This is a genomic window from Geodermatophilus sp. CPCC 205761 (assembly GCF_051383655.1).
Taxonomy (GTDB): Bacteria; Actinomycetota; Actinomycetes; order Mycobacteriales; family Geodermatophilaceae; genus Geodermatophilus.
This window is the reverse complement of sequence record NZ_JALPKQ010000034.1, coordinates 1-57671: the sequence shown is the minus strand read 5'-3', so window position 1 is coordinate 57671 and position 57671 is coordinate 1. Positions and strand designations below refer to the sequence as shown.

52 protein-coding genes and 1 pseudogene (1 of these 53 running past the window's edge) are annotated in these 57671 nt (G+C 74.3%); 17 read left to right on the top strand and 36 right to left on the bottom strand.

Annotated features, from left to right (window positions below):
* From meaB to MY526_RS19050, 6 genes are all read right to left on the bottom strand, one after another.
* A protein-coding gene (gene meaB, locus MY526_RS19075) for a methylmalonyl Co-A mutase-associated GTPase MeaB (protein WP_436704827.1) crosses the window boundary here: on the bottom strand, positions 1 to 371 show its beginning. Its footprint begins 616 nt before the window's first position; the window shows 371 of its 987 coding nt (coding positions 1-371); the start codon lies at positions 369 to 371; the stop codon falls past the left edge of the window.
* Between the two features lie 46 nt (positions 372 to 417).
* Entirely contained in the window at positions 418 to 2625 is a 2208-nt protein-coding gene (gene scpA, locus MY526_RS19070) for a methylmalonyl-CoA mutase (RefSeq protein ID WP_436694231.1), read from the bottom strand.
* Positions 2622 to 4496 carry a methylmalonyl-CoA mutase family protein gene (locus MY526_RS19065; protein WP_436704826.1) on the bottom strand — a complete coding sequence of 625 codons (1875 nt, stop codon included), beginning with the start codon at positions 4494 to 4496 and terminating at the stop codon, positions 2622 to 2624. The genes scpA and MY526_RS19065 overlap by 4 nt, the downstream gene beginning before the upstream one ends.
* A gap of 35 nt (positions 4497 to 4531) precedes the next feature.
* On the bottom strand, positions 4532 to 5791 hold the full coding sequence (locus MY526_RS19060) for an amidohydrolase (protein WP_436694233.1): 1260 nt from the start codon (positions 5789 to 5791) through the stop codon (positions 4532 to 4534).
* Positions 5788 to 6960 carry a glutamate--cysteine ligase gene (locus MY526_RS19055; protein ID WP_436694234.1) on the bottom strand — a complete coding sequence of 391 codons (1173 nt, stop codon included), beginning with the start codon at positions 6958 to 6960 and terminating at the stop codon, positions 5788 to 5790. The genes MY526_RS19060 and MY526_RS19055 overlap by 4 nt, the downstream gene beginning before the upstream one ends.
* A 111-nt stretch (positions 6961 to 7071) precedes the next feature.
* Positions 7072 to 8562: a hypothetical protein gene (locus MY526_RS19050; RefSeq protein ID WP_436704825.1), complete on the bottom strand. Its 1491-nt coding sequence runs from the start codon at positions 8560 to 8562 to the stop codon at positions 7072 to 7074.
* Between the two features lie 110 nt (positions 8563 to 8672).
* Between MY526_RS19050 and MY526_RS19045 the strand changes: the two genes are divergently transcribed.
* The 5 genes from MY526_RS19045 to MY526_RS19025 are packed head-to-tail and all read left to right on the top strand — an operon-like array spanning position 8673 to position 13046.
* Positions 8673 to 9485, top strand: coding sequence for a purine-nucleoside phosphorylase (locus tag MY526_RS19045; RefSeq protein WP_436704824.1), 813 nt, complete (start codon positions 8673 to 8675; stop codon positions 9483 to 9485).
* Entirely contained in the window at positions 9482 to 10339 is an 858-nt protein-coding gene (locus tag MY526_RS19040; protein WP_436694237.1) for an NAD-dependent epimerase/dehydratase family protein, read from the top strand. Before MY526_RS19045 ends, MY526_RS19040 begins: the two co-directional genes overlap by 4 nt.
* Positions 10336 to 11961, top strand: a complete 1626-nt coding sequence (locus MY526_RS19035) for a phospho-sugar mutase (protein ID WP_436704823.1) — start codon at positions 10336 to 10338, stop codon at positions 11959 to 11961. The genes MY526_RS19040 and MY526_RS19035 overlap by 4 nt, the downstream gene beginning before the upstream one ends.
* A gap of 2 nt (positions 11962 to 11963) precedes the next feature.
* A complete protein-coding gene (locus tag MY526_RS19030; RefSeq protein ID WP_436704822.1) occupies positions 11964 to 12656 on the top strand; it encodes a haloacid dehalogenase type II in 693 nt (230 codons plus the stop codon).
* Positions 12657 to 12665: 9 nt separating this feature from the next.
* The gene (locus MY526_RS19025) at positions 12666 to 13046 is read left to right on the top strand and encodes a VOC family protein (protein ID WP_436704821.1); all 381 of its coding nucleotides are present in this window, start codon (positions 12666 to 12668) and stop codon (positions 13044 to 13046) included.
* Between the two features lies 1 nt (position 13047).
* Here MY526_RS19025 and MY526_RS19020 read toward each other — a convergent pair whose 3' ends face one another.
* Entirely contained in the window at positions 13048 to 14046 is a 999-nt protein-coding gene (locus MY526_RS19020; protein WP_436704820.1) for an ABC transporter substrate-binding protein, read from the bottom strand.
* Between the two features lie 188 nt (positions 14047 to 14234).
* On the opposite strand from MY526_RS19020, the gene MY526_RS19015 reads away from it, so the two are divergent.
* Together MY526_RS19015 and MY526_RS19010 are read left to right on the top strand one after the other, a co-directional pair.
* Positions 14235 to 14831, top strand: a complete 597-nt coding sequence (locus MY526_RS19015; protein ID WP_436704819.1) for a DUF6318 family protein — start codon at positions 14235 to 14237, stop codon at positions 14829 to 14831.
* A gap of 439 nt (positions 14832 to 15270) precedes the next feature.
* Complete coding sequence (locus MY526_RS19010) at positions 15271 to 15738, top strand: hypothetical protein (RefSeq protein WP_436704818.1); 468 nt, start codon at positions 15271 to 15273, stop codon at positions 15736 to 15738.
* A 121-nt stretch (positions 15739 to 15859) separates the two neighbouring features.
* Here the strand turns inward: MY526_RS19010 and MY526_RS19005 are convergent, their stop codons facing one another.
* Together MY526_RS19005 and upp are read right to left on the bottom strand one after the other, a co-directional pair.
* Positions 15860 to 16747, bottom strand: coding sequence for a Gfo/Idh/MocA family protein (locus MY526_RS19005; protein ID WP_436694244.1), 888 nt, complete (start codon positions 16745 to 16747; stop codon positions 15860 to 15862).
* Between the two features lie 2 nt (positions 16748 to 16749).
* Complete coding sequence (upp, locus tag MY526_RS19000) at positions 16750 to 17373, bottom strand: uracil phosphoribosyltransferase (RefSeq protein ID WP_436704817.1); 624 nt, start codon at positions 17371 to 17373, stop codon at positions 16750 to 16752.
* Between the two features lie 51 nt (positions 17374 to 17424).
* Between upp and deoC the strand changes: the two genes are divergently transcribed.
* The 4 genes from deoC to MY526_RS18980 are packed head-to-tail and all read left to right on the top strand — an operon-like array spanning position 17425 to position 22202.
* On the top strand, positions 17425 to 18420 hold the full coding sequence (gene deoC, locus MY526_RS18995) for a deoxyribose-phosphate aldolase (protein ID WP_436704816.1): 996 nt from the start codon (positions 17425 to 17427) through the stop codon (positions 18418 to 18420).
* A gap of 1 nt (position 18421) precedes the next feature.
* Positions 18422 to 19870, top strand: coding sequence for an aldehyde dehydrogenase family protein (locus MY526_RS18990; RefSeq protein ID WP_436704815.1), 1449 nt, complete (start codon positions 18422 to 18424; stop codon positions 19868 to 19870).
* Positions 19867 to 20733: an aldehyde dehydrogenase family protein gene (locus MY526_RS18985; RefSeq protein ID WP_436704814.1), complete on the top strand. Its 867-nt coding sequence runs from the start codon at positions 19867 to 19869 to the stop codon at positions 20731 to 20733. Before MY526_RS18990 ends, MY526_RS18985 begins: the two co-directional genes overlap by 4 nt.
* A 44-nt stretch (positions 20734 to 20777) precedes the next feature.
* Positions 20778 to 22202 carry a hypothetical protein gene (locus MY526_RS18980; RefSeq protein ID WP_436704813.1) on the top strand — a complete coding sequence of 475 codons (1425 nt, stop codon included), beginning with the start codon at positions 20778 to 20780 and terminating at the stop codon, positions 22200 to 22202.
* A 142-nt stretch (positions 22203 to 22344) separates the two neighbouring features.
* Here MY526_RS18980 and MY526_RS18975 read toward each other — a convergent pair whose 3' ends face one another.
* From MY526_RS18975 to MY526_RS18930, 10 genes are all read right to left on the bottom strand, one after another.
* On the bottom strand, positions 22345 to 23829 hold the full coding sequence (locus tag MY526_RS18975; RefSeq protein ID WP_436694250.1) for a DEAD/DEAH box helicase: 1485 nt from the start codon (positions 23827 to 23829) through the stop codon (positions 22345 to 22347).
* Positions 23830 to 24061: 232 nt separating this feature from the next.
* Positions 24062 to 25123, bottom strand: a complete 1062-nt coding sequence (locus tag MY526_RS18970) for an adenosine deaminase (RefSeq protein ID WP_436694251.1) — start codon at positions 25121 to 25123, stop codon at positions 24062 to 24064.
* A 140-nt stretch (positions 25124 to 25263) separates the two neighbouring features.
* Positions 25264 to 26082, bottom strand: a complete 819-nt coding sequence (locus MY526_RS18965) for an ABC transporter permease (protein ID WP_436704812.1) — start codon at positions 26080 to 26082, stop codon at positions 25264 to 25266.
* Positions 26079 to 26990, bottom strand: a complete 912-nt coding sequence (locus MY526_RS18960; protein WP_436704811.1) for an ABC transporter ATP-binding protein — start codon at positions 26988 to 26990, stop codon at positions 26079 to 26081. Before MY526_RS18960 ends, MY526_RS18965 begins: the two co-directional genes overlap by 4 nt.
* 38 nt (positions 26991 to 27028) lie before the next feature.
* Positions 27029 to 28309 (bottom strand): thymidine phosphorylase, encoded by a 1281-nt coding sequence (locus MY526_RS18955; RefSeq protein WP_436704810.1) that lies wholly within the window; start codon positions 28307 to 28309, stop codon positions 27029 to 27031.
* Positions 28309 to 28722 carry a cytidine deaminase gene (locus MY526_RS18950; RefSeq protein ID WP_436694255.1) on the bottom strand — a complete coding sequence of 138 codons (414 nt, stop codon included), beginning with the start codon at positions 28720 to 28722 and terminating at the stop codon, positions 28309 to 28311. Before MY526_RS18950 ends, MY526_RS18955 begins: the two co-directional genes overlap by 1 nt.
* On the bottom strand, positions 28722 to 29999 hold the full coding sequence (locus tag MY526_RS18945; RefSeq protein ID WP_436694256.1) for an ABC transporter permease: 1278 nt from the start codon (positions 29997 to 29999) through the stop codon (positions 28722 to 28724). The genes MY526_RS18950 and MY526_RS18945 overlap by 1 nt, the downstream gene beginning before the upstream one ends.
* The gene (locus MY526_RS18940) at positions 29996 to 31213 is read right to left on the bottom strand and encodes an ABC transporter permease (RefSeq protein WP_436704809.1); all 1218 of its coding nucleotides are present in this window, start codon (positions 31211 to 31213) and stop codon (positions 29996 to 29998) included. Before MY526_RS18940 ends, MY526_RS18945 begins: the two co-directional genes overlap by 4 nt.
* The gene (locus tag MY526_RS18935) at positions 31210 to 32793 is read right to left on the bottom strand and encodes an ABC transporter ATP-binding protein (RefSeq protein WP_436694258.1); all 1584 of its coding nucleotides are present in this window, start codon (positions 32791 to 32793) and stop codon (positions 31210 to 31212) included. Before MY526_RS18935 ends, MY526_RS18940 begins: the two co-directional genes overlap by 4 nt.
* Before the next feature lie 222 nt (positions 32794 to 33015).
* Positions 33016 to 34083, bottom strand: coding sequence for a BMP family lipoprotein (locus MY526_RS18930; RefSeq protein WP_436694259.1), 1068 nt, complete (start codon positions 34081 to 34083; stop codon positions 33016 to 33018).
* Between the two features lie 262 nt (positions 34084 to 34345).
* Between MY526_RS18930 and MY526_RS18925 the strand changes: the two genes are divergently transcribed.
* Positions 34346 to 35674 carry a D-alanyl-D-alanine carboxypeptidase family protein gene (locus tag MY526_RS18925; protein WP_436704808.1) on the top strand — a complete coding sequence of 443 codons (1329 nt, stop codon included), beginning with the start codon at positions 34346 to 34348 and terminating at the stop codon, positions 35672 to 35674.
* On the opposite strand, the gene MY526_RS18920 is transcribed toward MY526_RS18925, so the two are convergent.
* The 4 genes from MY526_RS18920 to hisC form a co-directional block, all read right to left on the bottom strand.
* Entirely contained in the window at positions 35580 to 36563 is a 984-nt protein-coding gene (locus tag MY526_RS18920; RefSeq protein ID WP_436694261.1) for a YihY/virulence factor BrkB family protein, read from the bottom strand. The genes MY526_RS18925 and MY526_RS18920 overlap by 95 nt on opposite strands.
* A 41-nt stretch (positions 36564 to 36604) precedes the next feature.
* Positions 36605 to 37177 (bottom strand): 2'-5' RNA ligase family protein, encoded by a 573-nt coding sequence (locus tag MY526_RS18915; RefSeq protein ID WP_436694262.1) that lies wholly within the window; start codon positions 37175 to 37177, stop codon positions 36605 to 36607.
* Complete coding sequence (trpS, locus tag MY526_RS18910) at positions 37174 to 38196, bottom strand: tryptophan--tRNA ligase (protein WP_436694263.1); 1023 nt, start codon at positions 38194 to 38196, stop codon at positions 37174 to 37176. Before trpS ends, MY526_RS18915 begins: the two co-directional genes overlap by 4 nt.
* A gap of 63 nt (positions 38197 to 38259) precedes the next feature.
* The gene (gene hisC, locus MY526_RS18905) at positions 38260 to 39372 is read right to left on the bottom strand and encodes a histidinol-phosphate transaminase (RefSeq protein WP_436694264.1); all 1113 of its coding nucleotides are present in this window, start codon (positions 39370 to 39372) and stop codon (positions 38260 to 38262) included.
* Between the two features lie 62 nt (positions 39373 to 39434).
* On the opposite strand from hisC, the gene galE reads away from it, so the two are divergent.
* Positions 39435 to 40391 (top strand): UDP-glucose 4-epimerase GalE, encoded by a 957-nt coding sequence (gene galE / locus MY526_RS18900; RefSeq protein WP_436694265.1) that lies wholly within the window; start codon positions 39435 to 39437, stop codon positions 40389 to 40391.
* Positions 40392 to 40446: 55 nt separating this feature from the next.
* Here the strand turns inward: galE and MY526_RS18895 are convergent, their stop codons facing one another.
* Complete coding sequence (locus tag MY526_RS18895; protein ID WP_436694266.1) at positions 40447 to 41763, bottom strand: hemolysin family protein; 1317 nt, start codon at positions 41761 to 41763, stop codon at positions 40447 to 40449.
* Positions 41764 to 41967: 204 nt separating this feature from the next.
* On the opposite strand from MY526_RS18895, the gene MY526_RS18890 reads away from it, so the two are divergent.
* Positions 41968 to 42888 carry a CAP domain-containing protein gene (locus MY526_RS18890; RefSeq protein WP_436704831.1) on the top strand — a complete coding sequence of 307 codons (921 nt, stop codon included), beginning with the start codon at positions 41968 to 41970 and terminating at the stop codon, positions 42886 to 42888.
* 91 nt (positions 42889 to 42979) lie between these two features.
* Here the strand turns inward: MY526_RS18890 and MY526_RS18885 are convergent, their stop codons facing one another.
* The 4 genes from MY526_RS18885 to MY526_RS18870 are packed head-to-tail and all read right to left on the bottom strand — an operon-like array spanning position 42980 to position 46407.
* Positions 42980 to 44203 (bottom strand): NADP-dependent isocitrate dehydrogenase, encoded by a 1224-nt coding sequence (locus MY526_RS18885; protein ID WP_436704807.1) that lies wholly within the window; start codon positions 44201 to 44203, stop codon positions 42980 to 42982.
* A 26-nt stretch (positions 44204 to 44229) separates the two neighbouring features.
* Entirely contained in the window at positions 44230 to 45183 is a 954-nt protein-coding gene (mdh, locus tag MY526_RS18880; RefSeq protein WP_436694268.1) for a malate dehydrogenase, read from the bottom strand.
* Between the two features lie 55 nt (positions 45184 to 45238).
* Positions 45239 to 45538: a DUF3017 domain-containing protein gene (locus MY526_RS18875; RefSeq protein WP_436694269.1), complete on the bottom strand. Its 300-nt coding sequence runs from the start codon at positions 45536 to 45538 to the stop codon at positions 45239 to 45241.
* Positions 45538 to 46407 (bottom strand): bifunctional methylenetetrahydrofolate dehydrogenase/methenyltetrahydrofolate cyclohydrolase, encoded by an 870-nt coding sequence (locus MY526_RS18870; protein ID WP_436694270.1) that lies wholly within the window; start codon positions 46405 to 46407, stop codon positions 45538 to 45540. Before MY526_RS18870 ends, MY526_RS18875 begins: the two co-directional genes overlap by 1 nt.
* A gap of 99 nt (positions 46408 to 46506) precedes the next feature.
* Here MY526_RS18870 and MY526_RS18865 point away from each other — a divergent pair, with 99 nt between their 5' ends.
* Positions 46507 to 47259, top strand: a complete 753-nt coding sequence (locus tag MY526_RS18865; protein ID WP_436704806.1) for a hypothetical protein — start codon at positions 46507 to 46509, stop codon at positions 47257 to 47259.
* On the opposite strand, the gene MY526_RS18860 is transcribed toward MY526_RS18865, so the two are convergent.
* From MY526_RS18860 to MY526_RS18825, 8 genes are all read right to left on the bottom strand, one after another.
* The gene (locus tag MY526_RS18860; RefSeq protein WP_436704805.1) at positions 47256 to 47924 is read right to left on the bottom strand and encodes a pentapeptide repeat-containing protein; all 669 of its coding nucleotides are present in this window, start codon (positions 47922 to 47924) and stop codon (positions 47256 to 47258) included. The genes MY526_RS18865 and MY526_RS18860 overlap by 4 nt on opposite strands.
* Before the next feature lie 10 nt (positions 47925 to 47934).
* A complete protein-coding gene (purH, locus tag MY526_RS18855; protein WP_436694273.1) occupies positions 47935 to 49485 on the bottom strand; it encodes a bifunctional phosphoribosylaminoimidazolecarboxamide formyltransferase/IMP cyclohydrolase in 1551 nt (516 codons plus the stop codon).
* Complete coding sequence (gene purN / locus MY526_RS18850) at positions 49482 to 50084, bottom strand: phosphoribosylglycinamide formyltransferase (RefSeq protein ID WP_436694274.1); 603 nt, start codon at positions 50082 to 50084, stop codon at positions 49482 to 49484. The genes purH and purN overlap by 4 nt, the downstream gene beginning before the upstream one ends.
* 45 nt (positions 50085 to 50129) lie before the next feature.
* The gene (locus MY526_RS18845; protein WP_436704804.1) at positions 50130 to 51314 is read right to left on the bottom strand and encodes a cell division protein PerM; all 1185 of its coding nucleotides are present in this window, start codon (positions 51312 to 51314) and stop codon (positions 50130 to 50132) included.
* A gap of 134 nt (positions 51315 to 51448) precedes the next feature.
* Positions 51449 to 52576: a hypothetical protein gene (locus tag MY526_RS18840; protein ID WP_436704803.1), complete on the bottom strand. Its 1128-nt coding sequence runs from the start codon at positions 52574 to 52576 to the stop codon at positions 51449 to 51451.
* A 274-nt stretch (positions 52577 to 52850) separates the two neighbouring features.
* Entirely contained in the window at positions 52851 to 53729 is an 879-nt protein-coding gene (sucD, locus tag MY526_RS18835; protein ID WP_436694277.1) for a succinate--CoA ligase subunit alpha, read from the bottom strand.
* A gap of 29 nt (positions 53730 to 53758) precedes the next feature.
* Positions 53759 to 54922: an ADP-forming succinate--CoA ligase subunit beta gene (gene sucC / locus MY526_RS18830; RefSeq protein ID WP_436694278.1), complete on the bottom strand. Its 1164-nt coding sequence runs from the start codon at positions 54920 to 54922 to the stop codon at positions 53759 to 53761.
* 121 nt (positions 54923 to 55043) lie between these two features.
* Entirely contained in the window at positions 55044 to 56123 is a 1080-nt protein-coding gene (locus MY526_RS18825) for a hypothetical protein (RefSeq protein ID WP_436694279.1), read from the bottom strand.
* Between the two features lie 185 nt (positions 56124 to 56308).
* Here MY526_RS18825 and MY526_RS18820 point away from each other — a divergent pair, with 185 nt between their 5' ends.
* A complete protein-coding gene (locus tag MY526_RS18820) occupies positions 56309 to 57205 on the top strand; it encodes an esterase/lipase family protein (protein ID WP_436704802.1) in 897 nt (298 codons plus the stop codon).
* Between the two features lie 274 nt (positions 57206 to 57479).
* Positions 57480 to 57671 (top strand): annotated as a pseudogene (locus tag MY526_RS18815) (hypothetical protein); the annotation flags it as partial.

The following is a 57671-nucleotide window of genomic DNA, read 5'->3' as shown; positions in this document are numbered from 1 at the left end:
GTCGGCGAGGGCCGGATGAAGGCCGCCGGGTCCACCGACAGCAGCGCCATCCGCGTCTTGTCCCCGAGGATCGACCCGCCGGACCGGGCCGACGACGGGTCGACGGCGAGCACCGCGACGCGCGACCCCGCCGCGGTCAGTGACACCCCGAGCGCGTCGATGAAGGTCGACTTGCCCACGCCCGGCACGCCGCTGATGCCCACCCGCCGGGCGGCACCCGCGTGCGGCTGCAGCCCGACGAGCAGCTCCTGCGCCCGCTCGCGGTGGTCGGTGCGGTGCGACTCGACCAGCGTGATCGCCCGCGCGACCGACCGCCGGTCGCCGGCCAGCACACCCTCGACGAGCGCCGGGACGTCGACCGGCCGGCTCACGCCCCGTCCCCCGGAGGGGCAGAAATGGCCATTTCTGCCCCTCCTGTCAGTGGCCGAGGCGCGCGGACAGCGTGCGCAGCAGGTCCTGCGCGGCCTCGGCGATGACCGTCCCCGGCAGGAAGACCGCGGCCGCCCCCATCTCCTTCAGCGTCGGGACGTCGTCGGGCGGGATGACCCCGCCGACCACGACCACCACGTCCTCGGCGCCCAGTGCGGCGAGCGCCTCCCGCAGCGCCGGCACCAGCGTCAGGTGGCCGGCGGCCAGCGAGGAGACGCCGACGACGTGCACGTCGGCCTCGACCGCCTGGCGGGCGACCTCCTCCGGCGTCTGGAACAGCGGCCCGACGTCGACGTCGAAGCCGAGGTCGGCGAAGGCGGTGGCGATCACCTTCTGGCCGCGGTCGTGGCCGTCCTGGCCCATCTTGGCGACGAGGATGCGCGGACGGCGTCCCTCCGCCTCCTCGAAGGCCTCGGCCATGCGGCGGGTCTCCTCCACGGGTCCGGAGTTCCCTGCCTCGTCGCGGTACACACCGCTGATGGTGCGCACCTGACCGGCGTGCCGCCCCCAGACCTCCTCGAGCGCGTCGGAGATCTCCCCCACCGTCGCCTTCGCGCGGGCCGCGTCGACGGCGAGCTTGAGCAGGTTCGAGTCCAGCGAGGAGTCCCGCCGTCCTTCTGCGGCGGCGCGCGCGGCGTCGGTGAGCCGGCGCAGCGCCTCCTCGACCGCCGAGCCGTCGCGGGAGGACCGGAGCTCGACCAGCTTGGCCTTCTGCTGGGCCAGCACGTCGGCGTTGTCGACCCGCAGCACCTCGATCGCCTCGTCGGCCTCGACGCGGTACTTGTTCACGCCGATGACCGGCTGCCGGCCGGAGTCGATGCGTGCCTGGGTGCGGGCCGCGGCCTCCTCGATGCGCAGCTTCGGGATGCCGTCGTCGATCGCCTGCGCCATGCCGCCGTGCTCGGCGACCTCCTCGATGTGCGCCCACGCGCGGCGGGCCAGGTCGTAGGTCAGCCGCTCCACGTACGCCGACCCGCCCCACGGGTCGATGACCCGCGTCGTCCCCGACTCCTGCTGCAGCAGCAGCTGGGTGTTGCGGGCGATCCGGGCGGAGAAGTCGGTCGGCAGGGCCAGCGCCTCGTCCAGGGCGTTCGTGTGCAGCGACTGGGTGTGCCCCTGGGTGGCGGCCATGGCCTCCAGGCAGGTGCGGACGACGTTGTTGTAGACGTCCTGGGCGGTCAGCGACCAGCCCGAGGTCTGCGAGTGGGTGCGCAGCGACATCGACTTGGCGTTCTGCGCGCCGGCGTCCTTCACCAGCCGGGCCCACAGCAGCCGGGCCGCGCGCAGCTTGGCGACCTCCATGAAGAAGTTCATCCCGATCGCCCAGAAGAACGAGAGCCGCGGCGCGAACGCGTCGACGTCCAGCCCGGCGTCCTTACCGGCGTTCAGGTACTCCACCCCGTCGGCCAGCGTGTAGGCCAGCTCCAGGTCGGCCGTCGCCCCGGCCTCCTGGATGTGGTAGCCGGAGATGGAGATCGAGTTGAACCGCGGCATCTCCTGCGAGGTGAACGCGAAGATGTCGCTGATGATCTGCATCGACGGCTTGGGCGGGTAGATGTAGGTGTTGCGGACCATGAACTCCTTGAGGATGTCGTTCTGGATGGTCCCGGTCAGCTGACCGTGCGCCACCCCCTGCTCCTCGGCCGCGACGATGTAGAGCGCCAGCACCGGCAGGACGGCGCCGTTCATGGTCATCGAGACGCTCATCTTGTCCAGCGGGATGCCGTCGAACAGCTGCCGCATGTCCAGGATCGAGTCGATCGCCACGCCCGCCATGCCGACGTCGCCCGGTACCCGCGGGTGGTCGGAGTCGTAGCCGCGGTGGGTGGGCAGGTCGAAGGCGATCGACAGGCCGCGCTGCCCGGCGGCCAGGTTGCGCCGGTAGAACGCGTTGGACTCCGCCGCGGTGGAGAAGCCCGCGTACTGGCGGACCGTCCACGGCTGGGTCGTGTACATCGTGGGGTAGGGGCCGCGCAGGTACGGCGGGGCGCCCGGGTAGGTGTCGAGGAAGTCCAGTCCGGCCAGGTCCGCCGGGGTGTGCAGCGGCGGGACGGCGATGCCCTCGGGCGTCTCCCAGGTCGCCTCCTCCACCCCGCGCCCGGTGGCCTCCTTGAACGCCTTCGCCCAGTCGTCGGTGGTCGCCCGCGCCGCGGGCCGGCCCAGCTCGACGCTGCCGAAGTCGGGGATGCCGCTCATGCCGTGACTCCCAACTGCTCGTGGACCGTACGGAGGACGTCCAGCGCGTCGCACCCGGCGTACACGTACCCGTCGACGCCGTCCACATCCTGGGACGGCTTGCCGGCCAGCCACACCTGGGTGGCGCCGGCGGCGCGCAGGTCGGCGGCGAGGGTGGCCGCGGACTCGGCGTAGTCGCGGTCGGTGCCGCAGATGCAGGCCACCGTCGTCCCCGCGCCGGCCAGCCCCGCGGCCCCATCACCGGACGGCGTCTCGAGGCCGCCGGCCTGGAACAGGTTGCCCGCGAAGGTGGCCCGCGCCGTGTGCCGCGCGATCGGGCCGATGGTGGCCAGGTAGACCCGCGGCCGGCTCGCGGCGGCGTCGGCGCGGTCGCGCAGCTCCTCGTAGGCCTGTGCGGCACGGACCCGCGGCAGCCCGCCACCGGCCCGCACCTCGGCCGCGGGCTCGCGGACCGGCAGCCGCTCGGTGAGGTTCGGGAACTCGCTGACGCCGGTGATCGCGTCGGTGCGGTGTGCCAGCCGCTCGACCCGGGCGTCCCAGGCCGCGGCGAGCCGGTCCCGCACGAGCCCGGAGTCGAGGGCGGCGGCCAGCCCGCCGGCCCGCTCGATCTCGGTGAACCAGGTCCACGCCGCCTGGGCCAGCGACTCGGTGAGCGACTCGACGTACCAGGAGCCCCCGGCCGGGTCGAGCACGCGGGCGAGGTGCGCCTCCTCCACCAGCAGGCTCTGGGTGTTGCGGGCGATCCGGCGGGAGAAGGAGTCCGGGAGGCCCAGCACCGCGTCGAAGGGCTGCACCGTCACGACGTCGGAACCGCCCACGCCGGCGGCGAAGCAGGCCACCGTCGTCCGCAGCATGTTGACCCACGGGTCGCGCTTCGTCGTCATCACCGTGGAGGTGACGGCGTGCTGCCGCTGGGCCCGGACGTCGGGCGCCGCGCCGCTCTCCTGGCCGACGCGGTCCCAGAGCCGGCGGGCCGCGCGCAGCCCGGCGATTGTCGTGAACTGGTCGGCGCTCGCGGAGTAGCGGAACTCCAGCTGGCCGAACGCCTCGTCGACGGACAGCCCGCCGTCGGTGAGCGCCCGCAGGTAGGCCACCCCGGCGGCCAGCGAGCACCCCAGCTCCTCGACCACCGAGGCACCCGCGTCGGCGTAGACCGTCGCGTCGACGACCACGGTGCGCAGGCCGGGGTGGGCGGCGGCCCGGCGGGCGACGTCGGCCAGCCCGGTGAGGTCCTGCGGCCGCCCGGAGGCGGCGTGCTCGCCGATCGGGTCCAGCCCGAGGGAGCCGCCGGGGGCCAGCTCGCGACCCTCGGCGAGCGCGAGGAACGCCTCCGCGGCAGGCACCCCGCCCTGCACGGCGATCGGCGCCAGGTCGAGGTAGACGTCGGTGAGCACGTCGCCCAGGGCGTCGACCGGGACGGCGCCCTGCCCGAGCACCAGCCACAGCGACGTGACGCCGTTCTCCAGGTCGGCGGCGATCGCCTCCCTGGTCCCCGCCACGTCGGGGTGCGCGTGCCGCTGCCGCACGTCCCAGCCCCCGGGCACGTCACCGCCGGCCGCGCCGGCGCGCGCCCCGCGCACGAACGGCGCCAGGCCCGGGACGCCGACCGCCGTCGGCAGGTCGCCGGCGTCCTCGGCGGTGTAGAGCGGCGCCACCGTCACCCCGGTGGCGACGGGCACCCGGAGCACGTCCTCGACGGCGTCGGGCAGCCCCTCGCGGCCGGCCTTGCGGAGCACGGCGGCGAGGAGCTCGCGCCACTGCTCCCGGGTGGTGACGGGGAACTCGCCGGCGAGCCGGAGCTCCTCGGGCACCTCGTGCTCGGCCGGCACCTCGGCATCGGGGTGGGCGGGCTGCTGATCGGTGGAACGCATCGTCGGGCTCCCCTCGGGTCGATCAGCGACAGTGTCTACCGGCGCTTGGGCTGTCCGGAACGCGCGGGGTGCGGCGAGGGTCCGGACGGGGCCACGCCGGCGTCCGCCGCGAGCGCGTGCAGGGCGGTCCGGGCCAGCAGCCGCACGCCGACCTCGATCGCCCGCTCGTCGACGTCGAACGTCCCGCGGTGCAGGTCCAGCGGGGCCCCGCCGCCGTGGGTGCCCAGCCGGGCCAGCGCGATGGGCAGCACGTCGGCGAACCAGCCGAAGTCCTCGCCGCCCATGCTCTGCGGGGACAGCCGGAGCCCCTCGCTGCCCACCGTCTCCAGCGCCGCCGAGCGCAGCAGCGCCACCGCGCGCGGGTCGTTCACCACCGGCGGGACACCCCGGATGTAGTCGACCTCCACCTGGGCGCCGGTGGTGGCGGCCACCCGCTCGACCAGCGAGCGCAGGACCGTCTCGGCCTCCTGCCACATGTCCCGGTCCAGCACCCGCACGGTGCCGCGCAGGCAGCCCCGCTGCGGGATCGCGTTGGCCGCGACCCCGGCGTTGACCGCGCCCCACACCAGCGACATCCCGGCCCGGGGGTCGATCTGCCGGGACAGCAGCGAGGGCAGGTCGGTGATCAGCCGGCCGAGGGCGTCGACCAGGTCGACGGTGAGCTGGGGGCGGGCGGTGTGCCCGCCGGGGCCGGTCAGAGTGACGTCCATCCGGTCGCAGGCGGCGGTGATCGCCCCGGTGCGCAGCCCCACGGTGCCGGCCGGGAGGGAGGGGTCGCAGTGCAGCGCGAAGGCCCGGGAGGCGCCGGCCAGGATCCCGGCGGCGACCACCTCGGTGGCCCCGCCGGGCACCGTCTCCTCCGCGGGCTGGAAGACGCAGCGCACGGTGCCGGGCAGGTCGTCGAGCGAGGCCAGCGCGAGGGCGGCGCCCAGGACGACGGTGGTGTGGACGTCGTGGCCGCAGGCGTGGCACAGCCCCTCGCGGGTGGAGGCGTACGGGACGTTCTTCAGGTCGGCCAGCGGCAGCGCGTCGATGTCCGCGCGCAGCACCACGGTCGGTCCGGGCCCGCCCGCCCCCTCGCCGATCTCCACGACCAGCCCGGTCCCGCTGGGCAGCCGCTTGGGCTCCAGGCCCTCGTTGCGCAGCCGCTGCTCGAGGAAGGACGTCGTCTCGAACTCGGCGAAGGCCAGTTCGGGGTGGGCGTGCAGGTGCCGGCGGACGGCGACGAGCTGCTGCTGCCGCTCGGCGGCCCACTCGTCGACCGCCGTGCCCAGCTTCTCGGCGAACTCCGTCATGCGGAGCTGCCTCCGGCGAGGCCGGCGGGGTCGGGCGCCGGCAGGCCGTTCCGCAGCTCGGCGAGCAGGCTGTCGACCACCGCGCACAGGTCGCCGTCGTGCGCTGCGGCGACCGCCCGCTGCCGCTGGTAGGAGGCGCCGACGGCGAGCACGCGCTCGACGTCGGCCAGCTCGGCCTCGCAGCCCAGCCGGCGGGCGGTGGGCGTGAGGTCCTCGACCAGGTCGGTGATCGCCTGGCGCACCGGCCGGACGGTGCCCTTCTCGTCGACGACGATGTCGGCGTCCAGGCCGTACCGGGCCGCCCGCCACTTGTTCTCCCGCAGCACCCAGGACGCCGGGACCGGCAGCGTGTAGCCGCGGTCGAGCTCGCGGTCGAACTGCTCGACCAGGCACTGCGACATCGCGGCGACCGCGCCGATCTCGTCGAGCGTGGGCAGCCCGTCGCAGATGCGCAGCTCGACGGTCCCGAAGTCCGGGTGCGGGCGGATGTCCCACCACACCTCCCGCACGCTCTCGATGGCGTGGGTGGAGATCAGCGTCTCCATGTACTGCTCGAAGCGCTCCCAGCCCGCCAGCTGGTAGGGCAGCCCGGCGGTCGGCATCCCCTCGAAGACCTTGGACCGGGCCGAGGCCAGCCCGGTGTCGGCGCCCACCCAGTACGGGGAGGACGCCGAGAGCGCGAGGAAGTGCGGCACGTACTGGGTGAGCGCGTTGACGATCGGGATGGCCTTCTCCGGCGCCCGGACGCCGACGTGCACGTGCACCCCGAAGATCTGCAGCCGGCGGGCCAGCCACTGCATCTTCTCGACCAGCTGGAGGTAGCGCTCCTTGGGCGAGATCTGCTGGGTCTGCCAGTCGGTGATCGGGTGGGTGCCGGCGCACATCAGCCCCAGCCCGTGGCGCTCAGCCGCGGCCCGGACCTCCTCGAGGGTGCCGGCGAGGTCGGCCTTGGCCTCGCCGACGGTCGTGCAGATGCCGGTGATGATCTCGATCGTCGACTGCAGCAGCTCGTGCTTGGCCTTGGGGTGCTCGGCGGCGCCGTCGGGCCGGATCTCCTCGAGGATCTCCACCGCGCCGGCGGTGAGCTGCCGGGTCTCCAGGTCGACGAGCTGCAGCTCCCACTCGACTCCCAGGCTGGCGCGCTCGGAGGAGCGGAAGGGGATCTGCACGCCCGGAGTCTAGGGACGATCACGGTTCCCGGCTGCCGGAACGAGCTCATGGCGACCGGGCGGCCCCCGACGTCCCGTCCGGCGCCGGGGCGACGTCCCGGACCGGCGCGGTCAGGACGCCGCGACGAGGTCCTCCGTGCGGGCGACCGGCCGGTGCACCCAGCGGTCGGCGGGCACGCGCGCACGGACGACGGCCACCGCGCGCCGGCCGAAGACGGCCTCGTGCACCCGCACCGTGCAGAGGTTCCGGCCCACGACGAGGACGCCCCGGCCGTCCTCGGTGGGGACGGCGCACTCCAGCAGCTCCCACGGCACCCGGTGGACGTCTCCGTCGGCGTCCTGGTGCGCCAGCACCGTGTCGCCGACGACGAGGGTGCGCCGGTCCACCGGGCGGAGCAGGCGGGTCAGCAGCGGCGGGCGGAACGTCTCGCCGTCGGGCACCACGGACTCCAGCGTGCACAGCGCGCGGTGCTCGACCGGCGCGCCCGGGCCGGGGTACCGGACGCCCTCGGGCACGGCGAGCACCGCCGTCGTCCGTGCGCGCCGCAGCGCGGCGGCGACGTCGGCGGGCGTGGTGGCCCGCCAGGCGCGCACCACGTCGTGGACCGGGCGGAACGGCAGGCCGGCGACCGTGCAGTAGGCGGCGTCGGCCAGCTCGGCCTCCACCACCGCCTGCTCGTCGGCGTCGAGCTCCTCCTCGAAGCCGGCCACCGCGTGCGCCAGCTCCCCCGGCGTCGGCCCGGCGTCGCCGAGGGCCACCAGCTGCTGCCAGACCAGGTCGGCGACGGCGGCCTCCTGCCCCTGGCGGGCGTCGACGACCACGGCGACCTCGCGGTGGCCGGCGTGCAGGTCCAGGCCGACGGAGTCCACCGAGTAGCTGATCCCGCGGGTGTGCCGGGCGGTGTCCCGCAGCCGGTCGAGCAGCACCTCGACGCCGAGGCGCAGCGCCGGGTCCCACGGCCCGGTCGCCCCGAGCAGCAGGCCGACCCCGGCGCCGGGGACGACGGTCCACACCGGCCCTGTCTGCGGGCGCGGCTGCGGCGTGGTGCGTCCGGGCGGCGGCCCGTCGGGCAGCGGCAGGCGCAGCCCCTCCGGCAGCGGACCCCGGCACCACAGCGCGGCGTTGCCCCGCACGAACCAGCGGCGGGCGTGCGCGCGGACGACGTCCTCGGTGAGGAACTCCCGGCCCGGACCGTCGGCGACGACGAGACCGGGGCCGGCCAGGCCGAAGCGGGCCGCCCACAGCGCGCCGAGGGTGGAGTCGGCGGTGGAGCAGTTCTCCGCCTCCAGCACCCCGATCTCGACGTCGATCCGGTCGGTCGGCAGGTCGGCCAGCGCCCGGCAGACGCCCTCGAGGAACGCGCCCACGGCGGCCGGTCGGCCGGTCGCGAAGAAGGTGGTGGTGTCGACGTCGGTGACCGCGTTGCAGCGCAGGTGCGACTTGGGCAGGGCGCTCATCGCCAGGTGCTCGACGAGGTGGGTGACCTCGATCGCGGCGAAGGTCTCGTCCCGGAGACCCACCCCGAAGACGAGCGCGGCGGTGGTCCGGTCCCCGCCGGGGGCGGTCAGGACCGGGACGCCGTCGATGTCGGTGTGGTGCACCCGCCCATGCTCCGGGTGCGACGCCCCGCGGCCGGTGGACACGCCCGAGCGGGAGAGGAGGGGCAGGTGTGACGTCCCGGACCCGCCGAGCACTGGGTTAGCGTCGCCCGGTGAGCCAACCTCCCGCGGGGAACGACCCCGCGACCCTCGCCCGCCTGGCGGCCGACGACCTCACGACGGCCCTCGGCGCCGGTGCCGACGTCGCGATCGTCATGGGGTCGGGCTGGGCGCCGGCCGCCGACGCGTTCGGCACCGTCGAGGCGTCCGTCGCGATCGGGGAGCTGCCCGGTTTCGCCGCACCGACCGCGGTCGGCCACGGTGGCGAGGTCCGCGCGGTGCGGGTGGGCGAGCGCCGGGTGCTCCTCTTCCTCGGGCGCACGCACCTGTACGAGGGCCGGGGCGTCGACCCGGTGGTGCACGGCGTCCGGACGGCGGCGGCCGCGGGCGTGCGCACCGTCGTCCTCACCAACGCCGCGGGCGGGCTGGCGCCGGAGCACCGCGTCGGGCAGGCGGTCCTGATCAGCGACCACCTCAACCTGACCGCGCGCTCGCCGCTGGTCGGCGCCACCTTCGTCGACCTCACCGACCTCTACTCGGCCCGGCTGCGGGCGCTGGCGCGGGAGCTCGACCCCACCCTCACCGAGGGCGTCTACGCCGCGCTGCCCGGCCCGCACTACGAGACGCCGGCCGAGATCCGCATGCTGCGCACGCTCGGCGCCGACCTGGTGGGCATGTCCACGGCGCTGGAGGCGATCGCCGCGCGCGCCGCCGGGACGGAGGTCGTGGGCCTGTCGATGGTGACCAACGCCGCCGCCGGCATCACCGGGGAGAAGCTGGACCACGAGGAGGTGCTCGCCACGGGCAAGGCCGCCGCGGGGCGCCTCGGCGAGTTCATGGTCGAGTTCGTGGGGCGGCTGCCGTGAGCCTGGTGCTGGTCACCGGCGCCGCGGGGCGGATCGGCACGGTGCTGCGCGGCGGGCTGCCCGAGCGGGGCTGGGCGGTGCGCTGCATGGACGTCGTCCCGATCATCGACACCCGCCCCGGCGAGGAGCAGGTGGTCGCCGACATCACCGACCTCGCCGCGGTGCAGGACGCCGTCGCGGGTGTCTCCGCGGTCGTGCACCTGGCGGGGATCGCCACGGAGTCGACCTGGCCGGCCATCTCGCACGCCAACATCGAGGGCACGTACCGCGTGCTCGAGGCGGCGCGGCTGGCCGGGGTCTCCCGCGTCGTCCTGGCCAGCAGCAACCACGCCACCGGGTACACCCCGCGGCCGGACGGCGGGCTGCTGCGCGAGGTCGACGCACCGCCGCGGCCGGACACCTACTACGGCGTCTCCAAGGTGACGATGGAGGCGCTCGGCTCCCTCTACGCCGACCGGTACGGGATGGACGTCGTCTGCCTGCGGATCGGCAGCGCCTTCCCGGAGCCGACCACCACGCGGATGCTGGCCACCTGGCTCTCCCCCGGCGACACCGTCTCGCTGGTCGACGCGGCGCTCCGGGCGCCCGCCCCGGGATACACGGTGGTGTGGGGCGTCTCGGCGAACACCCGCAACTGGTGGGACCTCACGGCGGCCCGCGCCCTGGGCTACGAGCCGGCCGACGACGCCGAGGTGTTCGCCGAGGCGCTGGTCGAGGTGCACGGCGAGCCCGACCCCGCCGACCCGGTGCACGCGCGGGTGGGCGGCGAGTACACGACCGCCGCCTTCGACGCCGACGCCCTCGAGCCGCCGCTCCCCCGCGGGGACATCGCACCGGGCAGCGGGGCCTCGTGACCACGATCGACCTGGCCCGGGAGTGGGCCGCCGCCGACCCGCACCCCGGCGACCGCGCCGAGATCGAGGCGCTGGTCGAGGCCGGGGACACCGTCGAGCTGGAACGCCGCTTCGCCGGCCCGCTGGCCTTCGGGACCGCCGGGCTGCGCGGACCGCTGCGCGCGGGGCCGGCCGGCATGAACGCCGCCGTGGTCACGCGGGCCGCGGCCGGGCTGGCCCGGTACCTGGTCGACGCCGGGCGCGCCGGTGCCCGGGTGGTCATCGGGTTCGACGCCCGCCGCCGCTCCGACGAGTTCGCGCGGATCTCCGCGGCGGTGCTGGCCGGGGCCGGGTTCGCCGTCCACGTCCTGCCCCGGCCGCTGCCCACGCCGGTGCTGGCCTTCGCGGTCCGGCACCTGGGCTGCGCCGCCGGGGTGATGGTGACCGCGAGCCACAACCCGCCCGACGACAACGGCTACAAGGTCTACCTGGACGACGGCGCCCAGCTGGTGCCCCCGGCCGACCGGCTGATCGAGGCCGCGATCGCCGGCGTCGGACCGGCCCGCGAGGTGCCCCGCTCCGACGGCTGGGACACCCTCGGGGACGGCATCGCCTCCGACTACGTGGCCGCCGTCGTGGCCGCGCTGGAGCCCGGCCGCGTGCCCGCTCCGGCCCGCGCGGGGCTGCGGATCGCCTTCACGGCGATGCACGGCGTCGGCGCGGAGACCACGCGCACGGTGTTCGCCGCGGCCGGGTTCGCCCCGCCGGCGAGCGTCGACGAGCAGGACGTGCCCGACCCGGCCTTCCCGACGGTCGCCTTCCCGAACCCGGAGGAGCCGGGCGCGGTCGACCTGCTCCAGGCCCTGGCGGCGCGGATCGGCGCCGCAGTGGCCATCGCCCTGGACCCCGACGCCGACCGCTGCTCGGTGGTCTGCGGCGGCCGGCAGCTCACCGGCGACGAGGTGGGCGCGCTGCTCGCGGACTGGCTGATCGGCCGCGGTGTGCGGGGCACGTACGCGTCGTCGCTGGTGAGCGGCTCGCTGGTGCACGCCATCGCGGCGGCCCACGGGGTCCGGTCCGCCGAGACGCCGACCGGCTTCAAGTGGATCGTGCGCGCCGGCACCGCCGACGACCCGCTGGTCTTCGGCTACGAGGAGGCGCTGGGCTACGCCGTCGCGCCGGACGTGGTCAAGGACAAGGACGGCATCTCCGCCGCGCTCGCCGTCGCGCTGCTCGCCGCGGAGCTCGAGGCCTCGGGCAGCACGCTGCTGGACCGGCTCGACGAGCTGGCCGGCGAGCACGGGCTGTTCGTCACCGGCCAGCTCTCGGTGCGGGTCGAGGACCTCTCCCGCATCGGCGCGATGATGACCCGGGTGCGCGCCCGCCCCCCGGCCACCCTGCTCGGACGGCCGGTCGCCTGCTCCGACCTGGCGCACGAGGACCCGCCGGTGGACGCCGTCCGGCTGCTCGGCGACGGCGTCCGGGTGATCGTCCGGCCCAGTGGCACCGAGCCCAAGCTCAAGGCGTACCTGGAGACGGTGGTGCCGGTGCACGACGACGCCGGCCTGATCGCCGCCCGCGGCCGGGGAGCCGACGAGCTGGACGAGCTGCGGGCGGAGATGTCCGCCGCCCTCGGGCTGTAGCCGTGGACGTCGGCGCCCTCGTCTTCGACGTCTTCGGCACGGTGGTCGACTGGCGCGGCGGTGTGGCGCGGGAGGTGCGCCGGCTGCTCGGCCCGTCCGTCGACGCGTCCGCCGTGGCCGACGACTGGCGCCGCCGCTACGTGCCGTCGATGCAGCAGGTCCGCTCCGGCGAGCTGCCCTGGACGCCGCTGGACGCGCTGCACCGGTCGTCGCTGGACGACGTGCTCGCCGACGCCGGCCTGTCCGGGGTGCCGGCCGAGGTCCGGGACGAGCTGACGCTCGCCTGGCACCGGCTGGACCCGTGGCCGGACGTCGTCCCGGGGCTCACCCGGCTGCGCCGGGAGCACGTGCTCGCCCCGCTGTCCAACGGCAACGTGGCGCTGATCGTGGACATGGCGCGCCGGGCCGGTCTGCCGTGGGACTGCGTCCTGGGCGCGGAGATCGTGCGGCACTACAAGCCCGACAGGGAGGTGTACGACTCCGCACCCCGGCTGCTGGCGCTGCCGCCGTCCCGGGTGCTGATGGTGGCCGCGCACGTCGAGGACCTGGCTGCTGCCCGCGCCAGCGGGCTGCGCACGGCGTACGTGCACCGGCCCGACGAGTCCGGCGGCCGGCGCGTGCCCCCGGCGACCGACCCGGACGCCGACCTGTCGGTGCGCTCGTTCGAGGAGCTGGCCGACCGGCTGGGCGCCTAGGGTCTGGCCGTGATCACCGGCTTCCACACGATCGTCTACTCCGAGGACCCGCCGGCCACGCGGCGCTTCTTCAGCGAGGTGCTGCGGTGGCCGTCGCTGGACGCCGGGGGTGGCTGGCTCATCTTCCGGACCCCGCCGAGCGAGCTGGGCGTGCACCCCAGCTCCGCGGACCCGGCCGAGGCCTGGGCCACCGTCCCGTACCACCAGGCGTCCCTGATGTGCGACGACATCGAGGCGACGATCGCCGACCTGAGCGCCCGCAGGGTCGACGTCCGGACCGAGGTGCAGGACCAGGGCTTCGGCCTGGTGACCTCGCTGCGCGTGCCGGGAGCCGGCTGGATGCTGCTCTACCAGCCCCGGCACGGGCTCGCGCACGAGCTCGAGGGGTGAGTCAGCGGACGGGCGCCAGCAGCGAGTCCAGGTCGACCTCCCCGTCGAGCAGCCCCTGGGTCTCGGCCAGGTCGGTGAACACCTCGAACGTCTCCTCGCTGACCTCGGTGTTCCACTCCGGCAGGCGGACCTGCGCGGCCAGCTCCGGCGTGATGTCGAGGTAGGTCGGCAGGACGGCCCGGACGGCGTCGGGGTTCTCCTGCGCGAAGGTCAGCGACTGCTCCATCGCGGTGGTGAAGCGCTCCACGACATCGGCGTTCTCGGTCGCGAACTGCGTGCTCGTGAAGTAGGTGGAGACCTCGATCTGCACGTCGGTGAAGTCGTTCAGCGGAGTGGTGAGGACCCTGATCCCCTGCTGCGCGGCCAGGGTGACGAACGGCTCGACCAGCCAGGCCGCGTCGACGTCTCCCGCCAGCACCGCCGCAGCCATGTTCGGGAACGGCAGCTCGACGAAGTTGATCGTGTCCGGGTCACCGCCGTCGGCGCGCACGGAGGCGCTGACGACGCTGTCCCCGATGGCGTTGATCGTGTTGGTGGCGACGGTCTTGCCCGCGAGGTCGGCGGGCCGGGTGATCGCCGGGTCGGCGGTGACGATGGTGAAGGGGTCCACCGCGGGGTCTCCGGTGCTGTCGACGGCGCTGCAGATCACCTGCAGCGGCAGGCCGCTCGAGGCGGCGACCACCAGGGAGAGGTTGTTGCCGAAGCCGATGTCGATGCTGCCGCTGGCGACGCCGGGCACGATCGCCGCACCGCCCTGCCCCGCACTCAGGTCGAGCTCGATCTGCTGCTCCTCGAAGAAGCCCTGCTCGATGCCGAGGTAGACGGGGGCGACGTCGATGATCGGGATGATGCCGAGCGCGACGGTCTGCGGCCCCTGCCCGCCGTCGCCGCCCTCCTCCCCGGAGCCGCTCTCCGAGCCGCTGGAGCAGCCCATCAGCAGCACCGGCAGGGCGAGCACCGCGGCGGCCGCCGACCGTCCGACTGTCCAGGCGTTGGTCACCTGCGAATGGTGACACGAGGCACCGGAGGGGGCGCGGGTTGCGGGTGTTCCTCGCCCGTTGCCGGTCCTGCACGGTCGGCAGACCGCGAGGAACGCCGGCAATGCGATCGGGTGGTTGTCCACAGGGCCGCGTGCCCGGTCCGGCGCGGCTCCGTAGTCTCCCGGCGGTCGGAGTGATCAACACGGGGGTGGACGACGTGGCAGGGCGCGCGACGCTGCGACTGGTGGCGGGCATGACGATCGGTGTGGCCCTGCTCGGCGGGTGCGCGGAGGAGCAGCCGGCCAGCGACACGCTGCCGGCTGCGAGCGCGGAGGCCGAACCGTCGGACGCCGACCTCCCACCCCTCGGCCCCGCCGACTTCCCCGTACCGCCCAAGGCGCGCGACAAGACACCGGATGGGGCGCTGGAGTTCACGCGCTACTACATCGATCTCAACGGCTACATCGCCACAGAGGGGCAGGATCCTCAGCCCCTGATCGACCTCAGCGAGAACTGCAAGCAATGCCAACAGGTGGCCGAGTCTTACTCGAACGACCGGGCTTCCGGCTATAGCTACGATAACTTCACATACTCATTCACCGGGAACGGTCCTGGACTAATTCAAGGCGACACGGCTCAGGTGGGCTTCGTCTACGAACAAGGAGCCTTCACAGTCGTAGACAGCACAGGAAACACGGTCAATGAGCGTTCCGCTGCTGCAACCGGCGAACTGCAATCCGGCACGGTGCTGCAGTGGGACAGTGGTCGCAACACCTGGCTCGTCACCGAGTTGACTATCGGCTGATATGTGGCGACTCGTAGCAGCGGCTATCACCGCGGTTGCAATTCTGAACTCCGTCGGCATCGCTGCCGCAGCGTCGGACTGTGCCGGGCTTTCCTGCGGCGGCCCGGAAGTGACCACGGGCACTGGGGCGCTGAACGCGGCGTACGTCGCGGCGAACGGCGGCGGGTCATGGGTGGCCAGCACGTCAGCACCCGTAGCGCATCCCTACACGTACCAACTGATCGATCCCTGTGTCGCCAACGATGCGAGCACCGGCAGTTGCCAAGGGCAGGACTTCCGGGCGTGCCCCACCGCTCCCGACCGGGTTGCCGACTTCCTGCTCATCCAGCAGAGACGGCTGGTGCTCCCGGACGGCACCACGATCGATGGTTTCGCCGTAACGGCAGGCACCGCCCCAGGCACGCCCGTGGGCCCTTGGCAGAGCGTCACGCGTGAGTGCGTGGACATCACGGCGCTCAACCCGCCGCCGTCCCCCGGTGAGGTGTTCCGCTACTTCCAGACCCTCCCGCTGCCCCAGCTCCCCACCCAGCAGCAGCCGCCGGGCAACGCACTGGTCGGCCTGCCCGTCGTCTTCTACACCGACGGGCCGACCACCCAGACCTTCACCGTCGACATCCGCGGGTTCAGCGTCGACATCGTCGCCACGGCGAGCGGGTTCGCCTGGCACACCGGCGACGGCACCACGCTCACCAGCACCGACCCCGGCGCCCCGTACCCCGACCACACGGTCAGCCACGAGTACCGCACCGGCACGTACAGCGCCTCGCTGACCACCACCTGGAGCGGCACCTTCAGCGTCGACGGCGGGGCCAGCGCCGACGTCCCCGGCACCACGACCACCGACGGCCCGCCGGTCACCTTCGCCGTCCTCCAGGCCGCACCGGTCCTGACCAACCCCTACGACTGAGCCACTCCCGCGGTGTCCTGCACCCTCTTGCGGCGCTGCACCACCGCAAGAGGGGGAACGAGACCGCGGGAGCGGGAGCCGGAGCGGGAGCGGGATCAGGAGCGGGAGTTGGAGCCGGAGCTCAGGCCGACACCGGCTCCCGGCAGCCCGACTCCAGCGCCCGCCGGGCCGTCGCCAGGACCGCGACCACCTCGCGGCCGAACCCGACGTCGCAGGGGTGGATGCCCCCGGCGACCGCCGCGGCCGAGAGCTCGTCGACCGCCACGGTCAGCGCCTCCACCGGGTGCTCGGTGTCGGGCAGCAGGACCACCCGGCCGGCGTCCCCGTGCACGTAGAACTCGATGCCGGTCGACATCGGCGCCACGGTGTGCGAGAGCGTCACCGTCGAGGAGACCCCCGCCTCGTGCTGCAGCACCAGGTGGACGGTGTCACCGGACCCGCCCCCGGCCTGCACCGTGACGACCGGGCCCAGCGCCGGCAGCAGCAGCGACAGCGCGTGCGGGCCGATGTCCCACAGCGCCCCGTGCCTGCGCCGCCAGGCCGAGTCGAAGGGGCTGCCGGCCAGGGCGCTCAGCCACGTGCCCGAGCCACCGGCGAGCAGGGTCCGCCCCGCCTGGGCCAGCCACGAGGAGGTGCCCGCCTGGAACCGGAAGGTGAAGAAGACCACCGACGCCACGCCCGCCGACCGCACCGCCGCCACGACCCGGTCGGCGTCGGACAGCGACAGCCCGATCGGCTTCTCCAGCAGCACGTGCTTGCCGGCCGAGGCGGCCTGCTCGACCAGCGGCACCTGCACGTCCGGCGGGACGGCGATGGCGACGGCGTCCACCTGGTCCAGCAGGGCCCCCAGGTCGTCGTACCCGGGGACGTCGAACTCCGCACCCAGGGCCTTGGCCTTGGCCAGGTCGCGGCCCCACACACCGGTGAGCGACGCCGACGGGTGCTCCGACAGCGCGGTCGCGTGGACGACGCGCGCCCAGTGACCGGTGCCCAGCACCCCGAAGCGCATCGTCACACCGCGCCGAACTGCCGGTCGCCGGCGTCGCCCAGGCCCGGGACGATGTAGGCCTTGTCGTTGAGCCCCTCGTCGACCGACGCGGTGAACACCCGCAGCGGCAGCCCGCTGGCCTCCAGCCGGGCGATCCCCTCGGGCGCGGCCAGCGCGCACAGCACCGTGATCGAGGTCGTGCCGCGCTCGGTGAGCAGACCGCAGCAGTGCACCAGGGAGCCACCGGTGGCCAGCATCGGGTCGAGGACGAACACCGCCCGGTCGACGAGCGACTCGGGCAGCGAGGCCATGTACGCCTCGGGCTGGAAGGTCTCCTCGTTGCGGGCCAGCCCGACGAAGCCCATCTGCGACTCTGGGAGCATCCCGTGCGCGGTGTCGGCCATGCCCAGGCCCGCGCGCAGCACCGGCACGATCAGCGGCGGGGCCGCCAGCCGGTAGCCGGTGGTGCCGGTGACCGGCGTGGTGATCGGGTCCTCGGCGACGGCGAGGTCGCGGGTGGCCTCGTAGACCAGCATCTGGGTGAGCTCGCGCAGCGCCGCGCGGAACGCCGCGTTGTCGGTCCGCTCGTCCCGCATGCGGGTCAGACGGGCGCGGGCCAGCGGGTGGTCGACGACGGTGAGCTGCACGCGCGACACCGTAGCGGCCGTGCTGTCGGCGGCTCAGGGGAGAATGCCCCCATGACCCACGTGCTCGACCCCGACGCCCTGACGGCGGAGACCCCGCCGCGGCGCGAGCCCCTGGCGCCGTTCGGCGACGTGACCCGCTCGGACGCGGCCTTCCGGGCCTTCCTGCACGGCCTCCCCGGCGTCGACCAGGTCGGCGCCGAGGCGCGCGTCGGCGTGCTCGGCACCCGGTCGATCAAGACCACCGCCAAGGCGTGGGCGATCGACACCGCCATCTCGATGGTCGACCTCACCACCCTCGAGGGCGCCGACACCCCGGGCAAGGTCCGCAGCCTGGCCGCCAAGGCGCGCCGTCCCGACCCCACCGACGCCTCCTGCCCGCCGGTCGCCGCGGTCTGCGTCTACGGCGACCTCGCCGGCATCGCACGCGACGCCCTCGCCGGCACCGGCATCCACACCGCCGCCGTCGCCACCGCGTTCCCCAGCGGCCGGGCCAGCCGGGCGGTCAAGCTCGCCGACGTCCGGGACGCCGTGGCCAACGGCGCGGACGAGATCGACATGGTCATCGACCGCGGGGCCTTCCTCGCCGGCCGCTACCTCGACGTCTTCGACCAGATCGTCGCGGTGAAGGAGGCCTGCGGCGACGCCCACCTCAAGGTCATCCTCGAGACCGGCGAGCTGGTCACCCTCGACAACGTCCGCCGCGCCTCCTGGCTGGCCATGCTGGCCGGCGGCGACTTCATCAAGACCTCCACCGGCAAGGTCTCCCCCGCGGCCACCCTGCCGGTCTGCCTGGTGATGCTGGAGGCGGTTCGCGATTTCCGCGCCACCACCGGCCGGCAGATCGGCGTCAAGCCGGCCGGCGGCATCCGGACGACGAAGGACGCCGTCAAGCACCTGGTCCTCGTCAACGAGGTGGCCGGGCCCGACTGGCTCTCCCCCGACTGGTTCCGCTTCGGCGCCTCCACCCTGCTCAACGACCTGCTCCTGCAGCGGCAGAAGCTGCGCACCGGCCACTACTCCGGCCCCGACCACGTGACGGTGGACTGAGATGAGCACCCCCTTCGTGTACGCCCCCGCGCCCGAGTCGCGGTCCATCGTCGACATCGCGCCGTCCTACGGCCTGTTCGTCGACGGCGAGTTCGTCGACGGCGGCGGCGAGTCCTTAAAGACGGTCAACCCGGCCACCGAGGAGGTCCTCTGCGAGGTCGCCGCCGGCACCGACGCCGACGTCGACCGCGCCGTCCGCGCCGCCCGCCGGGCGTTCACCCGCGTCTGGGGGCCGATGCGGCCGGCCGACCGCGGCAAGTACCTGTTCCGCATCGCCCGGCTGCTGCAGGAGCGGGCGCGGGAGTTCGCCGTCCTGGAGTCGCTGGACAACGGCAAGCCGATCCGGGAGTCCCGCGACGTCGACGTCCCCCTGGCCGCGGCGCACTTCTTCTACCACGCCGGCTGGGCCGACAAGCTGGACTGGGCGGGGCTCGGCCCGGGCCCGCGGCCGCTCGGTGTGGCGGGCCAGGTCATCCCGTGGAACTTCCCGCTGCTCATGCTGGCGTGGAAGGTCGCCCCGGCGCTGGCCACCGGCAACACCGTCGTCCTCAAGCCGGCCGAGACCACCCCGCTGACCGCCCTGCTGTTCGCCGAGGTCTGCCGGCAGGCCGACCTGCCGCCGGGGGTGGTCAACATCGTCACCGGCGCCGGGGACACCGGCCGGGCCGTGGTCGAGCACGACGACGTCGACAAGGTGGCCTTCACCGGCTCCACGGAGGTGGGCCGGGCCATCGCCCGCGCGGTCGCCGGCACCCGCAAGTCGCTGACCCTCGAGCTCGGCGGCAAGGCGGCCAACATCGTCTTCGACGACGCCCCGATCGACCAGGCCGTCGAGGGCATCGTGCAGGGCATCTTCTTCAACCAGGGGCACGTCTGCTGCGCCGGCAGCCGGCTGCTGGTGCAGGAGTCGGTCCACGACGAGGTGATCGCGTCGTTGCAGCGCCGGATCGGCACGCTGCGCGTCGGCGACCCGCTGGACAAGAACACCGACATCGGCGCGATCAACTCCGCCGAGCAGCTGGCCCGCATCCGCGAGCTGTCCGACATCGGCGAGGCCGAGGGGGCGCAGCGCTGGCAGCCGGCCTGCGAGCTGCCCGACCGCGGCTTCTGGTTCCCGCCGACGGTGTTCACCCACGTCTCCCCCGCCCACCGCATCGCCCGCGACGAGGTCTTCGGGCCGGTGCTCAGCGTCCTCACCTTCCGGACGCCGGACGAGGCGGTCGCCAAGGCCAACAACTCGACCTACGGCCTCTCGGCCGGCATCTGGACGGAGAAGGGCTCGCGGATCCTGAAGATCGCCAACCAGCTCCGCGCCGGCGTCGTGTGGGCCAACACGTTCAACAAGTTCGACCCGACGTCGCCCTTCGGCGGCTACAAGCAGTCCGGGTACGGCCGCGAGGGCGGCCGGCACGGGCTGACCGGATACCTGAAGGGCGCGACCCACTCATGAGTGACCGGCTGGCCGTTCGCAAGACCTACAAGCTCTTCATCAACGGCGCGTTCCCGCGGTCGGAGTCCGGACGCACCTACGAGGTCACCGACACGAAGGGGCACTTCCTCGCCAACGCGGCGTGGGCCTCCCGCAAGGACGCCCGGGACGCCGTCGTGGCCGCCCGGGCCGCCTTCGGCACGTGGTCGGGGACGACGGCCTACAACCGCGGCCAGGTGCTCTACCGGGTGGCCGAGGTGCTGGAGGGCCGGCACGTCCAGTTCTGCGAGGAGGTGTCCGCCGGCGAGGGGATCTCGAACTCCCGGGCCCGCGCCGCGGTGGACGCGGCCATCGACCGCTGGGTCTGGTACGCCGGCTGGACCGACAAGCTCGCCGCCGTCCTGGGCGGGGCCAACCCGGTCGCCGGGCCGTACTTCGACTTCTCGATGCCCGAGCCGACCGGCGTCGTCGCCGTCCTCGCCCCCCAGCAGTCCTCGCTGCTCGGGCTGGTCAGCGTCCTCGCCCCGGTGCTCGCCGGCGGCAACACCGCGGTCGTCGTCACGTCCCGGGAGCGGCCGCTGCCGGCGGTCACCCTCGGGGAGGTGCTGGCGACCAGCGACGTCCCGGCCGGTGTGGTCAACCTGCTCACCGGCGACGCCGGCGAGATCGGGCCCTGGCTGGCCGAGCACGACGACGTGGACGCCGTCGACCTCACCGGCGCCCCGGCGGGCCGCGCGATGGAGCTCGAGCGCCTGGCGGCCGGCAGCATCAAGCGGGTGCTGCGCCCGCCGGTCGAGGAGCCGGACTGGACGGCCGACCCCGGACTGTCGCGGCTGACGCCGTTCCTGGAGACCAAGACGGTCTGGCACCCCATGGGCGTGTGACAACCCGGAGGTGCGCCGCCGGGAGGACCGGGCAGGATGGCCCCGTGGCAAGGCCCAGCATCGTCCCCATCGCGCTCACCGTCGACGACCGAACCGGATACACCCTGTGGGCTCCACCGTGGGAGGAGGACGGGGAGGAGTGGCAGGCCTTCCTCGGCGCCTCCGAGGGCGACCGGGCGAGCGTCCACCTCTTCCCGACCCCGGCGGCCCTCGCCGCGTTCTGTCGCACCCGCACCGACCACGACCTCGCCGACCACCCGGTCTGGCCGGTCGTCGTCGGCCTGGGCGCCGCTGACCTGACGCCGGACGACGACCACCGCTACGACCTCGACGGCGTCTACGACATCGCCGCGGAGAACCCCGACCGCTGGGCGGTGGAGGAGCTCGCCGCGACGGTGGACATCGTCACCCGGCTGGCCGAGTGCCTGGACACCGGCGACGACGAGCTGGACGACGACCTGGACGACGACGAGCTCACCGACGAGGACGACGACCGCACCGTCGACGCCGACGTCGACCTCGACCGCCGCCCGGACACCGACGTCGAGCGGGGCGGGGAGTTCGGCGCGCTGGCCGACCTGGTGGCCCGCCCCGAGATCGGCTCGCTGGGCCTCGGCGTCGACGCCTTCGTGGGCCGGGCCGGCGAGGACGCCTGGGGCGGCGTCGGCTCCGCCCTCGACGACCTGTGGGAGGACGTCCTGCAGGAGCTCGGCACCCACCTGGACTGGACCGGCGGCGGCACGGTCACCCTCGCCGACTACCCGTCGGCGGAGGAGGCGGACGAGGCCGCCGAGGACGAGGACCTCGAGGACGACGCCGAGACGCAGGAGCCGGCCGTGGCGGCGGCCCCGCCGACGCCGGTGAGCGCGATCGCCCGGCCCGGCCGGATCAGCGCGCCCCCGTCGGAGGTCGCCAAGGCCGCCGAGTTCTGGGAGGCGGTGGGGATCCTGCCGGTGGAGGTCGTCGTCCCCGAGGGCTCCGGGGTGACGCTGCGCTGCTACGTGGAGGACGAGGCGCGCTTCCTCGGCCGGGACGGCGAGGTCTTCGTCTTCCCCTCCCCCGCGCAGCTCACCCGGTTCTGCGCCGGCGACGAGGAGCACGACCTCGCCGAGATCGCCTCGTGGCCGGAGGTGGCCGACACCGACACCCCGCCGCTGCCGGCCGAGCAGGACCGCTACGACCTGACCGAGCTCACCGAGGTGATGGCGGAGGTCGCCGACGGCGCCGCCGGCCTGGTCCCGCACCGCGCGCTCGCCCAGCCGGTGGAGGGCGTCCGCGACATCGCCGAGTACGCGGGGCTCGACCGCGTCGAGGAGCTGCTGCGCCCGAGCGAACCGCTGGGCCGGACGGTGGCCCGCGCCGAGCGGGAGCCCGACGCCCCGCTGCGGGCCGAGGACGCCGCCGCGCTCCGGTCGGTCTGGGACGAGGTCGTCACCCAGGTCAGCGGGGCCCTCGTCTTCCGCGACTGAGGCACGCCCCCTCGAGGCATAGGAAGCTCTTCCCACGTCTTGCGGCCCCCGACGTGGGAAGAGCTTCCTATGCCTCTCCCAACGGACGGCAGCGGCCGGCCCCGGGGAACCGGGACCGGCCGCTGCCGGGTGGATCAGGTGCTCAGTCGGAGAACTGCGTCGACCGGCCGGGGCGGGCGCCCTGGGCGCGGTGGACGCTGGGACGACGGTCCCCGCCCCCGCGGCGCTCGCCGCCGCCCGACCGCTCGAAGTGGGTGCGCTCGCCCGTGGGGCGGTCGCCGTCCCGGCGCGGCCGGTCGCCGTAGGGACGACGCGGACGGTCGCCCTCGCGGCGCGGACGCCGGGCACCGGCGCCCGCCGGACGGCGGGACTCGCGCACCGGGCGCTCGATCGGCTCGACGTGCACGCCGCTGGCGACCAGGTCGGCGATCGGGGCGTCGCCCGGACGGATCCGGTCGACCAGCGGGTCCACCTTGGCCGAGCGGAACCGGCGCTTGGCCTGGCCCACCTGGTCGGGCAGCAGCAGGGAGACGACCACACCGCCGGCACCGGCGCGGGCGGTGCGGCCCGAACGGTGCAGGTAGGTCTTGGCGTCCGTCGGCGGGTCGTAGTGCAGGACCAGCGACACGTCGTCGACGTGGATGCCGCGAGCGGCGACGTCGGTGGCGACCAGGACCGGCGAGCGGGCGTCCATGAACGCCTCCAGCGCACGCTTGCGGGCCGACTGCGGCAGCCCGCCGTGGATGGCCTCGGCCTTGATGCCCGCGGACTGCAGGTTCTCGGCGAGCCGGTCCACACCCAGCTGGGTGCGGGCGAAGACGATCGTCCGGCCGGGGCGACCGGCCAGTTCCGTGGCCACCTGCAGCTTGTCGCGGAAGGCGAGGCTGAACGCCAGGTGCTCGGCCGGCGGGGCCTCGCCGCCGGGGCGGACGACCTCGTGCCGGGCCGGGTCCTTGAGGTAGCGGCGGACCAGCGAGTCGACCTCGCCGTCGAGCGTGGCCGAGAACAGCAGCCGCTGCGCGTCGGAGACCGTCTGGTCGAGCAGCTCCTTGACGACCGGGAGGAAGCCCAGGTCGGCCATGAAGTCGGCCTCGTCCAGCACGGTGACGACGACCTCGGCGAGGGTGGCCTCGCCCTGGCTGATCAGGTCCTGCAGCCGGCCCGGCGTGGCGATGATGACATCGACACCGCGGCGCAGCTGCTGGATCTGGCGGTACATCGGCGCACCGCCGTAGACGGTGGCCAGCTGGACACCGATGGCCTGGCCGAGCGGGGCCAGGGCGTCGTGCACCTGCTGGGCCAGCTCGCGGGTGGGGACGAGCACCAGGCCACGCGGGGCGCGCCGGCCCTGCTTGGCCTCGGCACCGATCCGGGCGAGCAACGGCAAGCCGAAGGCCAGCGTCTTGCCCGAGCCGGTGGCGGCCTTGCCGAGCACGTCGCGCCCGGCGAGGGCGTCCGGCAGGGCCGAGGTCTGGATCGCGAAGGGGTGCCGGATGCCGCGCCGCTCGAGGGCGGTCACCAGCTGCTGGGGCAGACCCAGCTGGGCGAAGGTCGGGCCGGTGGGCGCCTCGACCTCGGGGGTGTGCTCAGGGGTGGTCGGGACGTCGACAGCGTCGAACGTGGTCATACGGGTGTGGGACTCCGATGCTTCTCGGGCGCGTCCCGTGGTCATGCGTGAACGCCGTCGACCGGCGTCCTCACTGGCGATCGCTCACGTCAGCTGTGACGCCCGGATCTGCACGGATGCGCTCATACCCGGACGGACCGTCCGGGAGGATGACCGGCGGTGTGCCGGTACACCCAGGTTAGCAGCGCGGGCCGACCCGCGATTCCCGAGCGCAGGGTGGTCCCCGCCACCCTCAGCCGCGCAGGGCGGCGAACCCCGGCCGGACGACGTCGGCGAGCAGCCGGGCGCGCTCGGTCTCCTCGACGAACGCGGCCGCCAGAGCCCGCTCGGTGACCGTCTGGACGTCGTCCCAGCCCCAGCCGCAGGTGGCGACGACGTCGGCCAGCTCGCTGGTCACCGAGACGCCGCTCATCAGCCGGTTGTCGGTGTTGACGGTGACCGCGAAGCCCAGCCGGTGCAGCCGGTCCACCGGGTGCTCGGCCAGGGAGGGGTAGGCGCCGGTCTGCACGTTGGACGACGGGGCGACCTCCAGCGGCACCTGCTCCTCGAGCACCCGCTTCGCCACCGATCCGAGCGACCCGTCGGCGGCCACCTCGTCGGCGATCCGCACGCCGTGGCCCAGCCGCTCGGCCCCGGCGGCGTCCAGGGCGGCGACGATGCTGTCGATCCCGGCGGCCTCACCCGCGTGGATGGTGCGGTGCGCGCCGGCCCGGTCGAGCAGCGCGATCGCCGACGGGTGCCGGTCGGGCGGGAAGCCGATCTCCGGGCCGGCGAGGTCGAAGCCGACCACCCCGGCGTCCCGGTAGCGGACGACCAGCCCGGCGACCTCGTCCCACCGGTCGGCCTGGCGCATGGCGCAGAGCAGGGTGCCGACGGTGATCGGGGTGGCGGCGTCCCGGCTGCCCGCCGCGAAACCGTCGAGCATCGCCTCGACCGCTTCCGCGATCGGCATGGCCGTGAGCAGCTCGGGGGCCATGCGGACCTCGGCGTACACGACGCCGTCGGCGGCCAGGTCGAGGGCGCACTCGCGGGCCACCCGATGGACCGCCTCCGGCCGCTGCATCACCGCGACGGTGTGCGCGAAGGTCTCCAGGTAGCGGACCAGAGAGCCGGAGTGCGCAGCGCCGTGGAACCACCGGGCGAGCGCGTCGGCGTCGTCCGCCGGCAAATCCCGGTACCCGTGCTCGTCGGCGAGTTCGAGCACCGTCTGCGGCCGCAGCCCGCCGTCCAGGTGGTCGTGCAGGAGGACCTTGGGAGCGCGGCGGAGCGAGGCGGCGTCGAGCGGTGCGGGCACGGCGCAACGCTACCCAGCCGTCACCCTGGGTCCCGGAACCACCGGCGGTTTCCGCGGAAAACGACGGGACTCGTCCGGCGGTTTCCGCGGAGGACGACGGGACTCCTCCGGCGGTCCCCGCGGAGGACGACGGGAGGGGCTCAGCCGGTGCCGCGGTCCTGCCAGCGGAAGGTGAGCACGCACAGCACCAGGCCGGCGACGCACCACACGGCCAGCACCAGCGCGACCCGGCCCAGCTCCCAGCTGCCGGCCGGCTCCTGCGCGGCCAGGGCGTCGGGCAGGAACACCGACCGCAGGCCCTGCGCCATCCACTTCAGCGGGAACAGCGCCGCGATCGTCTGCATCCACGTCGGCACCTGGCTGAACTGGAAGAAGACGCCGGAGATGAACTGCAGCACCAGCGCGATCGGGGTGACCATCGCCGACGCCGACCTGCCGGTCTTGGCCAGGCTGGAGACGGCGATGCCCAGCAGCGTGCACGCCGCCGAACCCATCGCCGCGACCCAGACGAAGGTGAACCAGTCGCTCCCCGAGGGCAGCGGCACGCCGTAGGCCACCGCCCCGACGGTCAGCAGGATCGCGAGGATGAGCACCGTGACGGCCAGGACCTGGACGACCTTGCCGACGAAGTAGGCGCTCTTGGGCATCGGGGTGCCCCACAGGTGCTTGAGCGTCCCGTCGGAGCGCTCGGTGGCGATGCTGATCGCCATGTTCTGCAGGCTGGCGCCGAGGATGCCTGCAGCGATGATCCCGGCCATGAAGTACTGGGTGAAGGTGACGCCGTTGCCGATGTCGTAGTCGAGGACGGCGCCGAAGACCACCAGCAGGATCACCGGGAACAGCAGCGTGAAGACCACCGACTCGCGCTGCCGGAAGAACTCCTTGAGCTCCACCGACGAGCGCGAGCGGTACACGCTCGACAGCGACGGCAGGCCCGTCGTCTCCTGGACGGCGGTCACGCCGGCTCCCCGATCATCCGCAGGTACACGTCCTCGAGCGTCGGGCGGGCGACCGCCAGGTCGGGCACCTCGCCCGGGAACCGGGTGGACAGCTCGCGCACGAACGCCGTCGGCGTGGCGGTCGCCTCGGTGCGGCGGACGCCGCCCTCGGTCCAGGTGACGACGGCCGGCGCGGTCTCCCGGTCGCCGAGCCGGGAGGGGACGGCGACCTCGACCAGCCGGCCGCGGGCGATGACGCCGACCCGGTCGGCCAGCGCCTCGGCCTCGTCGAGGTAGTGGGTGGTGAGCAGCATGGTCGTGCCGAGGTCGCGCAGCGAGCGGATCAGCGACCAGAACTGGCGCCGGGCCTCGGGGTCGAAGCCGGTGGTCGGCTCGTCGAGGAACAGCAGGGTCGGCCGGCCGACGATGCCCAGCGCGACGTCCAGCCGCCGCCGCTGACCGCCCGACAGCGACCGGCCGCGCGCGCCGGCCTTCTCGGTGAGCCCGACCAGCTCGAGCACCTCGTCGGGGTCGCGCGGGTCGGGGTAGTAGGACGCCTCCGCGCGGAGCAGCTCGCGGCAGGTGAGCTGGCTGTCCCCGGCCCCGGACTGCAGGACGATCCCCAGCTGCGCCTTCCACCGCCGCGTCGCCTGGGCGGGGTCGGTGCCGAGGACGCGGACGTCGCCGCCGTCGCGGCCCCGGAAGCCCTCGCAGATCTCGACCGTCGTCGTCTTGCCGGCGCCGTTCGGACCGAGCAGCGCGAAGATCTCGCCGCGGTGGATGTCGAGGTCCAGGCCGTCGACGGCGGCGGACTCGCCGTAACGCTTCACCAGATCGCGGACGGAGATCGCCGCCTCGGGATCCAGCGGCTCCCTCTCGGGGCCCGCCGCGAGCTCGCGAGTGGTGGGGAGGAGGGAGTCCTTCTGCACGACAAGACAGTGTCCCCCATGGCCCTGAGGCTCCGTCCTCACGCCGTGATGCGGTCGAGCAGCAGCGGCAACGGCTCGTCGTCGGTGTCGACGCCGACCGCCCCCTCGAGCGCCTCGAGCGCCCGCTCGATCCGCGCGGGGTCGTCGGTGTGCAGCTCGAGCAGCGGCTGCCCCTCGGTGACCGTCTCCCCCACGCCGGCGGTCCAGGTGACGCCGGCGGCGGCCGACACCGGGTCCTCCTTGCGGGCCCGCCCGGCTCCCAGCCGCCAGGCGGCCACCCCGAGGGCGTAGGCGTCCAGCCGGGTGAGCGTGCCGGTCGCCGGCGCCGTCACCACGTGCTTCTCGGCGGGTTGCGGCAGCGGCGCGTCCGGGTCGCCACCCTGGGCCGCGATCATCCGCCGCCACACGTCCATCGCCCGGCCGTCGGCGAGGGCGCCGGCGGGGTCGACGTCGGACCGCCCGGCGCCGGCCAGCATCTCCCGGGCCAGCGCGAGGGTCAGCTCGACGACGTCGGCCGGCCCGCCGCCCGCGAGCACCTCCACCGACTCGGCCACCTCGACGGCGTTGCCCGCGGCGCGGCCCAGCGGCCGGTCCATCGCGGTCACCAGGGCGACGGTGCGCACCCCGGCCGCCTCCCCGAGGCCGACCATCGTGCGAGCCAGCTCGCGGGAGGCGTCGGGGTCCTTCATGAACGCGCCCGAGCCGGTCTTGACGTCGAGGACCAGCGCGTCGGCGCCCTCGGCGATCTTCTTGCTCATGATCGAGCTGGCGATCAGCGGGATCGACTCCACGGTGCCGGTGACGTCGCGCAGCGCGTAGAGCTTCTTGTCCGCCGGGGCCAGGTCGTTGCCGGCCGCGCAGATCACCGCGCCCACGTCGCGCAGCTGCGCCAGGTAGGCCTCCTCGTGGACGTCGGCCCGCCAGCCGGGGACCGCCTCCAGCTTGTCCAGCGTGCCGCCGGTGTGGCCCAGCCCCCGCCCCGACAGCTGCGGCACGGCCACCCCGCAGGCGGCCACCAGCGGCGCCAGCGGCAGGGTGATCTTGTCGCCGACCCCGCCGGTGGAGTGCTTGTCGGCGGTCGGCCGGCCCAGCGCGGAGAGGTCCTTGCGCTCGCCGGAGTCGATCATCGACTGCGTCCACACGGCCAGCTCGTCGGGCGACATGCCGCGGAAGAACACCGCCATCAGCAGCGCGCTCATCTGCTCGTCGGGCACCTCGCCGCGGGTGTACGCGTCGATCACCCAGCGGATCTGCTCGGCGGTCAGCCGGACGCCGTCCCGCTTGGCGCGGATGACGTCGATGGCGTCGAACGCGGCCATCAGCCCTGTCCCCGCTCCGCCGCCGCCACGAGGTCGTCCGGACCGAAGGCGTCGGGCAGCACCGCGCTCATCGGCACGATGCCGAGCGACACGGTCTCGATGAGCATGCCGGCGCCGCCGTGCTCCCACAGCAGCTGCCGGCAGCGGCCGCACGGCATCAGCGGCTGCCCGTCGCCGCCCACGCAGGCGACCGCGACCAGCCGGCCGCCACCGGAGCGGACGAGGTCACTGACCATGCCGCACTCGGCGCACAGGCCCACCCCGTAGGAGGCGTTCTCCACGTTGCAGCCGGTGACCACGCGACCGTCGTCCACCAGCCCGGCCACGCCGACGGGGAACTTCGAGTACGGCGCGTAAGCGTGCGTCATCGCCTCCCGCGCCGCCGTCCGGAGGACGTCCCAGTCGACCTGCATCAGTGTTCTCCTCGTCGATAGACCAGGCCGTCGGCCTTGGGCATCCGCAGGCGTTGGGACGCCAGCGACAGCACGAGCAGCGTGGTCAGGTGCGGGGTGAAGAAGACGATGCCCGCGGGCAGCCGCTCGATGGTGAGGAAGCCGACCAGAGCCGCGGCCGCGAAGGCCCCGGCGAGCACCGCCTGCACGAGCTTGCGCTGCACCCCCTGGTACACCGCCACCGCCGCCAGGAGCACGGCCACGAGCAGCAGCAGCGCCACCACGGCGGTCCGGCTGCGCAGTTGCAGCGCGTCGGCGAAGCCGAACAGCCCCGCACCGGCGGCGAGACCGCCGGGCCGCCAGTTGCCGAAGATCAGCGCGGCCAGGCCGATGAACCCGCGGCCGCCGGTCTGGCCCTCGCGGTAGATGTTGGCGATGAACACGAGGGACACCCCGCCCAGCCCGGCCAGCGCCCCGGAGATGACCACGGCGGTGTACTTCAGCCGGTACACGGGCACGCCGAGCGAGTCCGCCGCCGCGGGGTTCTCCCCGCAGGAGCGCAACCGCAGGCCGAACGCCGTCCGCCAGAGGACGAGGTAGGACACCGGGATCAGCAGGACGGCGACCAGGGTGAGCACACCCACGTCGCTGGTCAGCCCGCGCAGCACGCCGGCGAGGTCGCTGATCAGGAACCAGTGCCGCTGCTCGAGCGAGCCCAGCAGGTCCGGCCCGGAAGACAGCACCGGGAGCGAGAAGTCCGGCGGCTGGCTGGCCAGCGGGGGTGACTGGGCGGCGCCGCCGCCGGCGGGGTTGTCGATGTAGTTCAGCTCGGAGAGGAAGCGCACGATGCCGGCGGCGAGGAGGTTGATCGCCACGCCGGACACCACGTGGTCGACGCCGAAGGTGACCGTGGCGATCGCGTGCAGCAGGCCGCCCACCGCGCCGAGGACCACCCCGCCGACCACGGCCGCGCCCCACCCCCACTGGTAGCCGGCCCAGCCGGCGCCCCACGTGCCGAGGATCATCATGCCGTCGAGGCCGATGTTGACCACGCCGGCCCGCTCGGAGAACAGGCCGCCGAGCGCGGCGAGCGCGATGGGGACGGCGAGCAGCAGCGCGGCCGCCATCGTGGACGACGACGTGAGCTCCTGCTCCCCCGAGACCACGCGCACCACGGAGACCAGCACGAGCACGCCGAGGACGAGCCACAGCACCCGCCGGGAGCGGCCACCGCCGGTGAGCAGGTCGGTGAGCGGCCCGCGGCTGGGCCGGGCAGGCGGACTCTGCACGGTGCTCATGCCTGCGCTCCCTGCTGTTCACCGGGCACGGGGGTGTAGGCGCGGCGGCCGCCGTCGGGACCGTCCCCCGGGGGCGAGCCGCCGCCTCCGCTGCCCCCGGAGTCGGGCGGTGGGGCCGCGGCGGACGACCCGGCCCGCTCCGCCGAGCGCAGCGCCAGCCGGCGGGCGATCTCGTTGGCGATGACGACGGCGAGCACGATGGTGCCCTGGATGATCGTGACCACCGACGACGGGATGTCGGCGAACTGCAGCGGCAGGGCCGCCCGGTCGAGGAAGGCGAACAGCAGCGCCGCCACCGCGATGCCCAGCGGGCTGTTGCGGCCCAGGAGCGCCACCGCGATGCCGAGGAAGCCGAGCCCGGCGGTGAACTCCGTGCCGAACTCGTGGACGTCCCCGAGCAGCTCCGGCATGCCGATCAGGCCGGCGATCCCGCCGGACAGCAGCATCGTCTTGATCACCATGCCGCGGGCGTCCACGCCGCTGGCCCGCGCGGCCGACGGCGAGAGCCCCGTCGCCCGCAGGTCGAATCCGAAGCGGGTGCGCCTGAGCAGCACCGCGACCGCGACGCCGATGACGATGGCGACCAGCAGGAAGCCGTAGAGCTCCGAGCGCGGCTCGGCCAGGCCCAGCCCGGTGAGGACGCCGTTGAGCCCGGGGAACCAGCCGGACTCGGGGATGGTCTTGGTCGTCACGATCGACTGGCCCTCGGCGCTGCCCCGCAGCGGCCCGGTGAGCAGGAACGAGGCGATGCCCAGCGCGACGAAGTTGAGCATGATCGAACTGATCACCTCGCTCACGCCACGGGTGACCTTGAGGACGCCGACGATGCCGGCCCACACCGCCGCGACGACCATGGCCACGACCACGATCAGCAGCACGTGGAGCGGTGCCGGCAGCGTGACGGCGGCGCCGACGGCCGCGGCGAGGATCGTCGCCAGCCGGTACTGGCCCTCGACGCCGATGTTGAACAGGCCCATCCGGAACGCGACGGCCACCGCGAGGCCGGCCAGGAACAGCGGGACCGCCCGGTTGAGGATCACCACGATCGACTGGGTCTGCTGCGACGGGGTGTCGCCCAGATCGGTCATGACCCGCAGCGCCGCGATGGGGTCCTTGCCGATCAGGGCGATGACGATCGCCGTGACGATGAGCGCGACGACGATGGCCATCGCCGGCCCGAGCAGGGCCAGGCCGACCCGGCGGAGACGGTTCACGCGGCACCTGCCGTCGTCCGGGCACCGGTCATGTACCCGCCCAGTTCCTCGGGGGTGACGCGGGAGGGGTCGACGGTGGCGACGAGCGAGCCGCGCAGCATGACGTGCAGCGTGTCGGACAGGCCGATCAGCTCGTCGAGGTCGGCGGACACGAGCACGATCCCCATCCCCTCGGCGCGGGCGTCCTTGAGCAGCTCCCAGATCACCGCCTGCGCGCCCACGTCGACGCCCCGGGTCGGGTGCGCGGCGATGAGCAGCCGGGGAGCGGCGCTCATCTCGCGCCCGACGATCAGCTTCTGCTGGTTGCCACCCGACAGCGCGACGGCCAGGGTGTCCGGGCCCGGCGCGCGGACGTCGTACTCCTGCATGATCCGTTCGGTGTCGGCACGCGCGGCCCGGCGGTCGAGGAACCAGCCTCTCACCGCCGGCGGCCGCGTCTGGTGCCCGAGGATGCGGTTCTCCCACAGCGGGGCGTCCAGCAGCATCCCCTGCCGGTGCCGGTCCTCGGGGATGAAGCCGATGCCGGCCTCGCGCCGGGCGCGGGTCGACCAGCCGGTGACGTCCTCGGCGCCCAGGGTGATCGTGCCGCCCGCGAGCGGGCGCAGGCCCATGATCGCGTCGACCAGCTCGGCCTGGCCGTTGCCCTCGACGCCGGCGATGCCGACGACCTCGCCCTCGCGCACGGTCAGGTCCACGTCGTGGACGAGCGGCCGGCGCCCGGGCTCGCCCACGGTCACGTGCCCCAGCTGCAGCACCGGCGTGTCCCGCACGGTGGATGTCCTCGTCTCCGGCGTCGGCAGCTCCGCGCCGACCATCATCTCGGCCAGTTCCCGCGTGGACGTCGTCCTCGGGTCGGCGGTGCCGACGGTGGTGCCCCGGCGGATGACGGTGATGGAGTCGGCGACGCGGCGGACCTCGTCCAGCTTGTGCGAGATGAAGATGACCGTCAGGCCCTCCCGCTTGAGCTCGGCGAGGTTGCCGAACAGCTCGTCGACCTCCTGGGGCACGAGGACGGCGGTCGGCTCGTCGAGGATCAGCGTCGTCGCCCCCCGGTACAGGACCTTCGCGATCTCGACCCGCTGCCGGTCGCCCACCCCCAGGTCCTCCACGTGCTCGTCGGGATCGAGGTCGAGGGCGTAGCGGTCGGAGATGTCGGTGATGCGGCGCCGGGCCTCGGCGCGGTCCAGGCCCAGGCCGCGGGTGGGCTCGCTGCCCAGGACGACGTTCTCGAGGACGGTGAAGTAGTCGGCCAGCATGAAGTGCTGGTGGACCATGCCGATGCCCGCGGCGATCGCGTCGGCCGGGCTGCGGAAGTGCACCTGGCGCCCGTGCAGGAAGATCTGCCCCTCGTCCGGCCGGTGCATCCCGTACAGGGTCTTCATCAGCGTCGACTTGCCGGCGCCGTTCTCCCCGACGATGGCGTGCACCTCGCCGCGGCGGACCCGCAGCTCGATGTCCTTGTTCGCCACCACGCCGGGGAAGCGCTTGGTGATGCCGTGGAGCTCGACCGCGTACGGGGCGGCGTCGCCGTCCGCACCGCCGGCCGCCGCCTCCCCTGACGGGACGCCTGCTGTGGCCATGGTGGGCCCTCCCTCGTTGCGCCCTCCGGGTGTGCGGGCGCGTCCAACTCTGCTGCATGGGGCGCGCGGGATCGACCGCTCCCCTCGTCCGGCCGGGGTCCCCCCGGCCGCCGCATGATCGCTCACCGGGAGGGCAGGGGCCCGGCGCTCACGACGGCGGGCCCGGGGGCGGAAGTGCTCCCCGGGCCCGCTGTCGTCGTGCGTCCGCTCAGCCGGCCGGCGTCACGGGGTCGTGGGGACCTCGATCGTGCCGTCGATGATCTGCTGGCGGTAGGTGTCCAGGTCGCCCTGGATGTCGTCGATGAAGCCACCGGTCGTGGCCAGCCCGACGCCCTCGCTCTCGAGGTCGTAGAGGATGTCGGCGCCGCCCTCCACGTTCCCGTCGACGAAGGAGCCGACGAAGGCGGTCACCGCGTTGTCGACCCGCTTGAGCATCGAGGTCATGATCACGGCCTGGAGGGCCGGGTCGTCGACCGTCTGGTACTGGTCGGAGTCGACGCCGATCGCCCGGGCACCCGCGGCGGCCGCCGCCTGGAAGACGCCGGTGCCGGAGCCGCCGGCCACCTGGAAGACGATGTCCGCCCCGCCGGCGTACATGCCCGAGGCCAGGATCTGCGCGCGCGCCGGGTCGTTGAACCCGGAGAAGTCACCGGCCGGCGAGATGTACTGCACGTCGATGCCGATGTTCGGGTTCACCGTCTGGGCCCCGGCCTGGTAGCCGGCCTGGAAGGTCTGGATCAGGGGGACGTCGACACCACCGACGAACCCGATGCGGCCGGTCTCGCTCTTCAGCGCGGCGGCGGCGCCGGCGAGGAAGGACCCCTGCTCCGCGGCGAAGATCAGGCCGGTGACGTTGTCACCCTTGCTGGTGCCGTCGGGCAGCTCGTGCGAGCCGTCGACCTGCGCGAAGGTCGTGTCCGGGAACTCGGCCGCGACGTCGGCGATGATCTGGTCGTAGGCGAAGCCGACCGCGATGACCGGGTTGTAGCCCTGCTCGGCGAGCTGGGCGAGGAGCTCGGCACGGTCCGAGCCGTCCTCGTTCGGGGTGACCTCGCGGTACTCCCCGCCGAACTCGGCGATCGCGGCCTCGGCGCCGGCGAAGGCGGAGTCGTTGAACGAGCGGTCGCCACGACCGATGGCGTCGTAGGCCAGGCCGATCCGCAGTTCGGTGCTCTCGGCACCGCCACCGCCGCCGCCACCGCTCTCCGGCTCGTCGCTGGCGCAGGCCGCCAGGGCCATGCTGCCGGCCAGCAGCATCGCCGCGGCCTTCATCCTCCGCGCTCGGCGCAAGACGGTCTCCTCTCTGGGGGGACGGGCCCTCGCAGAACCGGGCCCCTCCCGGTGGGATCAGGGGTCGCGCGCCGCCGGCCGGGACCGCGTGCGGCCGGGCCGGAACGAGCGACCAGGGCACGCTAACCGCGGGTCGCACCACCGCCACCACCTCGGGAGGACACCGAGATGGGATCGTTGCGAAGGGCCGCCCGCGCAGTGGCGCCGGCCACGGGCCGGTCCGGGGTGAGCGCGGCGACCTGCAGGTCTAGCCTCCACCCCCGTGGGACGACGGACGGCCGCGGCGCGGCTGGGAACCGCACTCCTGGCGGCCGCGCTGCTGGTGCTGGGTGGTGCCGGCGCCGCCCTGGCGGAGGAGGCCCGCCCCACCGCCGACCTGTCGGCGCCGACCCCCACCGCCCCGGAGCCCGGCGGCCCGCCCCAGGGCAGCGGGCCCGGTGGGGTGACCGTGGGCGGGGAGGGGCTGGACACCCGCGGCACGGTCGTCGTGGACGGCGCCCCGCCGCTGCCCGAGGGCATCGCCGCCCCCGGGTGGCTGGTGGCCGACGCGACCACCGGCGCGGTGCTGGCCGCCCGCGACCCGCACGGCCGCTACTACCCGGCGAGCACCCTCAAGACCCTGACCCTGCTCACCCTCGCCCCGCTGCTGGACCCCGCCGAGGTGGTCGAGGGCACCGAGGAGGACGAGCGGATGGAGGGCAGCCGGGTCGGGATGGTCGCCGGCGGGCGCTATCCGGTCTCGCTGCTGTTCGAGGCGCTGGTCCTCCAGTCGGGCAACGACGCGGCCAACGCCCTGGCCCGCGCGGCCGGCGGGGTCGGGACGACGGTGCGGGCCATGAACGACACCGCGGCGGCGATCGGCGCGTTCGACACCGTCGCGGGGTCGCCGTCCGGGCTGGACGTCGCCGGCCAGTCCTCCTCCCCCTACGACCTGGCGCTGGTCTTCCGCCGGCTGGTCGCCGACCCGCGCACCGCCGCGATCCTGCGGACGCCGCTGGCCGCGATGCCCCCGGTCGAGGGCCGCTCCCCCGGCTACCAGATCCAGAACGAGAACCCGCTGCTCACCGCCTACCCCGGCAACCTCGGCGGGAAGACCGGCTTCACCGACGCCGCCCGGCACACCTTCGTCACCGCCGCCGAGCGTGGGGACCGGCGCCTGGTGGTCAGCGTGATGGGCACCGAGAGCCTTCCGCTGCGGGCCGCCGACCAGGCCGCCCTGCTGCTCGACTGGGGGTTCGCCGTCCCGTCGGGAGCGGCCGGCGTGGGCGTGCTGGTCGACTCGGCCGACGACGTCGCGGCGCCGCCCACCGTCACCTCCGCCGCCGCCCCGGTGGCGGAGACGGACGGCGCCCTGGCCGCACCCGCGGCGCGCACCGCCGACGACGATCCGGCCTCGCCGCTGGTGCCGGTGGCGCTGGGGATCACCGCCGTGGTGATCGTCGTGGCGACCGTCGTCGGCTGCCGGCGGGCGGTGCGGATCGTCCCGGCACCCCGGGTCAGGCGGCCGGGGGGACCACCGGGTCGTCCGGGTCCCGGACCGCGGGGGCGGCCCGCTGCACCCGGGGCAGGGTCGCCGTCCAGGCCGCGGTGAAGAACGCGAACCGGCAGACGGTGTTGAGCCACACGAGGATGCCGACGGCGCCGCCGAACGCCGAGGCGGTCACGCTGCCGGAGATGAGCGACAGGTAGAGGCTGCCCAGCAGCTTCATCGCCTCGAAGCCCGCGGCCCCGAAGACCGCACCCGGCAGCAGCAGCCGCACCGGGTGCGGGTTCGCCGGGACGACCTTGAGCAGCCACAGGAAGACGACGACGTCCGTGCCGAGCGCCAGGGCGAGGCCGAGCACCCAGGTCAGCACCCCGAGGCCCGGTGCGCCGTCGAGGCCGAGCACCCCGAGCAGCCGCCCGCTGGCCTGGGTGACCGCGCCGGTCAGTCCGAGGCTGAGCAGCCCGGTGGCACCGAGGGCGACCAGCGCGGTGAGGTCCTGCAGGTTGTCCCGGAGGAACTCCGGCTCGTCGGCGCGTCCCCGCCAGACCCGCTCCATGCCGATCCGCAGCTTGTCCATGGCCCGCAGCCCCGCGTACAGGAAGCCGGCCAGGCCGATGAGGCCGGTGACCCCGGCCGCGCCGACCGCCCCGCGCAGCTCACCGACGATCTGCTCGCCGGTGGAGCCGGGGAAGGCCTCGCGGATGGCGTCGTAGAGCTGTTCCTGCAGCAGCGCGTCGCCGGCGAGCGCCAGCCCGATGACCGAGGCGACGAGGAGCAGGACCGGGACGAGCCCGAGGAAGACGAAGTAGGTGACCCCGGCGGCCATGAGCTCGCCCTGGGTGCGCCGGTAGCGGCCGCCGGCGCGGGCCAGGTGGTCGAACCACGGCCGGCGGCGGCGCAGCCCCGCGACCAGGTCCCCCCAGCCCGTGGCCAGCCGGGTGGCCCAGGCGAGACGGCCCGCGGGCTCGGACCGCTCGGTCCGGGTGGCACTCACCGCTCCCGGTCTGCGGCCTGGCGGAGACCCGCGCGCCACGGTCAGGAGAGCGGCGGGCCGGTGAGGGGGTACTCGCGGGCGATCGCCCAGGCGCCGTCGGGTGTCTGCTCGAACTCGGTGAAGTGGGTGACCCGGAACTCCGCCGAGAGGTCGGCCAGACCGCAGTAGGCGAGGTCGAGCATGTCGGCCGGGACGTCGTGGGCGACGGTCACGTGCGGGTGGTACGGATAGGACAGCGAGCGGGTCAGGGGGCCGCGCCGGACGTCGTTGGCGATCAGCTCGCAGTTGCCGATGCCCCGGGCGACCGCCACGAAGACCACCTCGGAGACCGGCGAGAACGTGCCGGTGCCGGACAGGTGCATGTCGAAGGCCGGGTGCGCCCGGGCGACCGCGGCCAGGTGCGCGCTGATCGCCGGGCGGTCGGCGACGGCGACCTCGGTGGGCGGCAGCAGCGTGACGTGCGGCGGGACGAGGGTGGCCTGCGCGTCGCCGACCTTCGTCCGCCAGTCGACGAACACTTGCGCCCACGGCTCGGGGATCGGCACGACCACCCCGAGGACGGCGGTCTCCGGCACCGCGATCCGGCTGCGGGGCACGAAGGTGTCGTCGTTCACGGCCTCACCCCCGCAGGCGGCAGGAAGCCCACGCGGTCGTACGCGGCCGCGACCGTGCCCGCGGCGACCTCCCGGGCACGGGCCGCGCCGGCGGAGAGCACCCGCTCGAGCTCGGCCCGGTCGTCGAGCAGCTCCTGCGTGCGCGCGCGGACCGGCGTCACGAATTCGACGACGACCTCGGCGAGCTCCTTCTTGAGGTCGCCGTAGCCGCGGCCGGCGAACCGCTCCTCCAGCTCGGCGACGGGAGTCCCCGACAGCGCGCTGTGGATGGTCAGCAGGTTGGTGATCCCCGGCTTCGCCACGGGGTCGGCGACGACCTCGCGACCGGTGTCGGTGACCGCCGAGCGGATCTTCTTCGCCGTCACCTTGGGGTCGTCGAGCAGCAGGACGCAGCCGGCCGGCGGGAGGCTCTTGCTCATCTTCTTGTCCGGCTGCTGGAGGTCCATGACCCGGGCCGCCCCCTCGGGGATGATCCCCTCGGGCACCGGGAAGGTGTCCCCGAAGCGGCCGTTGAAGCGGATCGCGACGTCGCGGGTGAGCTCGAGGTGCTGCCGCTGGTCGTCGCCGACCGGCACCTGGTGGGCCTGGTAGACCAGGATGTCGGCGGCCATGAGCACGGGGTAGGTGAACAGGCCGACGGTCGTGCCGGCCGCCCCCTCGCGCTGGCTCTTGTCCTTGAACTGGGTCATCCGGCTGGCCTCGCCGAACCCGGTGAGGCACTCCAGCACCCAGGACAGCTGCAGGTGCTCGGGCACGTGGCTCTGCACGAACAGCGTGCTCCGCGCCGGGTCGACTCCCAGGGCGAGCAGCTGCGCCGCCGAGACCAGGGTGTTGCGCCGCAGCTCCGCCGGGTCCTGCGCGACGGTGATCGCGTGCAGGTCGACCACGCAGTAGAAGGCGTCGGTGGTCTCCTGCAGCTGCACCCACTGGCGCAGCGCGCCCAGGTGGTTCCCGAGGTGGAAGGAACCCGCCGTCGGCTGGATGCCGGAGAGCACACGGGGAGGAGGCACGTCGGTCATCAAACCAGCCGCCGCGCGGCCGCCGCGCCGGGCGTCCCGAACGGGCTCGTCACCGTCGGCGGGTCACGCGGCCGGCGTGGCGGAGCGCACCTGGTCGAGCGCCGCGAGGAAGGCGTCGTCCTCCTCGGGGGTGCCCACGGTGACCCGGATGCCCTGGCCGGCGAAGGGCCGGGTGATGACCGCCCGCGCCTCGAGTGCGGCGGCCAGGCCGGCCGCCTCCTCCGCCACCGGCAGCCAGACGAAGTTCGCCTGGCTGTCGGAGACGTCGAACCCGCGCTCGCGCAGCGCCGCGGTCAGCCGCTCCCGCTCGGCGGTGACCGCCGCGCAACGCCGGCGCACCTCCTCCTCGCTGGCCAGTGCGGCGACGGCGGCGGCCTGGGCGAGCGAGGAGACGCTGAAGGGGACGTGCGTCCGGCGCACCATCTCGGCCACCGCGGGGTCCTCCGCGACGAGGTAGCCGACCCGCAGCCCGGCCAGCCCCCAGGCCTTGGAGAAGGTGCGCAGCACGGCGACGTTGGGCCGCCCGCGCATCAGCTCCAGCCCGTCGGGGACGTCGGGGTCGGTGACGAACTCGCGGTAGGCCTCGTCGAGGACGACGAGCGTCTCGGCCGGGACGGCGTCGAGGAAGCGCTCCAGCTCCGCGCGGCGGACCGCCGTCCCGGTCGGGTTGTTCGGGTTGCACACGAAGACCACGCGGGTGGTGTCGTCGACCGCCGCGGCCAGCGCGTCGAGGTCGTGGGTGTCGGCCGGGCCGCCCGGCCGGCCGGGCACCAGCGGGACCATGACCGCCCGCGCACCGGCGACCTGGGCGAGCAGCGGGTACATCTCGAAGGACCGCCACGCGAAGGCGATGCTCGTCCCCGGGTCGTTGAACGACTGCGCCAGCTGCTGGCAGAGCATCACCGCACCGCAGCCGGCGACGACCTGGGCCGGGTCGACGCCGTACCGCCGCGCCAGCGCGGCGGTCAGGACGACGGCGCCGTTGTCGGGGTAGCGGTTGGTCTCCCCCGCCGCGGCGGCCAGCGCCTGGACGACGGCCGGCAGGGGCGGGAACGCGACCTCGTTGCTGGCCAGCTTGACCGCCTGCGGCACCCCGATCTCGCGGGCGAGGTCGGCGGGGTTGCGCCCCGGCTTGTAGGCGGGGAGCTGCTGCACCGCCGGTCGTGCGCTGACCACTGGCTCGTCCTCCTCGACCGCGCCGCAGGGTGGCCCGCCCCGCGGGCTTCTAGGGTGGGCGCATGCGCGTACTCGTCGCCGGTGGGGCCGGCTACATCGGCAGCGTAGTCACGGCCGCTCTCCTGGAGAGCGGCCACGAGGTCACCGTGCTCGACGACCTCTCCACCGGACACGCCGACGCGGTGCCGTCCGGGGCCCGGTTCGTGCAGGCGTCGCTGCACGACTCGGCCCCGGTGCTGGCCGACGTCCGGCCCGAGGGGGTGCTGCACTTCGCGGCGAAGAGCCTGGTCGGTGAGTCGCAGGTCAAGCCGGAGATCTACTGGGACACCAACGTCGGCGGCTCCCTCGCGCTGCTGGAGGCGATGCGCGCGGTGGACTGCCGCCGGATCGTGTTCTCCTCGACCGCGGCCACCTACGGGGAGCCGGAGCAGGTGCCCATCCGCGAGGACGCCCCGACCCGGCCGACCAACACCTACGGCGCCTCGAAGCTCGCCGTCGACGCGATGCTCACCTCGTACGCGACCGCCCACGACTTCGCCGCGGTGAGCCTGCGCTACTTCAACGTGGCCGGTGCCGCCTACGGCCTCGGCGAGCGGCACACCACCGAGACCCACCTCATCCCGATCGCGCTGCAGGTCGCGGCGGGCACCCGCCAGGCGATGACCGTCTACGGCGAGGACTACCCGACTCCGGACGGCACCTGCATCCGCGACTACATCCACGTCGCCGACCTCGCCGACGCCCACCTGCTCGCGCTGACCGCACCGGCCCCGGGCGAGCACCGCATCTACAACCTGGGCAACGGGACCGGATTCTCGGTGCAGCAGGTCGTCGACGCCGTCCGCGAGGTGACCGGCCACCCGGTGCCGGTGGAGGTGGGCGACCGCCGGGCCGGCGACCCGGCCCAGCTCGTGGCCTCCAGCGACCGGATCCGCACCGACCTGGGCTGGAAGCCGCAGCACACCGATCTGGCCGGCATCGTCCGCGATGCCTGGGAGACCGCCCGCTCCCGCACCTGAGCAGGCATAGGAAGCTTTTCCCGCGTCGTACCACCTGAGACGTGGGCATGGCTTCCTATGCCGCGGGGCCGCCGGTCGCGGGCTCGGGGTCGGGCGCACCGCTCACCAGGAGCCGGGCGATCCGCCGTCCGTCGAGTTCGAGGACGGTGAGCGTCCGGCCCCCGGCGGTCACCGAGTCCCCCGGTTCCGGCAGCCGGCCGAGCTCGGCGAGCACGAAGCCGGCCACCGTCTCGTAGGGGCCCTCGGGCAACTGCAGGCCGGTGACCTCGCGGAAGTCCTCGAGGTTGAGCAGGCCGTCGACCTCGTGCGGGCCGCCGGGGACCTCCTCGCCGCCGGAGGCGACGTCCTCGTCGTACTCGTCGTAGATCTCCCCGATGACCTCCTCGATGAGGTCCTCGAGGGTGACGATGCCGTCCGTGCCGCCGTACTCGTCGACGACGATGGCGAGGTGGTGGTTCTCCCGCCGCATCTCCGACAGGGCGGTGAGGACGCCGGCGGTGCCGGGCAGCCGCTTCACCTCGCGCACGAGGTCACCGACGGTCGCCGCCCGCCCGGCCGGGTGGTTGGTCAGGAACAGGTCGCGCACGTGCACGAAGCCGACGACGTCGTCCTCGTCGCGGCCGGCCACCGGATAGCGCGAGTGGCTGGAGTCGTGCACCTGGCGGGCCGCCCGGCTGGCCGTCATCGACGCCTCCAGGAAGTCCACCTCGGTGCGGGGGGTCATGACCTCCCGCACCTCGCGGTCCCCGGCGCGGAAGACCTCCCCGATCAGCCGGCGCTCGTCGGTGCTCAGTGACTCGTGCGCGGCCACGAGGTCACGCAACTCCTCCTGGCTGATCGCCTCGCCGCTGGCCCGAGGGTCGCCGCCGAGCAGACGGACCAGGGCGTTGGTGGACACCGACAGCAGCCAGATGACCGGGCGGAACAGCGTGGCGATGCCGTTGAGCGGAGCCGCGACCAGCAGCGAGAAGCCCTCGGCGCGCTGCAGGGCCAGCCGCTTGGGGGTGAGCTCGCCGACCACCAGGGACAGGTAGCTGATCGCGATGGTGACCAGCACGAGGGCGAGGGTGTCGGCGAGCCCCTGCCCCATGCCGAGGCCCTCCAGGCGGTCGCTCAGCGGCTCGGCGAGCGTGGACGCACCGAAGGCCGCCGAGAAGAAGCCGGCCAGCGTGACGCCGACCTGGACGGCGGCGAGGAACCGGTTGGGGTCGCCCAGCAGCCGGGCGACCGTGCGGCCGCGGCGTCCCCGCTCCGACATCGCGCGGACCTGTGACTCCCGGAGGCTGACCAGCGCGATCTCGGCGCCGGCGAAGGCGCCGCCGACGAGCACGAAGACCACGACCATGACGATGTTCAGCCAGACGTCGCTCACCGGCGGCGTGCTCCTCGATGTCGGTAGACGGACACCGACCATGCTGCCCGTCCCCGGGCTCCGGGACACCGCCCCGGAGGGGTTGAGTCGACCCACCGGTTACTTCCGTCACAGCCGACTGCCGATCATGGCCTCCGCCCGGCTACTGTCTCCAAGATAACGGTCCGTGATCTAGCAACTCGTGAGGGTTACCTCGTGCACCACATGCCAGCGGGCTCCCCGCTCTCTTCCCGGCTCTCCCGCTGGATCTCCGCGCTGTGGCGCGGGATCGGCCTCCGTCGGTTGGTGCCGGTGCTGGTCGTGGCCGGTGCCGTCGCCACCATCGCCCTGGCCGGCCCGGTGGTCGCGCAGGTGGTGACCGGGTCCACCGAGTCGCCCGCGGTGGCACTGGACTCCTCGTCCTCCTCCGCGGGTGCCACTGCGGCACGGACGTCCTCCAGCTCGGCGGGATCGTCGGGCGCTGCGACCGGTGCGCCGACCGGTGGCCCCGTGCAGATGGGCGTCGACGGGGCCCCGGCCACCGAGACCCCGGTGGCGCCCCCGGCGGACGCCTCGACCCCGCCGGCGGCCGAGACGACGGCTGCTGCGGACGAGCCGTCGTCCGAGCCCGCCGCGGAGCCGGACTCCCCGGAGCCGGCCGGGCAGAGCACTCCGTCGTCGTCCGCGGCCGAGGACGACCCGGAGCCGGCTCCCGCACCCGCCCCCGCGCCGCGGGCTGCCGCGCCCGCGGCCGCCGCGGCGCCGGCCGACCCCTCGACCGAGGGGCAGGTGCTGGCGCTGGTGAACCAGGAGCGGGCGGCGGCCGGCTGCTCGGCGCTGGTCCCCGACGCGGCCCTGGCCTCGGTGGCGCGGGCGCACAGCGCCGACATGCGCGACCGCGACTTCTTCTCGCACACCAACCCGGAGGGCCTCTCGCCCTTCGACCGCGCCGAGAACGCCGGGATCACCTACTCCCGCGCGGAGAACATCGCCTACGGCCAGCCGGACGCCGCCGCCGTCATGGATGCGTGGATGAACAGCTCCGGCCACCGGGCGAACATCCTCGACTGCGGTCTGCGGACGCTGGGCGTCGGCGTGGCCGAGGGCCCCGGCGGCCCGTGGTGGACCCAGCTCTTCGGCAGCTGACGGACACCCCCGCCCTCCAACGCGGACCGGCCCCCTCGACCGTGTGGTCGAGGGGGCCGGTCCGCGTCACGCCCCCGGGAGGGGGCCGCCTTCAGGCCATGGCCTTCTTCAGGTTGCTGTCGATGGCCGCCAGGAAGTCCTGGGTGGTCAGCCACTCCTGGTCGCGGCTGATCAGCAGCGCGAGGTCCTTGGTCATCTGGCCGCCTTCGACGGTGTCGATGCAGACCTTCTCCAGGGTCTCGGCGAAGCGGGTCACCTCGGGGGTGCTGTCCAGCTTGCCGCGGTGGGCGAGGCCCCGGGTCCAGGCGAAGATCGACGCGATCGGGTTGGTCGACGTCTCCTTGCCCTGCTGGTGCTGCCGGTAGTGGCGGGTCACCGTGCCGTGCGCGGCCTCGGCCTCGACGGTGCGGCCGTCGGGGCTCATCAGCACCGAGGTCATCAGGCCGAGCGAGCCGAAGCCCTGGGCCACGGTGTCGGACTGCACGTCACCGTCGTAGTTCTTGCACGCCCAGACGTAGCCGCCCTCCCACTTGAGCGAGGCGGCGACCATGTCGTCGATCAGCCGGTGCTCGTAGGTGATGCCGGCGGCGGCGAACTTGTCCTTGAACTCGGAGTCGAAGACCTCCTGGAACAGATCCTTGAACCGGCCGTCGTAGGCCTTGAGGATCGTGTTCTTGGTCGAGAGGTAGACCGGGTACTCGCGGTTGAGCCCGTAGTTCATCGAGGCCCGGGCGAAGTCGCGGATCGACTCGTCGAGGTTGTACATCGCCATGGCGACGCCGCCGCCCGGCGACTGGAACACCTCGTGCTCGATCGGCGCGGAGCCGTCCTTGGGCGTGAAGGTGATCGTCAGCGTCCCCTCGCCGGGGAACCTGAAGTCGGTCGCCCGGTACTGGTCACCGAAGGCGTGACGGCCGACGACGATCGGCTTGGTCCAGCCCGGTACCAGCCGCGGCACGTTCTGCATGATGATCGGCTCGCGGAAGATGACGCCGCCGAGGATGTTGCGGATCGTCCCGTTCGGGGACCGGTACATCCGCTTGAGGCCGAACTCCTCGACCCGCGCCTCGTCTGGGGTGATCGTGGCGCACTTGACGCCGACGCCGTGCTGCTTGATCGCGTTGGCCGCGTCGACCGTGATCTGGTCGTCGGTCTCGTCGCGCTTCTCGATCCCGAGGTCGTAGTACTCGAGGTCCACGTCGAGGTACGGGAGGATCAGCTGGTCCTTGATAAACTGCCAGATGATCCGGGTCATCTCGTCGCCGTCGAGCTCGACGACCTTGCCCTCGACCTTGATCTTGCTCACGCTTGACATCCCTCTCTGCAGCTCTGACCGGACGGTCAGAGGTCGGCCACGTCGGCCTGCTTGGCGCGCACGGCCTCGGCCGCCTCGCGCAGCCCGGCCAGCTCGCTCTCGGTCAGGTCACCCTCGACCACCCGCCGGACGCCGCCGCGCCCGATCTCGGCCTCGACGCCCAGGTACACCCCGGAGATGCCGTACTCGCCGTCCACCCAGGCGCACACCGGCATGACGGCGCCGGAGTCCTCCATGACCGCGCGGGCCATGCGGGCCGCCGCGGCCGACGGCGCGTAGTAGGCCGAGCCGGTCTTCAGCAGTGCCACGACCTCGGCCCCGCCGTTGCGCGTGCGGTCGACCAGGTGCTCGATCCGGTCGGCGGCCAGCACGTCGGCGAGCGGCTTGCCGTCGACGGTGCAGCGCGAGGGCACCGGCACCATCGTGTCGCCGTGCGAGCCGAGGGTCAGGGTCTGCACCGAGCCCACCGGGACGCCGAGCTCCTCGGCGACGTTGTTGGTGAACCGCGCGGTGTCGAGCATGCCGGCCTGGCCCATGACCCGGTTCTCCGGGAACCCGGTGGCCAGCTGCGCCAGCGCGGTCATCTCGTCCAGCGGGTTGGACACCACGATGACGACGGCGTCGGGCGAGGTCTGCGCGATGTTCTCGGCCACCTGGCGGACGATCTTGGCGTTGGTCTCGATGAGGTCCATCCGGCTCATGCCGGGTTTGCGCGGCAGCCCCGCGGTGATCACCACGACGTCGGAGCCCTCGGTGCCCTCGTACGACCCGCCGCCGACACCGACGACCCGGGTCTCGAAGCCCTCGATCGGCCGCGACTGGTTCATGTCGAGGGCGATGCCCTCGGGCTTGCCCTCGACGATGTCGGTCAGCACGACGGTCTCGAAGATGTCGTACTCCGCCAGTCGCAGGGCGGTGGTCGAGCCGTAGAACCCGGCACCGACGACGGTCACCTTGCCGTTCCTGGGCTGGTCTGCCATGGCGGCCAACCTATCGCTGCCCGCGGGGAGCCGCCTGCGGGGGTCGGCCCGGGGCTCAGCCGCGGGCCAGCGCCAGGGTGAACGCGGTGAGGGTGATCCCCACCCCGATGAGCAGGACGACGTCCACCGGCCGGCTGCGGACGGCGAGGAACCCGACCCGGCGCACCGGCAGCAGCAGCCGCATCAGCCCGCCGGCCACCAGCGCCACCCCGACGGTGACCAGCCCCTGCCGCCAGTGCTCGAACGCCACCATCACCAGACCCGCCGCGACCACCAGAAGCACCACCAGCAGGGGCAGCTGCCGGATCAGCCCGGCCAGGAACGGCCGGCGCGTGTAGAGCGGCGGGCGGCTCATCAGGCGGTCAGCACGTCCTCCGCGGCGGCCTGCTCCGCGGCCAGGACGACGTTCTGCAGGAGCATCGCGCGGGTCATCGGCCCGACGCCGCCGGGGTTGGGCGCCACGAACCCGGCCACCTCGACGACGTCCCGGGCGACGTCCCCGGCGATCTTGCCGTCGACCCGGCTGACCCCCACGTCGAGGACGGCGGCCCCCGGCTTGACGACGTCCCGGGTGACCAGGCCGGGGACGCCGGCCGCGGCCACGACGATGTCGGCGGTCCGCAGGTGCGCGGCCAGGTCACGGGTCCCGGTGTGGCAGAGGGTGACCGTGGCGTTCTCACTGCGGCGGGTGAGCAGCAGCCCCAGCGGCCGGCCGACGGTGATGCCGCGGCCGACGACGACCACCTCGGCCCCGGCGATCGGCACGCCGTACCGGCGCAGCAGCTCGACGATCCCGACCGGCGTGCACGGCAGCGCCCCCGGCACGTTGAGCACCAGCCGGCCGAGGTTGACCGGGTGCAGGCCGTCTGCGTCCTTCGCCGGGTCCATCCGCTCCAGGACGGCGCTCTCCTCGATCCCCTTCGGCAGCGGCAGCTGGACGATGTACCCGGTGCACGCCGGGTCCGCGTTGAGCTCGTCGACCACGGCCAGGACGTCGGTCAGCGTGGCCGTCGCCGGCAGCTCCCGCTGGATGCTGGCGATCCCCACCTGGGCGCAGTCGGAGTGCTTGGCGTTGACGTACCACCTGCTGCCCGGGTCGTCGCCGACCAGCAGCGTGCCGAGGCCCGGACGGTGACCGGCCGCGGCGAGGGAGGCGACGCGTTCGGTCAGCTCCACCCTGATGGCTGCTGCGGTGGCCTTGCCGTCGAGGATCGTCGCGGGCACGGCCGACAGTGTGCCCGAGAGCCGTCCACCGGAGGCCACCCCGCCCTAGGCTCGGCGGGAGCGGGTGCGGTCCCGCCTGCCGACCTGCGAGGAGAGCAGATGACCGAGCGCGAGCAGTCCCCCACCGGCGCACCGGGGGGCACCGGCGACTGGCGCGAGCAGACGACGCCGGGCATCCAGCCGGTGCGCGGCGCGCCGGGCGACAGCGGCACCGGGTACGGCAGCGGCTACGGCAGTGGACCCGGGTACGGCAGCGGACCCGGCTTCAGCGGCGGCCAGGGCTCCGGCAGCGGCTACGGCGCCGGCTCGGGTCCCGACTACTCGATCAGCGGCGCCGGAGGGGCCGGGGCCGCGCTCGGCGGCGCCGGCGCGAGCACCACCACGCCGGAGTACTCGACCAGGCCGGTGTCGGTCCGGCGGGCCGACACCTTCGCCAGCCTGCTGCTGATCCTCGCGGGCCTCGCGGCCGCGGTGAGCCTGCTGCTGCGCTGGCTGCCCGGCAGCGACCTCACCGGCTGGGATCTCGTGCAGCGCGGCTTCGACGAACTGGAGGACGGTGTCGGCCGGCTGATCGACACCGGCTTCTGGCAGCCCATGGCCGTCGTGCTCGGCGGCGGGGTGCTGTTCGTGCTGGGCCTGCTCGTCGTCCTGCCGGCCAAGACGCACCGGTTCCTCGGCGTCCTCGCGCTCCTGGTCAGCCTGGTGGCGGCGGCCGGCGTCCTGGTGCCGCTGGCGAACACCGGCTGGGACCTCGACCAGGTCGACACCGGGTTCTGGTTCGCCGTCGCCGTCCCGGTGTTCGGGCTGCTCGGCGCCCTGAAGGCCATGTTCACCGGACCCCGTCGCCGTTAGTCGGCGACGAGCGCGCCCCGGGAGCGGGCGACCTGCACGGCCTGCAGGAGGTCGAGGCGGACGCCGGTCAGCTCGAACGCCGGCCAGTTCACCGAGTCGGTGGAGGCCCCGCGCAGGTCCGAGCCGCGCAGCTTCGCTCCATGCAGCCGCGCGCGGTCGAGGTCGGCGCCGGTGAGGTCGCACTCCCGCAGGTCGGCGTCGGTGAGGTCGGCCTCGCGGAACCGCTGCCCGGACAGGTCCAGGCCGGAGAGGTCGGCCCCGCGCAGCGACGTCCACGACCAGTCGCAGTCGACCGACGTCATCGGCCGCAGGACGGCACCGGGGAACTGCGAGCCGGTGAGCTTGCAGCCGGTCCAGACGACGTCGAACAGCCGCGCCCGGTCGAACCGGCAGGAGAGGAACGCCGACCCGGTGTGCCGGGAGCCGCCCATCCGCACGCCGGTCAGCACGCAGGAGTCGAAGACGCACCGCCGGGTGACCAGCTCCTCCAGCCCGGCGTCGTCGAAGCGGCAGCGGGTGAAGGTGACGCCGTCGAGCTCGGCTCCCCACCAGTCGACCCGGGCGTAGTCCTGGCCCTCGACCTCCGCGCCCGCCTCGGGCGGGCGGACGTGCGGCTTCGGCCCCGTGCAGGGACCTGCCGCGAGCTTGCGAGCGGTGGGGGGCACGGGACCTCCCTCAGTGGGCGAAGTGGCGGGTCCCGGTCAGGTAGACCGGCACGCCCGCCGCCGCCGCCGCGGCGATGACCTCCTCGTCGCGCACCGAGCCGCCCGGCTGGACCACCGCCCGCACCCCGGCCTCCAGCAGCACCTGCAGGCCGTCGGCGAAGGGGAAGAAGGCATCGGAGGCGGCGACCGACCCGGCGGCCCGCTCCCCCGCCCGGGTCACGGCCAGGCGGGCGGCGTCCACCCGGTTGACCTGCCCCATGCCCACCCCGACGGTGGCCTTGTCGTGGGCCAGCAGGATGGCGTTGCTGCGGACCGCGCGGACGCTGCGCCAGGCGAAGACGAGGTCGTCGAGGCCGGCGGCGTCCAGCGGGTCCCCGGTGGCGAGGGTCCAGGTGGTGGGGTCGTCCCCCGGGGCGTCGATCCGGTCCACGACCTGGAGCAGCAGCCCGCCACCGACCGGGCGCAGCTCGGTGGCCGAGCGCGTGTCGTCCGGCAGCCGCAGCAGCCGGATGTTCTTCTTCGCGGTCAGCACCTCGACGGCGTCGCGGGTGAACGACGGCGCGACGACCACCTCGGTGAACACGCCGGCGATCTGCTCGGCCATGGCGAGGTCGACCTCGCGGTTGGCGGCGATCACCCCGCCGAACGCCGAGACCGGGTCGCAGGCGTGCGCCTTGCGGTGCGCGGCGGCGATGTCGGTGCCGACGGCGATCCCGCAGGGGTTGGCGTGCTTGATGATCGCCACGCAGGGGTCGGTGTGGTCGTGCGCGGCCCGCCAGGCGGCGTCGGTGTCGACGTAGTTGTTGTAGGACATCTGCTTGCCGTGCAGCTGCTCGGCGTGCGCGAGCCCGGGCCGCCCGCTGCGGTACAGCGCCGCCTGCTGGTGCGGGTTCTCGCCGTAGCGCAGCACCTCGGCGCGCTCCCAGCTGGCCCCGACCCAGGCCGGGAACACGGTGTCGGTCTCAGGGGCCAGCACGCTGCCCATCCACGACGCGACGGCGATGTCGTAGCTCGCGGTGTGCCGGAACGCGGCGGCGGCCAGCCCCTGCCGCTCGGCCAGCGTGAAGCCCCCGGCGGCGACCGCCGCGAGGACGTCGCCGTAGCGGGCGGGGTCCACGACGACGGCGACCGAGGGGTGGTTCTTGGCCGCGGCCCGCACCATCGCGGGCCCGCCGATGTCGATCTGCTCCACGCACTCGTCCGGCGTCGCACCGGACGCGACCGTCTCGGTGAACGGGTAGAGGTTGACGACCACGAGGTCGAACGGCGCGATGCCGAGCTCGTCGAGCTGCTGCTCGTGCTCGGGCCTGCGGCGGTCGGCGAGGATGCCGGCGTGCACCGCCGGGTGCAGCGTCTTCACCCGGCCGTCCAGGCACTCGGGGAAGCCGGTGACCTGCTCCACCGGCGTGACCGGGACGCCGGCGTCGGCGATCCGCCGTGCGGTCGCGCCGGTGCTCACCAGCTCCACGCCGGCGTCGGCCAGCACGCGGGCCAGCTCCTCGATGCCGGTCTTGTCGTAGACGCCCAGCAGCGCGCGCCGGATCGGGGTGCGGTCGCTCATCGGGGGTCCTCCTCACCGGTGGCCAGTCGCGCCACCGTCTCCACGAGGAGCTCGCGCTCCACGGTCTTGATCCGTTCGTGCAGCCGCGCCTCGTCGTCCCCGGGCAGGACCGGCACCTCGCGCTGGGCGAGCACCGGGCCGGTGTCGACGCCGGCGTCGACCAGGTGCACGGTGCTGCCGGTGACCGGCACCCCCGCGGCCAGCGCGTCCCGGACCGCGTGCGCGCCGGGGAAGGCGGGCAGCAGCGCCGGGTGGGTGTTGATCAGCCGCCCGTCGAAGGCGTCGAGGACGGCGGGGCCGACGATCTTCATGAAGCCCGCCGAGACCACCAGGTCGGGCCGGTGCCCGGCGATCGCCGCGGCCAGCGCGCGGTCCCACGCGGCGCGGTCGGCGTGGTCGTGCAGCCGGCAGGTGAAGGTGGCGACGCCGCGCCGTCGGGCGTGCTCGAGCCCGGCGGCGTCGCGGTCGCTGCCGACCGCGACGACGGTGGCCGGGTAGCCGGGGTCGTCCGTCGCGTCCAGCAGCGCGGCGCACAGCGAGCCGGTGCCCGAGATCAGGACGACGACCCGCGCCCGCGGGGACGGCTCAGGTGCGGGCACGACTGCGACCCTAACCGGGCGGCACCGCCCCTCCCCGGCCGGTCCTCAGCCCCGCGACCGCCAGCGGGACACCACGGCGCCGACCGCCGCGGCGATGCCCGCCTGGGCCGCGACGGCCAGCCCGGTCGCCACCGGAGGGGCGCCCACCTCCGCCAGCCCGCCGTCGCCGAGCGAGCCGCCGGCGACCCAGGCCAGCAGCCCGCACGCGGCACCGAGCAGGACGCCGGCCAGCACGCCCCAGAGCCCGGCCACCACGGGCCCGCCCTGCTCCAGCCGCCGGCCGACGGTTCCGCCGGCCACGAGGCCGGCCAGCGCGGGCACCACCTGGGAGGCGAAGGCCAGCAGCGGCACCGCCTGGGTGTCGGGCAGCGCGGCGAGCAGTGGCAGCGCCGGCACGGCCCCGAGGGTCACGCCGTGCACCGACACCAGCGTGCCGGTGCCGACGACGAAGCCCGGCCCGGCGGCCAGGCCGATCGCGGCGACGGCGGCGTTCGGCAGCAGGAGCGCGCCCAGGGCGATCAGCCCCACCGCCCCGGCTCCCGCTCCGCCCAGGGCCCTCGTCAGCGCGGCGTGGCCCTCGGTGTCGGAGGCCAGGGCGATCGCCACCATGACGAACCCGAGGGCCAGCGCGGCGAGCAGCCCGGCGAGGACGGCCCTCAGCAGCGGCCGGACCGGTTCGGGCAGCCGGCCCAGGGCGGCGTCGAGGAGGCCGGACTCCCGCACCGTGCCCCACCCGGGGGCGAGGAGGGCCAGCACGGCGCCGCCGACGGCGCAGCGCAGCAGGTCGACGTCCGCCCCCGGGGTGTCGACGGCGAGGCCCAGCAGGAGGGTCAGCAGGGTGTGGGTGCCCGTGACGGCGGCGACGACCGCGACCGCGGTCCGCCCGTCGCCGACGTCGTACGCCCGGACGACGCCGCGCGCGGCGCTGGACAGCCCCCAGGCGACGACGAGGGTGAGCAGCAGCGGAGCGAGCACCAGCGGGCCGGAGCCGAGGACGAGACCACCGCCCTGGGCCAGCAGCCAGAGCGCGCCGGCGACGCGTGCCGACTCCGCGACCGGCAGTCCGCCGGCCGGGTCGAGCGTCTGGACCACCACCACGGCCAGACCGAGCCCCAGCAGCCCGAGCACCGACACCGCGACCGCGGCCACGGCGGCGAGGACGGGCGCGCGCCGGCGGGCGGCGCGCGGGTCCCGCCCGGCCAGGCTGAGGCGGGCCAGCAGGGAGGTCACCCCTCCACTCTCCCAAGCCGGCGGCCGGGTTCGCCGTCGCACGCGCCCGTCGGTGCCGACAAAGCCGACGAGGGCCGGCGGCACGCGGCCGCCGGCCCTCGTCGGCCGGGTGCGCCCTGCCGGGCGCCGGTGGATCAGGCGGGGTCGGTGGAGCTCGGCTGGTGGCCGGAGGCCGTCGAGCCGCCGGGCCGGCCGGGGTCGCTCCCGCCGGGCCGACCAGGGGGGAACGGGGGCAGGCGGCGCTCCTGCGGCGCGCCCGACGGCGGCTGCTGGCCGGCGGGCTGCTGGCCCGGAGCCGGCTGCCCGTAGCCCGACTGCTGCCCGTAGCCCGGCTGCTGCCCGTAGCCCGGCTGCCCGTAGCCCTGCTGGCCGTAGGGCTGCGGCGACCCGAACGACGGCGCCCCGTAGGGCGAGCCCTGCGGCGCGCCCGGTGCGCCCTGCCCGAACTGCGGCGCCGGCTGGTTGGCCCACTGGGTGGCGTCGGCCAGCCCACCGGGCAGCGCCGGCCGGTTCGTCAGCTCCGGGAGCAGCGACAGGACGGCGAACACGAGGACGGCCGCCGCGGTGAGGAAACCGAGCAGTGACCAGATGGAGAAGGCCAGGCCGTCCCCGAAGCTGTCCAGCCACCCGAGGAGCGCGAACAGGAAGCCGAGCCCGGCGAGGCCGACGGTGACGAACGACCTCGGGAAGCCGAGGCGGAGGGTGACGACGGCCGGCAGCACGGTCCAGACGGAGGCGAGCAGGAAGAGGAAGAACGCCGTCTTGACCTGGCCGGAACGCCAGCCGCTGAAGCTGAGGTCGGCGCCGAAGAAGAGGTCCTCGAGCTGGTACCAGGGGAAGAACGACAGGATCAGGAAGAGCACGGTCGCGCCGGCGATGACGTAGTCGGCCATCGTCAGCTTCTTCGGGTCGAACCCGACCGAGCCGCCCGTGCCGGCCGGCCGGCCGTACGGGTCCTGCCCGTACGGCTGCTGCCCGTGAGGCGGCTGCCCGTAGGGGGCCTGCTGACCGTAGGTCGGCTGGCCGTAGGTCGGCTGCCCGGCGTCGGGCTGGCCGTACGCAGGTTGCCCGTAGCCGGGCTGCCCGTACGGGGGCTGCTGTCCGTACTGGGACGGCGCGCCGTACCCGGGCTGCTGGCCGTACCCCGGCTGCGCCGGCTGCTGTCCGTATCCCGGCTGCTGGCCGAACCCCGGCTGGCCCGGCTGCTGGCCGAACCCCGGCTGGCCGTACCCGCCCGGCGGGTGCGGCGGCTGACTGGTCATCGCGGGGCTCTCCTCGGTCCTGACGTGATCACTGAGCGCATCCTCGGCAGCGGCCGCGCGCTCCGGCAACCGTGGCACGCCCACTGTCCCCCTTCGTGATGCTGTCGAGTCCGTGAGACGACGCTGCCCGGCGACCTCTCGGAGGTCGCCGGGCAGCGTCGGTGGATCGGTGGATCGGTGGGGCAGCGGCATTCAGGCGGCCAGCTCACGGGGCGCCGTCCGACCGTGCTCCGCTCCCCACTCGCCGGCGCTCCCTGCGATGCTCACGCGGGCGTCAGGCGCCCACGATCTCCCGCATGAGGCGGGCCGTCTCCGACGGGGTCTTCCCCACGCGGACGCCGGCGGCCTCGAGAGCCTCCTGCTTCGCCTGCGCCGTACCGGCCGACCCGGAGACGATCGCGCCGGCGTGGCCCATCGTCTTGCCCTCTGGCGCGGTGAAGCCGGCGACGTAGCCGACGACCGGCTTGGTCACGTTGGCCTTGATGAAGTCGGCGGCCCGCTCCTCGGCGTCGCCGCCGATCTCGCCGATCATCACGATCGCCTCGGTCTCCGGGTCGTCCTGGAACGCCTGGAGGCAGTCGATGTGGGTGGTGCCGATGACGGGGTCACCGCCGATGCCGACGCAGGTGGAGAACCCGATGTCCCGCAGCTCGTACATCATCTGGTAGGTCAGCGTGCCCGACTTGCTGACCAGCCCGATCTTGCCCTGCTTGGTGATGTTGGCCGGGATGATGCCGGCGTTGGAGCGCTCCGGGCTGATCAGGCCGGGGCAGTTCGGGCCGATGATCCGGGTGGAGCCGCCCTGCGCGTGCGCCCAGAAGTAGGTCGAGTCGTGCACCGGGATGCCCTCGGTGATGACCACGGCGAGCCCGATCTGGGCGTCGACGGCCTCGATGACGGCACCCTTGGCACCCGCCGGCGGCACGAAGATGACGGTGACGTCGGCGCCGGTCTCCTTCATCGCCTCGGCGACGGAGCCGAACACCGGGACGGCCGCGCCCTCGAAGTCGACGCTCTGGCCGGCCTTCTTCGGGTTGACGCCACCGACGATCGCCGTGCCCGAGGCCAGCATGCGCTGGGTGTGCTTGCGGCCCTCGGAGCCGGTCATGCCCTGGACGATGACCTTGCTGTTCTCGTTGAGGAAGATCGACATCTCTACTGGTGTCCTGTCGTCTCGGGGGTTCAGGCGGCGGCGAGCTCGGCGGCCCGGCGCGCAGCGCCGTCCATCGTGTCCACGACGGTCACCAGCGGGTGGTTGGCCTCGGCGAGGATCCGCCGGCCCTCCTCGACGTTGTTGCCGTCGAGCCGGACGACGAGCGGCTTGGTCGCCTCGTCGCCGAGGAGCTGCAGGGCGGTGACGATGCCGTTGGCGACGGCGTCACAGGCGGTGATGCCGCCGAAGACGTTGACGAACACGCTCTTCACCGCGGGGTCGGACAGGATGATGTGCAGCCCGTTGGCCATGACCTCGGCCGAGGCGCCGCCACCGATGTCGAGGAAGTTGGCCGGCCGCACCCCGCCGAACTCCTCGCCGGCGTACGCGACGACGTCCAGGGTGCTCATGACCAGGCCGGCACCGTTGCCGATGATGCCGACCTCGCCCTCGAGCTTGACGTAGTTGAGGTCCTTCTCCTTGGCCGCGGCCTCCAGCGGGTCCGCCGAGGCGACGTCCTCGAGCGCGGCGTGGCTCTCGTGCCGGAAGCCGGCGTTCTCGTCGAGGGTGACCTTCGCGTCGAGCGCGAGGACGGTGCCGTCGGGCGCCTTGGCCAGCGGGTTGACCTCGACCAGCGTGGCGTCCTCCTTGGCGAAGACGTCCCACAGCTGGACGGCGATGGCGATCACCTGGTCGCGGACCTCGGCCGGGAAGCCCGCGGCGTCCACGATCTCGGCGGCCTTGGCGGTGTCCACGCCGACCGTGGCGTCGACGGGGATGCGGGCGAGGGCCTCCGGGCGCTCGACGGCGAGCTGCTCGATCTCCATGCCGCCCTCGACGCTGGCCATGGCCAGGAAGGTGCGGTTGGCGCGGTCGAGCAGGTAGGAGAAGTAGTACTCCTCGGCGATGTCACTGGCCTGGGCGACCATCACGCGGTGGGTGATGTGGCCCTTGATGTCCAGCCCGAGGATGTCCTGGGCGCGGGCCCGCGCCTCGTCGGCGTCGGCGGCGAGCTTCACGCCGCCGGCCTTGCCGCGGCCCCCGGTCTTGACCTGTGCCTTGACGACGACGGTCTGCCCGATCTCGCGGGCGATCGCCTCCGCCTGCTCCGGCGTCTCGGCGACGCCACCGGGCAGCACCGGGACGCCGTGGGACGCCAGGAGGTCACGGGCCTGGTATTCGAAGAGATCCACGAACAGGCACCGTAGCCCGCACCGGACCGCCTCGTCCCACCGGCTCCGGCAGGTATGGGGCGCATCACACCCCGGCGCCACCCCGATTCCGCAGACCAGAAGGGAGCCGCCGCACCGGGCGTCAGCGGCCGCCGGCGGCCTCCCCGGCGACCGGCGCCGACCGGCGCAACCGCCACGCCAGCACGGTCAGGACGCCGTACCCGACGCCGGCCAGGAGCAGCCCGACGCCGGGCAACGTCCACTCCAGCTCGTCGGAGACGGCGGCGTCCCGCAGCCCGGCCAGCCCGAGCGACAGGACGACGACGGCGATCGCCAGCAGGCCGCCGACCGCTGCCAGCCGCGGCCGCAGCGAGGGCGCGAGCACCGAGCACAGGACGATCGCCCCGGCCAGCAGCAGGCCGCCGAGCAGCGCCAGGCCCGGACGCTCGAGCAGCCCCTGCGCGCCCGCCTGCTCCACGACCTCCTGGATCCCGGTCGCCGGGTCGGTGACCACCCGGTCGGGCAGGTCGGCGGCCGGCAGCACCAGGCACAGCACCGTCCCGACGCCGAGCAGGACGGCGGCACCGGCCAGGCCCGGCCGGGCGGGGTCGAGCGACCCGCCGTCCTCCATGACCGTGCGCCCCCACGACGCGGCGGCCAGCGCCCCGGCCAGCACGGTGAGGCCGAGCGCGACGACGCCGAGCACCCAGCCGGGGCCGATCTCCACGGAACTGGTGAGCACGCGCCGGCCGAGGAGCACCTCGAGGCCCGGCCGGGCGGTCGAGGAACTCGCCCGGTAGACCTCGATGAGCAGCAGCCCCAGCGCCAGCGCTCCGGCCACGCCGGCGTAGGCCTGCCCGAACCGGGGCACCCGGCCGGCCGCGAGGACCCCGCCGACGGCCGCTCCGGCCACCGGCAGCAGCAGTCCCACGAGGACGCCACCCACCCCGCGCGCCTGGCTCAGCTCCTCCCCGCCGACCACCAGGTAGGTCGGGAAGACGGCGACCGATCCGGCCAGAGCGGCCAGGACGAGCAGCACCCCGGACAACCGCGCGCCCAGCGGGGCCGCGCCGACCACCAGCCCGTCGGCGGGGCGCGGGGTCTGCGCGGGCCCCGCCACGGGCCGGCGGGGCGCGGTCCGGCGGGCCGCCGCCGTGCGGGAACGGCCGGCGCCCCCCTGGTCGCTGTCGCGCCGCCGCGTGGAGCCATCGCGGGTGGCCACGGTTCCCCCTTCGTCGATCAGGTCACGAACCGGCCTCGATCCGGGCCAGGCCGGTCACGCTTGTGTGACGGCCGCCACACCAGGGCATTACCTTCGCGTGAACTGGGCACCGTCCAGGTGCCCCCGCCCATGGCGGGACCGCCGATCCCGGGACTTCCCGGCACCGAGAACGGGGAGGACCGGCCATGCGCCCGACCAGCGTCCCGGGACCTGCCCCAGACTCGCACACCGGCAGCCCTGCCCCGGGAACGCCACGGTGCGGGCTGCGGACCCTGGTCACCCGCACCGCGCTGACCGGCGGGATCACCGAACTGGCGCTCGTCGGCGCACACATGCTCATGTACCCGCTGGGCACCCGGACCGACCGACTGCGGCCCGATCCCCGCCGCCGGCCGGGCGAGCAGTCGCCCGCCGTCCGCGCCCTGTTCGCCGCCGACCCGCTCGCCGCCCGCATCCCCGTCGTCCTCGTGCACGGCCTGGTCGACAACCACTCGGTGTTCGCCGTGATGCGCCGCAGCCTCCGCCGTCGGGGCTTCGCCCACGTCTGCTCCTGGAACTACAGCCCGCTGCTCACCGACGTCGCCCGCGGCGCCGCCGCCCTCGGCCGGCACCTCGAGCAGATCTGCGAGCAGACCGGGCACGACCGCGTCCACGTCGTCGGGCACAGCCTCGGCGGCCTCATCGCCCGCTACCACGTGCAGCGGCAGGGCGGGGACCAGCGGGTGGAGTCCCTGGTGACGCTGGGCACGCCGCACCAGGGCACGGTGCTGGCCCACCTCCTCCCCACCCCGCTGGTACGCCAGCTCCGCCCCGGGTCCCCTGTGATCCGCGAGCTGGCCGAGCCGGCACCGGGCGTACGGACACCGGTCACCGCGATCTACAGCGACCTCGACCAGGTGGTGCTCCCGACCGGCGCCGCCCGCTGCGACCACCCGGACCTGCACGCGCGCAACGTCCTGGTCCGCGGGGTCGGCCACATGTCCCTGCCGTTCCACCGCACCGTCCTCGACGAGGTCGCGGTCACCCTGGCCGGACGGCGCCGCACCGACCGCCCCCTCCCCGCCCCGGCCGCCGTCGCCTGAACGCACCCCCGAGATCCCGCACCGGACGACCGGCGCGGGATCTCGTCGTGCGCCCGGTTCCACATCCTGCGAGTCCCACGCGCCTCACCGGTTGCAGACAAAGCGACACGGAGTGTCGTAGACCGGCGTCGACCTGACTCATCGTTACGGTCCGATCACGGCGCCGGTACCAACCGGCGGGTGTCGCAGTCCGGGCACCTCCGCCGCCGTCGCTCCCCCGACGGTCTGCCCCAGGGCATCCGGTCGGGAGGGTCGCTTCCGAAGGAGGTGCTCCGTGACTCGCCAGCCAGCGCTGCTCGAGCGACCGGGGACCGACCGCGAGCCGGCCGCTCCCGTCCTCCCCCGGCCGCGCGCCGTCCCCGCCGCGGAGACCACCGGCAGCCTCCCCGCCGCGGCCGTCCCCGCCCCCGCCGACGGCGACGCGGACGCCGTGGCCGCGCCGGCAGCGAAGCGCCGCCGGCGCGTG

Excerpts from the sequence above, each read along its gene's own strand:
- scpA (WP_436694231.1), bottom strand. The coding sequence starts at position 2,625 with ATGAGCGGCATCCCCGACTTCGGCAGCGTCGAGCTGGGCCGGCCCGCG.
- MY526_RS19065 (WP_436704826.1), bottom strand. The coding sequence starts at position 4,496 with ATGCGTTCCACCGATCAGCAGCCCGCCCACCCCGATGCCGAGGTGCCG.
- MY526_RS19060 (WP_436694233.1), bottom strand. The coding sequence starts at position 5,791 with ATGACGGAGTTCGCCGAGAAGCTGGGCACGGCGGTCGACGAGTGGGCC.
- MY526_RS19005 (WP_436694244.1), bottom strand. The coding sequence starts at position 16,747 with ATGCGCTTCGGGGTGCTGGGCACCGGTCACTGGGCGCGCGTCGTCCAC.
- deoC (WP_436704816.1), top strand. The coding sequence starts at position 17,425 with ATGACCCACGTGCTCGACCCCGACGCCCTGACGGCGGAGACCCCGCCG.
- MY526_RS18990 (WP_436704815.1), top strand. The coding sequence starts at position 18,422 with ATGAGCACCCCCTTCGTGTACGCCCCCGCGCCCGAGTCGCGGTCCATC.
- MY526_RS18985 (WP_436704814.1), top strand. The coding sequence starts at position 19,867 with ATGAGTGACCGGCTGGCCGTTCGCAAGACCTACAAGCTCTTCATCAAC.
- MY526_RS18975 (WP_436694250.1), bottom strand. The coding sequence starts at position 23,829 with ATGACCACGTTCGACGCTGTCGACGTCCCGACCACCCCTGAGCACACC.
- MY526_RS18955 (WP_436704810.1), bottom strand. The coding sequence starts at position 28,309 with ATGGCCGCGTTCGACGCCATCGACGTCATCCGCGCCAAGCGGGACGGC.
- MY526_RS18950 (WP_436694255.1), bottom strand. The coding sequence starts at position 28,722 with ATGCAGGTCGACTGGGACGTCCTCCGGACGGCGGCGCGGGAGGCGATG.
- MY526_RS18945 (WP_436694256.1), bottom strand. The coding sequence starts at position 29,999 with ATGAGCACCGTGCAGAGTCCGCCTGCCCGGCCCAGCCGCGGGCCGCTC.
- MY526_RS18935 (WP_436694258.1), bottom strand. The coding sequence starts at position 32,793 with ATGGCCACAGCAGGCGTCCCGTCAGGGGAGGCGGCGGCCGGCGGTGCG.
- trpS (WP_436694263.1), bottom strand. The coding sequence starts at position 38,196 with ATGACCGACGTGCCTCCTCCCCGTGTGCTCTCCGGCATCCAGCCGACG.
- galE (WP_436694265.1), top strand. The coding sequence starts at position 39,435 with ATGCGCGTACTCGTCGCCGGTGGGGCCGGCTACATCGGCAGCGTAGTC.
- MY526_RS18890 (WP_436704831.1), top strand. The coding sequence starts at position 41,968 with ATGCCAGCGGGCTCCCCGCTCTCTTCCCGGCTCTCCCGCTGGATCTCC.
- MY526_RS18885 (WP_436704807.1), bottom strand. The coding sequence starts at position 44,203 with ATGTCAAGCGTGAGCAAGATCAAGGTCGAGGGCAAGGTCGTCGAGCTC.
- mdh (WP_436694268.1), bottom strand. The coding sequence starts at position 45,183 with ATGGCAGACCAGCCCAGGAACGGCAAGGTGACCGTCGTCGGTGCCGGG.
- MY526_RS18875 (WP_436694269.1), bottom strand. The coding sequence starts at position 45,538 with ATGAGCCGCCCGCCGCTCTACACGCGCCGGCCGTTCCTGGCCGGGCTG.
- MY526_RS18865 (WP_436704806.1), top strand. The coding sequence starts at position 46,507 with ATGACCGAGCGCGAGCAGTCCCCCACCGGCGCACCGGGGGGCACCGGC.
- purH (WP_436694273.1), bottom strand. The coding sequence starts at position 49,485 with ATGAGCGACCGCACCCCGATCCGGCGCGCGCTGCTGGGCGTCTACGAC.
- MY526_RS18840 (WP_436704803.1), bottom strand. The coding sequence starts at position 52,576 with ATGACCAGTCAGCCGCCGCACCCGCCGGGCGGGTACGGCCAGCCGGGG.
- sucD (WP_436694277.1), bottom strand. The coding sequence starts at position 53,729 with ATGTCGATCTTCCTCAACGAGAACAGCAAGGTCATCGTCCAGGGCATG.
- MY526_RS18820 (WP_436704802.1), top strand. The coding sequence starts at position 56,309 with ATGCGCCCGACCAGCGTCCCGGGACCTGCCCCAGACTCGCACACCGGC.